Origin of the sequence: Streptomyces sp. HmicA12, assembly GCF_000373565.1 — a bacterium.
Classification (GTDB): domain Bacteria; phylum Actinomycetota; class Actinomycetes; order Streptomycetales; family Streptomycetaceae; genus Streptomyces.
The window spans coordinates 287,503-345,173 of sequence record NZ_KB891842.1 but is presented as its reverse complement, the minus strand read 5'-3'; the positions used below and the strand labels follow the sequence as shown (position 1 = coordinate 345,173).

General features: G+C 71.0%; 45 protein-coding genes, 1 tRNA gene and 2 pseudogenes (1 of these 48 running past the window's edge). 19 read left to right on the top strand and 29 right to left on the bottom strand.

What is annotated here, in order from left to right; translation table 11 throughout:
* Positions 1–120: 120 nt before the first annotated feature.
* Positions 121–1,425, top strand: a complete 1,305-nt coding sequence (locus tag B072_RS0134435) for a phospholipase D-like domain-containing protein (RefSeq protein ID WP_018534530.1) — start codon at positions 121–123, stop codon at positions 1,423–1,425.
* Positions 1,426–2,314: 889 nt separating this feature from the next.
* Here B072_RS0134435 and B072_RS0134430 read toward each other — a convergent pair.
* Positions 2,315–4,171 carry a DUF262 domain-containing protein gene (locus B072_RS0134430; RefSeq protein ID WP_018534528.1) on the bottom strand — a complete coding sequence of 619 codons (1,857 nt, stop codon included), beginning with the start codon at positions 4,169–4,171 and terminating at the stop codon, positions 2,315–2,317.
* A 134-nt stretch (positions 4,172–4,305) separates the two neighbouring features.
* Between B072_RS0134430 and B072_RS49475 the strand changes: the two are divergent.
* Positions 4,306–4,434, top strand: a pseudogene (locus tag B072_RS49475) (transposase); the annotation flags it as partial.
* 166 nt (positions 4,435–4,600) lie between these two features.
* Positions 4,601–5,856, top strand: a pseudogene (locus B072_RS50035) (hypothetical protein).
* A gap of 577 nt (positions 5,857–6,433) precedes the next feature.
* Here the strand turns inward: B072_RS50035 and B072_RS0134420 are convergent.
* The 8 genes from B072_RS0134420 to B072_RS0134380 all read right to left on the bottom strand — a co-directional run bounded on the left by B072_RS0134420 (position 6,434) and on the right by B072_RS0134380 (position 13,680).
* Positions 6,434–7,150: a hypothetical protein gene (locus B072_RS0134420; RefSeq protein WP_018534527.1), complete on the bottom strand. Its 717-nt coding sequence runs from the start codon at positions 7,148–7,150 to the stop codon at positions 6,434–6,436.
* A gap of 1 nt (position 7,151) precedes the next feature.
* A complete protein-coding gene (locus tag B072_RS0134415) occupies positions 7,152–7,664 on the bottom strand; it encodes an RNA polymerase sigma factor (protein ID WP_026246594.1) in 513 nt (170 codons plus the stop codon).
* A 1,737-nt stretch (positions 7,665–9,401) separates the two neighbouring features.
* Positions 9,402–9,475, bottom strand: a tRNA-Pro gene (locus B072_RS0134405).
* A gap of 108 nt (positions 9,476–9,583) precedes the next feature.
* Positions 9,584–10,939 (bottom strand): MFS transporter, encoded by a 1,356-nt coding sequence (locus tag B072_RS0134400; protein WP_078506676.1) that lies wholly within the window; start codon positions 10,937–10,939, stop codon positions 9,584–9,586.
* Between the two features lie 104 nt (positions 10,940–11,043).
* Positions 11,044–11,403 (bottom strand): MmcQ/YjbR family DNA-binding protein, encoded by a 360-nt coding sequence (locus B072_RS0134395; protein ID WP_018534524.1) that lies wholly within the window; start codon positions 11,401–11,403, stop codon positions 11,044–11,046.
* A gap of 48 nt (positions 11,404–11,451) precedes the next feature.
* Positions 11,452–12,414: an alpha/beta fold hydrolase gene (locus B072_RS0134390; protein WP_018534523.1), complete on the bottom strand. Its 963-nt coding sequence runs from the start codon at positions 12,412–12,414 to the stop codon at positions 11,452–11,454.
* Positions 12,415–12,535: 121 nt separating this feature from the next.
* Positions 12,536–13,081 carry a GNAT family N-acetyltransferase gene (locus B072_RS0134385; RefSeq protein WP_420707603.1) on the bottom strand — a complete coding sequence of 182 codons (546 nt, stop codon included), beginning with the start codon at positions 13,079–13,081 and terminating at the stop codon, positions 12,536–12,538.
* Entirely contained in the window at positions 13,078–13,680 is a 603-nt protein-coding gene (locus B072_RS0134380) for a helix-turn-helix domain-containing protein (protein WP_051127348.1), read from the bottom strand. The genes B072_RS0134385 and B072_RS0134380 overlap by 4 nt, the downstream gene beginning before the upstream one ends.
* Before the next feature lie 116 nt (positions 13,681–13,796).
* Between B072_RS0134380 and B072_RS44780 the strand changes: the two genes are divergently transcribed.
* Entirely contained in the window at positions 13,797–14,933 is a 1,137-nt protein-coding gene (locus B072_RS44780; protein ID WP_078506675.1) for an SUKH-4 family immunity protein, read from the top strand.
* A 22-nt stretch (positions 14,934–14,955) separates the two neighbouring features.
* Here the strand turns inward: B072_RS44780 and B072_RS0134370 are convergent, their stop codons facing one another.
* From B072_RS0134370 to B072_RS0134330, 9 genes are all read right to left on the bottom strand, one after another.
* Positions 14,956–15,858: a LysR family transcriptional regulator gene (locus tag B072_RS0134370; RefSeq protein WP_018534519.1), complete on the bottom strand. Its 903-nt coding sequence runs from the start codon at positions 15,856–15,858 to the stop codon at positions 14,956–14,958.
* 21 nt (positions 15,859–15,879) lie between these two features.
* Complete coding sequence (locus B072_RS0134365) at positions 15,880–17,070, bottom strand: glycine C-acetyltransferase (RefSeq protein ID WP_018534518.1); 1,191 nt, start codon at positions 17,068–17,070, stop codon at positions 15,880–15,882.
* 27 nt (positions 17,071–17,097) lie between these two features.
* Positions 17,098–18,126 (bottom strand): L-threonine 3-dehydrogenase, encoded by a 1,029-nt coding sequence (gene tdh / locus B072_RS0134360; RefSeq protein ID WP_018534517.1) that lies wholly within the window; start codon positions 18,124–18,126, stop codon positions 17,098–17,100.
* A 143-nt stretch (positions 18,127–18,269) separates the two neighbouring features.
* The gene (locus B072_RS0134355) at positions 18,270–19,511 is read right to left on the bottom strand and encodes a Gfo/Idh/MocA family protein (protein WP_018534516.1); all 1,242 of its coding nucleotides are present in this window, start codon (positions 19,509–19,511) and stop codon (positions 18,270–18,272) included.
* 103 nt (positions 19,512–19,614) lie between these two features.
* Positions 19,615–21,837: a right-handed parallel beta-helix repeat-containing protein gene (locus B072_RS0134350; RefSeq protein WP_043245259.1), complete on the bottom strand. Its 2,223-nt coding sequence runs from the start codon at positions 21,835–21,837 to the stop codon at positions 19,615–19,617.
* Positions 21,837–23,294, bottom strand: coding sequence for a M1 family metallopeptidase (locus tag B072_RS0134345; protein WP_018534514.1), 1,458 nt, complete (start codon positions 23,292–23,294; stop codon positions 21,837–21,839). The genes B072_RS0134350 and B072_RS0134345 overlap by 1 nt, the downstream gene beginning before the upstream one ends.
* Positions 23,291–24,973 (bottom strand): extracellular solute-binding protein, encoded by a 1,683-nt coding sequence (locus B072_RS0134340; protein ID WP_018534513.1) that lies wholly within the window; start codon positions 24,971–24,973, stop codon positions 23,291–23,293. Before B072_RS0134340 ends, B072_RS0134345 begins: the two co-directional genes overlap by 4 nt.
* Positions 24,974–25,029: 56 nt before the next feature.
* Positions 25,030–25,890 carry a carbohydrate ABC transporter permease gene (locus B072_RS0134335; RefSeq protein WP_018534512.1) on the bottom strand — a complete coding sequence of 287 codons (861 nt, stop codon included), beginning with the start codon at positions 25,888–25,890 and terminating at the stop codon, positions 25,030–25,032.
* A gap of 88 nt (positions 25,891–25,978) precedes the next feature.
* A complete protein-coding gene (locus B072_RS0134330; RefSeq protein WP_234018980.1) occupies positions 25,979–26,944 on the bottom strand; it encodes an ABC transporter permease in 966 nt (321 codons plus the stop codon).
* Positions 26,945–27,220: 276 nt separating this feature from the next.
* Between B072_RS0134330 and B072_RS0134325 the strand changes: the two genes are divergently transcribed.
* The 5 genes from B072_RS0134325 to B072_RS0134305 all read left to right on the top strand — a co-directional run bounded on the left by B072_RS0134325 (position 27,221) and on the right by B072_RS0134305 (position 35,635).
* A complete protein-coding gene (locus B072_RS0134325) occupies positions 27,221–28,291 on the top strand; it encodes a hydroxyacid dehydrogenase (protein ID WP_018534510.1) in 1,071 nt (356 codons plus the stop codon).
* Positions 28,292–28,407: 116 nt separating this feature from the next.
* The gene (locus B072_RS0134320) at positions 28,408–29,547 is read left to right on the top strand and encodes a LacI family DNA-binding transcriptional regulator (RefSeq protein WP_078506688.1); all 1,140 of its coding nucleotides are present in this window, start codon (positions 28,408–28,410) and stop codon (positions 29,545–29,547) included.
* Between the two features lie 205 nt (positions 29,548–29,752).
* A complete protein-coding gene (locus B072_RS0134315; protein ID WP_026246590.1) occupies positions 29,753–31,147 on the top strand; it encodes a M60 family metallopeptidase in 1,395 nt (464 codons plus the stop codon).
* 21 nt (positions 31,148–31,168) lie between these two features.
* Positions 31,169–33,652 carry a polysaccharide lyase 8 family protein gene (locus B072_RS0134310; RefSeq protein ID WP_018534507.1) on the top strand — a complete coding sequence of 828 codons (2,484 nt, stop codon included), beginning with the start codon at positions 31,169–31,171 and terminating at the stop codon, positions 33,650–33,652.
* A gap of 66 nt (positions 33,653–33,718) precedes the next feature.
* Positions 33,719–35,635 carry a DUF2264 domain-containing protein gene (locus B072_RS0134305; protein WP_018534506.1) on the top strand — a complete coding sequence of 639 codons (1,917 nt, stop codon included), beginning with the start codon at positions 33,719–33,721 and terminating at the stop codon, positions 35,633–35,635.
* 90 nt (positions 35,636–35,725) lie between these two features.
* Here the strand turns inward: B072_RS0134305 and B072_RS0134300 are convergent, their stop codons facing one another.
* The 6 genes from B072_RS0134300 to B072_RS0134275 all read right to left on the bottom strand — a co-directional run bounded on the left by B072_RS0134300 (position 35,726) and on the right by B072_RS0134275 (position 40,200).
* Positions 35,726–36,166: a VOC family protein gene (locus B072_RS0134300; protein WP_018534505.1), complete on the bottom strand. Its 441-nt coding sequence runs from the start codon at positions 36,164–36,166 to the stop codon at positions 35,726–35,728.
* A gap of 181 nt (positions 36,167–36,347) precedes the next feature.
* A complete protein-coding gene (locus B072_RS0134295; RefSeq protein ID WP_018534504.1) occupies positions 36,348–36,932 on the bottom strand; it encodes a GAF domain-containing protein in 585 nt (194 codons plus the stop codon).
* Positions 36,929–37,528, bottom strand: a complete 600-nt coding sequence (locus B072_RS0134290; RefSeq protein WP_018534503.1) for a GTP-binding protein — start codon at positions 37,526–37,528, stop codon at positions 36,929–36,931. Before B072_RS0134290 ends, B072_RS0134295 begins: the two co-directional genes overlap by 4 nt.
* Positions 37,506–37,877: a DUF742 domain-containing protein gene (locus B072_RS0134285; RefSeq protein WP_026246589.1), complete on the bottom strand. Its 372-nt coding sequence runs from the start codon at positions 37,875–37,877 to the stop codon at positions 37,506–37,508. The genes B072_RS0134290 and B072_RS0134285 overlap by 23 nt, the downstream gene beginning before the upstream one ends.
* Before the next feature lie 2 nt (positions 37,878–37,879).
* The gene (locus B072_RS0134280; protein WP_018534501.1) at positions 37,880–38,314 is read right to left on the bottom strand and encodes a roadblock/LC7 domain-containing protein; all 435 of its coding nucleotides are present in this window, start codon (positions 38,312–38,314) and stop codon (positions 37,880–37,882) included.
* Positions 38,315–38,433: 119 nt separating this feature from the next.
* Positions 38,434–40,200 carry an ATP-binding protein gene (locus B072_RS0134275; protein ID WP_026246588.1) on the bottom strand — a complete coding sequence of 589 codons (1,767 nt, stop codon included), beginning with the start codon at positions 40,198–40,200 and terminating at the stop codon, positions 38,434–38,436.
* Positions 40,201–40,445: 245 nt separating this feature from the next.
* Here B072_RS0134275 and B072_RS0134270 point away from each other — a divergent pair, with 245 nt between their 5' ends.
* On the top strand, positions 40,446–40,886 hold the full coding sequence (locus B072_RS0134270; protein WP_026246587.1) for a VOC family protein: 441 nt from the start codon (positions 40,446–40,448) through the stop codon (positions 40,884–40,886).
* Between the two features lie 67 nt (positions 40,887–40,953).
* Here the strand turns inward: B072_RS0134270 and B072_RS0134265 are convergent, their stop codons facing one another.
* The gene (locus B072_RS0134265; protein WP_018534498.1) at positions 40,954–41,664 is read right to left on the bottom strand and encodes a helix-turn-helix domain-containing protein; all 711 of its coding nucleotides are present in this window, start codon (positions 41,662–41,664) and stop codon (positions 40,954–40,956) included.
* A gap of 131 nt (positions 41,665–41,795) precedes the next feature.
* On the opposite strand from B072_RS0134265, the gene B072_RS0134260 reads away from it, so the two are divergent.
* Together B072_RS0134260 and B072_RS0134255 are read left to right on the top strand one after the other, a co-directional pair.
* On the top strand, positions 41,796–42,647 hold the full coding sequence (locus tag B072_RS0134260; RefSeq protein WP_018534497.1) for a patatin-like phospholipase family protein: 852 nt from the start codon (positions 41,796–41,798) through the stop codon (positions 42,645–42,647).
* Positions 42,648–42,672: 25 nt separating this feature from the next.
* Positions 42,673–43,848 carry a cytochrome P450 family protein gene (locus B072_RS0134255; RefSeq protein ID WP_018534496.1) on the top strand — a complete coding sequence of 392 codons (1,176 nt, stop codon included), beginning with the start codon at positions 42,673–42,675 and terminating at the stop codon, positions 43,846–43,848.
* Between the two features lie 47 nt (positions 43,849–43,895).
* Here the strand turns inward: B072_RS0134255 and B072_RS0134250 are convergent, their stop codons facing one another.
* Positions 43,896–45,080: an MBL fold metallo-hydrolase gene (locus B072_RS0134250; RefSeq protein ID WP_018534495.1), complete on the bottom strand. Its 1,185-nt coding sequence runs from the start codon at positions 45,078–45,080 to the stop codon at positions 43,896–43,898.
* A gap of 181 nt (positions 45,081–45,261) precedes the next feature.
* On the opposite strand from B072_RS0134250, the gene B072_RS0134245 reads away from it, so the two are divergent.
* Genes B072_RS0134245 through B072_RS0134230 form a run of 4 tightly spaced genes read left to right on the top strand, consistent with a single transcriptional unit; the run spans position 45,262 to position 51,333 of the window.
* Positions 45,262–46,419: an acyl-CoA dehydrogenase family protein gene (locus B072_RS0134245; protein ID WP_018534494.1), complete on the top strand. Its 1,158-nt coding sequence runs from the start codon at positions 45,262–45,264 to the stop codon at positions 46,417–46,419.
* A gap of 41 nt (positions 46,420–46,460) precedes the next feature.
* Entirely contained in the window at positions 46,461–48,092 is a 1,632-nt protein-coding gene (locus tag B072_RS0134240; protein ID WP_043245335.1) for a 5-guanidino-2-oxopentanoate decarboxylase, read from the top strand.
* A complete protein-coding gene (locus B072_RS0134235) occupies positions 48,089–49,285 on the top strand; it encodes a glutamate dehydrogenase (protein WP_018534492.1) in 1,197 nt (398 codons plus the stop codon). The genes B072_RS0134240 and B072_RS0134235 overlap by 4 nt, the downstream gene beginning before the upstream one ends.
* On the top strand, positions 49,282–51,333 hold the full coding sequence (locus B072_RS0134230) for an acetate--CoA ligase family protein (RefSeq protein ID WP_026246586.1): 2,052 nt from the start codon (positions 49,282–49,284) through the stop codon (positions 51,331–51,333). Before B072_RS0134235 ends, B072_RS0134230 begins: the two co-directional genes overlap by 4 nt.
* Positions 51,334–51,339: 6 nt before the next feature.
* Here B072_RS0134230 and B072_RS0134225 read toward each other — a convergent pair whose 3' ends face one another.
* Complete coding sequence (locus tag B072_RS0134225; protein ID WP_018534490.1) at positions 51,340–52,059, bottom strand: alpha/beta fold hydrolase; 720 nt, start codon at positions 52,057–52,059, stop codon at positions 51,340–51,342.
* A gap of 26 nt (positions 52,060–52,085) precedes the next feature.
* Entirely contained in the window at positions 52,086–53,042 is a 957-nt protein-coding gene (locus B072_RS0134220) for an alpha/beta hydrolase (RefSeq protein ID WP_018534489.1), read from the bottom strand.
* A 241-nt stretch (positions 53,043–53,283) separates the two neighbouring features.
* On the opposite strand from B072_RS0134220, the gene B072_RS0134215 reads away from it, so the two are divergent.
* The 3 genes from B072_RS0134215 to B072_RS0134205 all read left to right on the top strand — a co-directional run bounded on the left by B072_RS0134215 (position 53,284) and on the right by B072_RS0134205 (position 57,418).
* A complete protein-coding gene (locus B072_RS0134215; RefSeq protein ID WP_026246585.1) occupies positions 53,284–55,572 on the top strand; it encodes an ATP-binding protein in 2,289 nt (762 codons plus the stop codon).
* A 126-nt stretch (positions 55,573–55,698) separates the two neighbouring features.
* Positions 55,699–56,700 (top strand): helix-turn-helix domain-containing protein, encoded by a 1,002-nt coding sequence (locus B072_RS0134210; RefSeq protein WP_018534487.1) that lies wholly within the window; start codon positions 55,699–55,701, stop codon positions 56,698–56,700.
* 154 nt (positions 56,701–56,854) lie between these two features.
* A complete protein-coding gene (locus B072_RS0134205; RefSeq protein WP_018534486.1) occupies positions 56,855–57,418 on the top strand; it encodes a Dps family protein in 564 nt (187 codons plus the stop codon).
* Between the two features lie 13 nt (positions 57,419–57,431).
* Here the strand turns inward: B072_RS0134205 and B072_RS0134200 are convergent, their stop codons facing one another.
* On the bottom strand, positions 57,432–57,671 hold the 3' portion of the coding sequence (locus tag B072_RS0134200; RefSeq protein WP_234018979.1) for a hypothetical protein. It continues 108 nt past the right edge of the window; 240 of the gene's 348 nt are visible here — the last part of the coding sequence; the start codon falls outside the window, past its right edge; it ends in the stop codon at positions 57,432–57,434.

Here is a 57,671-nt window from a genome sequence, read left to right as displayed (position 1 = left end):
CCGGACAGGCCCGTACTACGACGTCGGCCACCAGGTCCACCTCGGCGACCACTCATTGGCCGATCAGCCACAGCAACACCTCGACTCGTCATCGTCAACAACCCAGTGAAAGGCCCGTCCATGAAGCGCACGCTCACGTTGATCACCGCGCTGGCCGTCACCGCGCTGTCGCCTGCAACGGCGCACGCGGCGGTCAAGAAGGCCAAGGCTCCGCTCAGTTGCGAGTCCCGTACGTTCACCTCAACACCGGGGCCGCGGTTCAGCGACCCCGAGGACGCCGACGCCCAGATGAACATCATGGGACCGATCATCGAATCGATCAACAGCGCCAGTTGCGGGCAGACCATACGCGTCGCCATGTACTCGATAGGCAACACGCAGCCGGGCCCGGACTTCGCCAACGCCCTGATCGCCGCACACCAGCGCGGCGTCATCGTCAAGGCACTGATGGACTCTCACAGCGACAATGCGACCTGGCAGTCGATGGTCACCGAGCTGGGCAACGACCCGCAAGCCTCCAGCTTCGCCGCGCTGTGCCCGGGTGGCTGCCTGACCCACTACTCCGGCTCCGCGCTGCACGCGAAGTACTACATGCTCAGCGGCGGGAGCGACGCGAACAGGACAGTGACCGTCAGCAGCGCCAACCCCACCTCCGCCCAGGCCAAAACCGCGTGGAACAGTAGCGCCACCGTCAAGGGCAACGTCGACCTGTACAACTCCTACGTCCGCTACTTCACAGCCATGGCAAAGGGGGCGCTGGGCGGCCCGGGCCCGTTGGCGCCCGACTACTACAACTCCACCAGTGGCCAGGCCGCCAGGACACTGTCCCCACCCTCCTACCAGTGGCCCAAGGCGCGCTCCAAAAGCGATACCTGGGTCGACTTCCTGAACAACATCAAGGCGCCGGCCACGATCAACATCGCCATGTTCCAGTGGACCTCTCACGGGCAGCCGGGCGACCGGAACTATCTGGAGCTGCCGAAGAAGCTGGTGAGCCTGGCAAAAACCGGCGTGAAGATACAGATACTCTTCACCGCCGGCCAGGTTGACGGCAGCGTGCAGAACTACCTGAAGGACCGGCCGAACATCAACGTGCACGACACCACCCGCGGCACCGACGTGAACGGCAACGCTCTGCACTACACGCACGACAAGTACATGATGGTCAGCGGCAGTTACGCGGGTACGTCCAACTCCAGACTTGTGTTCGTCGGCTCCTCGAACTGGACGAGCAACGGCGTCTGGCACAACGACGAGTCGGACCTGAAGCTGGTCGGCCAGTCCAGCTACGACATGTTCATGACGGACTGGCAGAACCAGTTCAACCGCTGCTGCGGGACCGTGGCGCGGCAGTTGAGCGCCGAGGAGCGCGCCGAGAATACGGCACGCGAGATTCCGATCGATCCGAGGCAGGTCGAGGAATAGGAATTCTCGGTCACCGCCGGTCGGCCACTTGCGGAACTCTGCCGTGAGGCCGCTGGGCAAACGCCGGCGGCCGAACGCGTGGTCAGTGCGTTGAAGAGGGTGACGGTGATGATGGCGGGGCGGGTGGGGCCGCGAGAGGCCCGTACCGCTTCACATCGCCGTCGTCAGGGCCGACCAGGGGTGCCGCGCTCCACGGAGCGCGCATCGGGCGTGATCATCTCTCGTGCTCGTCCGACCGGGCCCTGCGCCTGCGCATGCGCCTGCCGAGAGGGGCGTTCATGCAGATCAGGAGCCTGGCCGGTGGGCGGCAGGATGAGCATTCGTGCTGCCCCGCCGATACGACGCAGGTCGCGGCACTACGTGTCCGAAGCGACTGGCTCGACGGTCGCTGATGGAGCTTTGCCTCCGCTGGGAGTGGTACGCACCCATTGAACGCCCTCGGTTCTCCTCCCGTCTGCACCGTCATTCAAGTTGCCTGCCGGGCTAACGCACCTTCGAGGCTCTTCGGCGCTGTACGCCGCGATTCACCTGAACCGGCGGCGATCCGCCGAACTTGCATGCCGTACGGACATGCTGCCGCCCAACTCCCGTCGGCTGCGCCATGACTCGCGCACAACCAGCCGCTCCACGCCCTACGCGCCCACGAGCACCATTACAACGAGCACCGCACCCACCGATCGCTCCAGAGGGCCACTCCGCCACCCTCTCCCCAACCGCCCGAACCCGAGCGAATCGCCAGCCTCCGCATACGCCGACACGACCGCCTCGGCGGCGTCCTCCACGCGTACCGGCCTGCTGCATGACATGCATGGACCTACTCGCCGACCCCCACAACGCCATGGCCAGCGAAGGCGACCTTACGCATGCCTGTTCTTCGACGGACCGGGACTCACGACTGCGGAGGAACCGACGCTCCGGCTTCCAGTCCGTTTTCCGCGGCCCGGACCGCCTCCCCGGGCCGCTGCCCCGGGACCTGGTCGTCAACCACCGGCTTGCCCATCACCGCGGCGATGTGTTCCTGAAGTACCTTTCGCCGTTCCTCGAAGAAGGCGTCGAAGTCGTCGGCCCGCATCAGCCCGGGGGCCGCAAGGTGTGTGCCGATGCGCTGCTCGACACCCTCCGGGCTGGTCTCGGCCGCCTTCGCGAGCCGCTGCAGATACTCGGACGGCGCGTGGCCGCCGATGATCCGGTTGGTGCGTGCTGTCAACGGTGTCTTATTGACAATGGAGTTATAGACGGAACGCTCGTAACCGTTCTTCTGGCACCAGGCCTGCGGGAAGATGTGATGAATGTCCATCGCCTCGTCGAAATAGACACTGACCTCCGCCTTCTCCCCTGTCCGCCAGTCCGCGGCGCCCGCCTTGAGCAGGAGCGCGTAGATGCCTTTGTACGCGGCGCTCTGCCGGGTCCGCAGGGTCAACAGGCGGCTTGCCGCGAATTGTGCCTGTGTAACCGTACGAGGTTCATGCGTCGAACCGTGAATCCAGTCGACAACGTCGGGGAGATCGAGGTTGAACCGGGTCTCGGTCGTACCGCCGTAGAGCTCGCCGAACACCCCGCACCAGTACCAGCGAGCCAGCTTCTCCTGCGCGCCCGCGGTCTCCGCGTCCTTGCCGGCGAGGGCGAAGATCGCGGCCAGCGGGATCAGTTGTGTGCCGTACGGAAGGAAACGCGTGTCGAAGACGAACTGCTGGCGCAGGAATTTGGCGGCGGCCTTGAAGCCGGCGACGACGTCGGGCGCGTATCGCCGATAGTCCTCCAAGCTCAGCACGAGCATGTCCTTGCGCTTGCAGCCGATACGTGGCAGACGCTCCTCGTCCGTACCGGCCTCTTCCTCTCGACGCCGCCGCTCGGCAGTGGCCAAAAGAGTGACTGCCTGAAGGAAGTCGGTGTTGGAGACATCCCGCAGGATGGCGTACTCAGGCGCCTCCCAGGCGGACCGGCACTCACGCCAGTGACGCCGCAGATCGAACTCGTCGGCAGCGTATGTCGCCGTCAGCAACTCGAACACGGTGAGCGTGACTCCGCCCGTGTTGACCTTCTCGAAGACCTGGCAAACTGCCTGACGCGGGGTGCCCTTGCCGAGTTCGATGACCGGGAAGTGGTACAGGTCGAATGAGCGGATGAAACCGTCCCGGAAGGCGTACCAAAGCTCCATCGCATCCGGTGCGAACCCCCAGTGGCGGGCGAAGCCGTCGCCCCAGGAGTTGTCGAAGAGACTTCGCAGCGGGAAGACACGCTGCTGGTACTCCAGCTCGCGTGTCGAATAGTCTTGCAGGACCTCGCCCCGGAAACTGACCACCTTGCGTGTGGGTGGAATGAAACGGATCGCGTCCTCACGATCCTCGTTCTCGTCCAGCGCCTTGACCATGTCGACGTAGAACCAGCCAGCCACCCGACGCTTGCGCTCGTCCTGCGTCTCCACCGGGCTACCCATCGCAAGCGACTGGAACAGCGAGGTCAGCCTCTGCTGCCCGTCGAGAACCAACGACTCCGGCTGTACGCGCTCGCCCGGGGCCGCCCCCTCGATCGGCCTGTACTTGAACCGGACGTCCCCACCGCCCTCGAGCAGCATCACGGTCCCGATCGGGTAGTTGAGGGACACCGAGGCCAGCAGACTCGCGATGTTGGGCCAGGGCCAAACCCAGCCACGCTGGAACTCGGGCAACTGGATCTTCCCCGCCTCGACCTGCCCCAGCAGATCTCGCAAGGGCCGCTTGTCGATGCTGAAAGTCTCGGTCGCCACATCTCCTCCTTGCCCAGCACACACGTCCGTCGCCGACCCACCGGCCTACGACTCTCACTAATCACACTGCCTGAACATCCGCTTTTCAACCTCCTTCTTGGTCACTTTGGTGCCCCCGCCCGGGCCGCAGTTGAGCCGCAATGGTGTACGTGCTGACCAGTGGCTGTGCCTGGCGGCATCTGCCGCCTGCGTTCGGCACGTCCATCGCCACCGCGCATCGCCGCTTCGCGCTATGGGCCGAGGCCGGCCTGTGGCGTCGGTTGCGTCGGACGGGATGCCGAATTCACATTGCGACGCGGGGCAGTTCACCACGGTCCGGGCCGGGCAGACACCTTGATCTCCGATCTCCGGAAGTCCTCTGTCTCTACCCGGTGCTCACCACACGCACGTCGAGTACTCTCCACCGCGACTCGACTCCAGGGGCGGGCGATGAACAACGAGATTCAGCTGATCAGTGACGGTGACGGACTGGCGGTCATCGGAGATCCGACGGACGTCGACCGCTTCCTCGCCTCGGAGGGGCTGTCGTCGATGGACCTCGGACTGCAGCGGCTCAGGTCCGTGTTCGGTACCGGAGTCGCGGTCGCGCAGGCGGGTTCGGAGATCGCCGCCAACTCCGTTCACTGGGTGAAGCTGACTCCACAATCGGCGCAGCTCGTCAAGAAGTACGGGCTGAAGGAAAGCTCGAAGACGGGCCTCAGCACGGGTGTATTCAAAGGCCAGAAGGGCCAGATCAAGGGATTCGTCGAGTTCGCGAAGGCACCCAGATCGCTTCTGACCAACCCGGCGGCTCTTGCTGGTGTTGCGGGGGTCATGGCGCAGTTCGCGATGCAGCAGACCATGGATGAGATCACTGACTACCTCGCCAGGATCGACGAAAAGGTAGATGACGTGCTCCGGGCCCAGAAGGACGCTGTGCTGGCGGACATGATCGGAGTGCACCTCGTGATCGAGGAGGCCATGACCATCCGCGAGCACGTGGGCCGGGTCTCCGAGATCATCTGGTCAAGGTGCAGAACACCTCGGTGACGATCGCACGGACCCAGGCGTACGCCTTGCGCCAACTCGACGCGCTCGCGGACAAGATGCAGCGCGAGACCAAGATCGGTGATCTCGCCACGACAGCCAAGGATGCCGAACCCAAGGCCCAGGAGTGGCTCACTGTGCTGGCCCGCTGCTTCCAACTGCAGGACGCGATCGCCGTACTCGAACTCGACCGGGTGCTGGACGTGTCTCCGGAGGAACTGGACCGGCATCGTCTCGGACTCCGGGCCGCCCGACAGAACCGATTGAATCTCATCTCTCGGAGCACCGGGCATCTGGTGGCCCGGATGAACGCGGCTGCTGACACAGCCAACACAAAGGTGTTGCTGCACCCGACCAGGTCTCCTGCCGTGGTCCAGTCGAGCAACCGGCTCTCGGCCGGCGTTCATGACTTCCACGAGCGGCTCGGAATCGAGTCCGGTGGCCGCTCATCGGAGACAAGACGATGGGCGGACGCGGCCACGGAGGCGAGGAACAGGGCGCTCGAGACAGGAGCGAAGGGCGTCGGCGCGGCCAGAACCCTCGGCAGTGAGACACTTGACCGAGCAGGATCGGTCAAGAAGGTGTTCTCCAGCGAGATCACGGAGCGACTGCGCCGTCTGCGCGGGAACGACGAGGAGCATGCCGAGAGGGCTGAGTGAGCACCGCCAGTCAGCCACGCGCGCGGCCGACCAGGCCCTCCACTGCTGACCGTTGCTTTCTGCTAGCACCCGGCCTGAAGGAAAGTCCGCCAGCGTCATGACGACGAACCAGATCTCGCCCGCCCGGCTGGCCAGTCGGCCGGGCCAAGGCTCACAGGTACCGCTGGAGCCAGTACACAAGCAATCCAGCGATACCACTTCCCAGGCCGTAGGCCAGGCCGCGCAACAGGGAGAAGGCTGCGGCGTTGCGGAGACGGCGGTTGCGAAGTGATCCCTTACTTAAGACAGTGGTTCGGGGTTTACGCTTCATACCAGGTACGTCCTTCGGGCGTGATGAAGAGCCTGCCAGCGGTCGGTGGCCTAGGAACCGGGACCGCAGGCGGGTTTTTCGTTTGATCCGGGGCTAGGGCCTGTCTTCAAACTCCCGTCTGCCCCGCGGCGCCTGGCACGTGCTCTCGCCGCACCTGGCACAAGGCCAAGTACGTCCAGTACGAGGCCTTGCACCCGGCACGCCGAGAGCACGCACCAGACGCCGCCGGGCCGCCTCCGGGCGACGACGGGAGTTTGAAGAGAGGCCCTAGGAGTGGGCGCAGTCCTGCAGGCGACGGGCAAGGCCGGCATCAGGCCGGCACACCAGGAGGTCGGCGTCAGCGCGGGTGGCCAGTCGGCGTACTTCCGCATCCAGGACGGGTGTGACGGGGGCCGGCGGCCTGTGGCGTCGGGTGTAGGCGGCGAAAGCGCCGACCGCGTTGACGAATATCCGCCCCACGACGGGATCGTCGTCCAGTTCCAGTAGGTCCAGCAGGATGTCCCGCCAGTGTTCGGCCTCTTCGGTCTCGCCCCGGCCCTGGTGCAACAGTTGAAGGCACAGGGCGCTGGCGCTGACGCCGGCCATGGCTGTCAACCGCCACCAGAACTGAGCACTTTCGGGATGGCCGGCGAGATAGAGCATGCAGGCGAATACGTGCGCGCCGTCCAGGTCAACTTCCTCGGTCTCCCGGTCCAGTTTCAGCAGTTGGTAGGAGGCTCCGCTTCCCCCGAGCGTCGCAGCGAGCTGTTCGACGTGGGTGACGGCTCCGGGCTGGTCCACGCTCCAGCCGACGAATTCTTGGAGACTGTGTAGGGCGCGGGAGACCGATGGCCTGGTGTCCGGCACGGAGGTGTAGCCAGCGTCCCGGGCCAGACGGTGCAATCCCGCGGCGACGTCGAAGGCGGGCCGACGCTCGCGCAGGCGTCGCCCGGCCGCGGTCAGCGCTTGTTCGGCGTGCGAGGGCGATCGCTTCGTGGCACTCATGTCACGTGCTCCTTCTGATGCGGGCGGGCATGGCCTGTTCCAGGCGCTGTTTGGCCCTTCGGCCGTGGTAGTCGACGGTGCTGGCCGTCACACCCAGGTACCAGGCAATGTCATCGGTGGCGCAGTGGCACAGGTAGCGCAGGACCATGACGTCGAACTGCCGCGGCGGCAGCGCGCACAGGGCGCGTGCCACGTCGCTGTCCTCTGTCAGTTCGGCGAGGTTGTCCCGGTAGTTGATGAGCCTCTCGGAGATGACGGTGCGCCGCAGGATCGCCCAGGTCTGCTGATGGACGTTGCCATCGGCCAGGAGCGCCGGCCAGTGATGGAGGATTTCGTAGAAGGCCCGGTGGACTGCGTCCTCAGCGCTTTGCTGGTCCATGAGTATGGCCAGCGCGAACCCGTGGTAATCCTCGTGGTTCCTCAGGTACAGCGCCTCGAAATCCAGTGGGAACGGAAGCACCGCGGTGGTGGCCACGGGTCTGCCGTTGCGTCCCGCACGGGCATCGTCGGTCATGAATCCTCTTCGTTGAGGCCGGAAACGAGCGGCTCCGCGTTACGAACGCTCGTTGCGGCGGCGCCTTCTGTCGGTGCCTATAGAACCGGCCTAAACGGCTGTACACGCATGAACTACTGACCGAATCCCACACGGGGATAATTGAACATCGCACCAAGTGATCACGTACCGACAAGTAACGCACGGTGAGCAGCATCTCTCTCGCAACCGTCACCAAATGGTCTACGCCTCCCGCACCCCAACTGTGTCCTACTTCACTCATGGAACCCGCGAATCCACTAAGACCCCCCGCCACTCGAAGGGGTGAATCCTGCACGTGTTCGCACATGAAACATCCGACATCCCTCTCGCGCTTCCTCGTACGACGGCACGCGCAAGGCCCGCACCAGGGAAGCAGCGTGATGCACGGCCTTCCTGGCCGAGCCGACCGTGGCCACCCGGGCCAGATGAAGCGCAGGCCTCTCTGCCTCAACCCAGGTGTCCGGTTAGCGTCTTTCCGCAAGACCCAGCCAAAGATGCACGCATGGACACAGCCGCCCGTCGGCCGCCGTGCCCACTGTCCGACCTGCTGAGCCTCCGGGCCTCGCGCCCTTGCCCTTCGGGGCGCACCGATCGCCCAACTCGCAACCGGAGAGGTCCCGTTCATGACTGCCGTGCCGCCAACGAGTGGCGGGGGATCTGCTCGCCGAGCTGCGCCCGGTGATGTTCCCAGCCTGGAGCCGGATGGACGGCACCGGCCCTCCCCACAAGAGGGCGGAGGGGCGCCCGCTGCGGGGCTCGGCATCGAAGTGGTGCAGAAGCGCGGGCCGTTCTTGCAAGGCCTACCTCGACCTGTGGGCCACTGCCCGACCTTGCCCTGCCGCGACGATTGTCAGCACGGCACCGTGCTCACGATGCCGCCCGTTCCGTCAGTACCTACAACTGACAATGCCGCAACACCCCGCACCGAACTTCCTACGGAACCCGTGATGCATCTCGAGCGGGGATTACGTCACACCCCATATGGAAGTCCAGATCGCTCTTCATACCCCAGCGGCCCCAAGTGAACCCGCGTTCGGCCCGCAGGCCGAACGCGTCAGGGATCGGAGCGATGGAGGCTCCGAACGTGATCAACACCCACCACCGAAACGGAGCACGAGATCAACAGCTCTTGCGCGGCCGGCCCTTGCTCCCCATATCGTCTGCACCACACCCAAGCTCCGCCCCGCAGCGCGGCTTTCGCATGATCACCAGAGATGGAAAGCCCCCGATCAACCGGCTGCGACGGCCGGCGACCGCCGATTACCGATACAGGCGGGCCACCGAAGCACTCCCACCCACGTTCAACACCTCCATGCCCCACGCAACCACCAAGCCCCATAACCGGCATAACACGCAGACACAATCGGAACTGGGGTCAACATTTCGCATGGCCCCATAACCCAGATTCCGGCCAAGGGGACACCACTCCCGGCCCCACACCCAGTGGGAGCGATCCCGACCAGCGCGAAGAGCTCAAGCCCATACCCAGAAAGCCACCCATAGGACGAGGAGCCGTGGGTAACAAACCGGGCGCGGATGTGAACGTGAGCGCAAGGAATCGAATATGTAGGCAACGCCCCGAGTGGGAGCAAACAGCCAAGGGGACACTGGGAGCCCGCCCCCCGCTCCCCCGCCTCCACCCGGGAGCGAGCGGGGAACAGAAAAAGGGCCGTTCGAAAACGGCCCTTCATCTACGACATTCGACGAATCGAACTGTCGGGACGACAGGATTTGAACCTGCGACCCCTTGACCCCCAGTCAAGTGCGCTACCAAGCTGCGCCACGTCCCGGTGCTCGCTGACCTGGGTTTTCCCCGGGCCGAACGCGCACGGAAACCATACCGCACTCGGGGCCGTGGTCGCGCATCCCTTTCCGGTGCGGTCGGGCCCCGACCTCGATCAAGGTTGAGGTTCTGTCGCCGCCGGGGACTGCGCCGGGCTCGGCCGGGGCGTCGGCACGGAGCGTACGGGGGCCGTGTCAGCCCGTACGAGGCCGCGGACCGCCGGGATGAGGAGCAGGGCGAGGGCGCACAGGAGCGTGACCGCGCCGCCCGCGAGCAGGACGTGGTGGGTGCCGAACGCGGCCGCGGCCGGGCCCGCCAGCGACTGGCCGACCGGAGCCATGGCGAGGGAGCCGGCGACGTCGTAGGCGTGGATGCGGTTGAGGACGTCGCGCGGGACCTGCGTCTGCACGCTGGTCGCCCACATCACGCCCCAGAACGACATGCCGGCGCCCGCCACCACACAGCCCGCCATCATTCCGGGGACGCTCAGGCCCGCTCCGACCACCGCGGGGAACAGGGCGAAGGAGAAGAGGGCGAGGGAGCCGGCGCGCAGCATGCGGCGGGGGCGCAGGCGCAGGGCGATCACGCCGCCGACGACCGTGCCCGCGCCGAGGGCGGAGTTCACCAGGCCGTATGCGCGCGGACCGTGCTCCAGGGTGATCTGGGTGGCGACGAGCGGGACGGCCGGGCCGGAGGCGCCGATCATCAGGACGCACCAGACCGCGATGACACCCCAGAGCCAGGTGCGGGAGCGGAACTCGCGCCATCCTTCTACGAGTTCGGTGCGGAAGCGGGTGCGCTCGGCCTTGTCGTCGGGGGCCGCCGGGGGCAGCTTCAGGAGCAGCAGGCACAGGGCGCTCAGGGCGTACGTGCCCGCGTGCGCGGCGAAGACCAGGCCCGGGGAGACGAAGGCGACGAGCATGCCCGCCACCGCGGGGCCCGCGAGCTGGGAGCCGGACTCGGCGACCCGGATCGCGCCGTTCGCCGCCTGCACGTCGTCGGCCAGGCGCGGCACGGTGCTGGCGACGCCGGGCTGGAAGAGTGCGGAGGCCGTGCCGTTGACGGCGCCGATGACGCAGATCTCCCAGAGCACGACATGCCCCGTGAAGAACATGACGGCGGCCAGGGACTGGGTGATCAGACGGGTCGCGTCCGCGACGATCATCAGGATCCGGGTGTCGAAGCGGTCCGCGATCACCCCGCCGAAGATGACGAGGCCCGCGAAGCAGCCCACGGACGCCGCCATCGCGAGTCCGACGGCGCCCGCGCCGTACCCGTACTGGAGCAGGCCCGCGGCGAGCGCGACGGGCAGCATGGTGTCGCCGAGCTTGGCGACGGCCCGCGCGGTGAAGAACAGTCCGAAGTCGCGTGACCAGATGCTCCGGCGCCGGCCCGCTCCCCCGGCGCCGCCCCGCGCCACCGTGCTCCCTGGATCCGTACCGTCCCGCCCCTGCGATGCCCCGCCCGCCATCCCCGCCCGGCTCCTCCCGGCCCGCGCGGCGTCCGCCGCGGCGCCCTGTCATCCACGCCTACGGGCGGATGATGTCATGGGCCTGCCGAGCGGCCCAGTCAATATCAGTCCGCGGTGGCGGCCCCCAACTCCGGGTGAGAATCGAGGAGTCGGGTCGGTGCGGCCTGGCGCCAGGAGTCGGTGAGGATGTCACGCAGTTCGTCCGCGTCGTCGAGCGCGGCCAGCCGGGCCCGGACCCACGCGAAGGACGCCTCGTGGTCGGCGACCCAGAACTTCTTCGGCTCGGCCATCACCAGTTCGTCGCGCTCCTCCTTGGGGCAGCGCACGGCGATCGAGGTCTCCTCGTCGGGCAGCGTGGCGAACATCTTTCCCGCCACCCGGAACGTGGGCATGCTCCAAGCGATCTTCTCCGTCGTGTCCGGCAGGGACAGGGCGATGGTGCGTACGTCGTCGGCGTCCAGCATGGAAGGAACCGTAGCCAAGGCCACTGACAACGGCCCGTCGAAGACCCGTCACGGCACGCGCTTGTCCAGCCAGGCCGTCAGGTCCTCCTGGACCTCGTCGCGGTTGGTCTCGTTGAGGATCTCGTGGCGGGCGCCCTCGTACCCCTTCCAGGTCAGGTCCTCCACGCCTACGTAGCGGAAGTCCTCGAGGAGCTCGTGGACCAGGGTCATCCGCTGGTTGCAGGGGTCCTCCGTGCCGACCGCGACGTGGATCGGCAGGTCGGTGGGGATGCAGGCGAGGTTCGCGGGGTCGTTGATGCGGCGCACCGCGCGGACGAAGTCCAGGGACAGGCCCGTCGCGAACGCGAAGCCGCAGCGCTCGTCGGCGACGTAAGCGTCGACCTCCGCCTCGTCCCGCGAGAGCCATTCGAAGCCGGTGCGGTGCTCGTACGGGTCGTTGAAGCTCGCGAAGAGGTCGGGAACGAAGGAGGAGGCGGCCGCGCGGCCGTCGCGGGCGATCTGCGCCTCGAGGGCCGTGATCGCGCCCTCGTTGTCGGCTCCGGGCAGGGAGCGGAACGTACCCGAGAGGATGACGCCCACCAGGTCGTCCGCGTACCGCTGTGCGTAGTCGCGGGCGAGGAGCGAGCCGAGGCTGTGGCCGAGCAGCACGAACGGGACGTTCGGGTGCAGGGCCCTGGCCTGGTCGCCGATGGCCTTGAGGTCCTCGATGATCGACACCCAGGCGTCGACGGTGCCGGGTTCGGCGTCGTCGGTGACGCCGTAGCCGCCCGTGGTCGCGGCGGTGGCGCCGTGGCCCCGGTGGTCGGAGGCGATGACCCCGTAGCCGTGGGCGGTGAGGTGCCGGGCGAACCGGTCGTAGCGCTGGCCGTGCTCGGCGGCGCCGTGCGCGATCTGGACGAAGGCCCGCGGCCTGCCGCCGTCGGGCAGCCAGGTGTACGTGGCCACGGCCGCGCCGTCGCCGGTGCTGAGCGCGCTGGTGGTGTACGTCGACGTGGGGTCGGCGGCGGTCATGGGCGGCTCCCTCTCGGATGGTCCGGACGGCCAGGTGCGGGCGCGGACGCGCGCCGACCTGCACCTTCCCCTGCCCTTGTGCCGCGGTTCTCATTCCTGCCGGGCGGCACCGAAGCGCCGGTCAGGCCGCCTGCCCCGCCCGGGTCTGCGGGTGCTTGTAGAAGAGCGTCGTGGGGCGCAGGACCCCGGCCGGGTCCGCCGCGTAGTCGGGGATGCTGCCGGCCCGCTGCCACCCGGCGCCCCGGTAGAGGCGTTCGGCGGGGCTGCCGGCCTCCGTGTCGAGGACGAGCAGGGTGATGCCGCGCTCGGCGGCGGCGAGTTCCGCGGTCGTGAGCAGGGTGCGGCCGAGGCCCTGACCTCGGGCCGCGCTGTGCACCATCAGTTTGCACACCTCGGCGCGGTGGCGGCCATTGGGCAGGGCGGCGAAGGCGAGGGAGACGGTGCCGAGGCAGCGGCCCGTCGCGTCGAGGGCCGCCCAGACGGCGAGGTCGCCGCGGGCGACGGCCGGGGCGCGGCCCCGCCACCATTCGGCGGCCTCGTCCCGGGTGAGTCCGTCGAGGAAGCCGAGGGAGTTGCCGTCCGCGACGACGTCCGCCAGAAGGTCCCCCAATGCTTCTGTCGTGGAGGGGAATCGATCGGGCCGCAGGAGGGTCGGGCGGGTCGTCACGGCAGGACCACCACGAGTGCGTAGCGGACGGGTTCGGGGCCCGGGCAGTGGAAGTGGGTGGGGCCCCACAGGCGGAAGCGCAGGCAGTCGCCGGCGGCGAGGTGGTGGGTGACGCTCTGCACCGTGAGGTCGAGGAGGCCGTCGAGGACCCAGATGTGCTGTTCGAGGCCGGGCACGGGCGGACGGTCGTAGGCGATGTCGGCGTACGGTTCGAGGTTGCCCTCGACGACCTCGCCGCGCAGCCCCGGGAGCGGCGGCGAGACGGAGCGCCGCAGGAAGCCGCTGGCGTCGTCGCGCCAGACCTGCTGGTCGGCGGCGCGCACCACCTGGGCGGGGGCGGACTCGACCTCGCTGAGGAGCTGCGACATGGTCCGCCCGTACACGGCGCAGATCCGGTTGAGGAGTGCGGCGGTCGGGCTGATCTCGGCGCGCTCGGCGCGCGACAGGGTGGACCGGCTCACTCCGCTGCGGTCCGCCAACTCGCCCAGGGACCAGCCGTGTTCGGCCCGCAGCTCGGACAGGCGGGCGCCGAGTCTGGCATCCACGGGGTCCGTTTCCATCTCCGCGCCGTGCGAGGGCGCCTCCGTCTCGCGTCTCATATTCGGCACGGTATCCCATATATGAAACGTTCGGGTTACGTGGAGGTGGGGTGCGTTGTCAGAGGCGGTCGTTAGCGTGGACGCCGTTCACGATCCACTACGGGGTGAGGGTGTTCATGAGGCCGGGATCTGCTCTGGTGAAGCCGTGTGCGGCGGGGGCGCCCGCGCTGCGGGCGGTGGACGTCGTCCTGGAGAAGTTCGATCCCGCCGGCCTCGATCCGTCCATCGCCGGGCTCGAGGTGGTCGGGTACCTCATGCCCCTGGAGCAGGAGGTGGTCCGCGACCCCGCGTCGGGCCGGGTCTGTCTCCTCGACATGTACGACCCGCGCTACGCCGACGTGCATGCGCTGGCCCCGTCGCTGGAGTCGCTGCACCGGCTGACGGGCGCGCTGGACGAGTTCGACGGACTGCGCGGGCGGTTCGCGGATCTGGCCGGACGGGTCGGCCTCGACGCCGTGCGGGAGGCGCGCGAGCGGCTGGTCGCGGCGTTTCGCGAAGAGCCCTGGGACGCGCAGGACTGGGGCGAGGGAAGCGGCCCCGCGCAGTGGCCGCTCGGGCTGCCGAACCTGTGGCGGATCATCGTGGCCGTCAGACCCCTCGCGCTGGTAGCGGGGCCGGGGCGCGGGCTGCGGCTCGATCTGCCCGCACAGGCCCTGGTCGGCGTGTTCGGGGAGAACGGCGTGCGCCGGTTCGCGCCCGACGAGCTGCCGTCCGCGCTGGTGCACGAGCCGACACGGCGGTTCCTCACCGAGGTCGGACTGCCGATCGACGCCCTGACGTTCTGGGCCGCCGGCTCGCCCGACGACCCGCTCCTGACGCTGGCCGAGGACCGTGCGGCGTCGTCACAGGACCCCGAGCTCCGGCACCTCTACGAGGAGGTCGAGGACTGCCCGCTCGTCCCCGACGCCGACCGGCGGCTGCGCCTGGGCGGCACCCCGCAGGAGGTCGACGTCGTGCTCGACGGCCGCACCGGCGCCATCCACCACGCCCCCTACACCTTCGACGCGCTGACGCCGATGAACACCGACATCTCCACGCTGGTCCTCGCTCTGTGGATGCACGGAGTGGAGCGGAGACTCGTGGAGCCGTACGACCTCAAGGGCGACACCGACGACTTCTACGTCCATCTCGCCGAGGCCATGCTGGCGACGCTGGCCGCGTTCGACCCGGACTCCTGCCGGGAGGAGAGCGACACGGACGAGTACGTCTACTGGCCGGAGGTGTTCCACGACGCGGCGGGCGGCGTGCTCTAGGAACACGGCCCCGCGGTTCGCTTCAGGCGGCGGCCGCCTCGCCGAGCGCGTCGAGCACCGGGCGGATCAGCGGATGCGTCTCCGCGCCGTGGCGGACCGCCGCGAACACCTTGCGGGTCGGCACCACCCCGTCGATGGGGCGGACGACGACATCGGTCAGGTCCATGCCGCGCAGTGCCGAGCGCGGCACCAGGGCCACGCCCGCGCCCGCGGAGGCGAGCGAGACGACCGCGCGGAAGTCGTCGGAGGAGTGCTCGAACTGCGGGGAGAATCCGGCGTGTTCGCAGGCGAGGACCACCACGTCGTGGCAGGGGTTCCCGGGGTAGGGCCCGATCCAGGTGTCCTTCGCGAGGTCCGCCACCGGCACCCACTCGGCGTCCGCGAGCCGGTGCGTCACCGGGAGCACCGCGTCGAAGGGCTCCGCGTACAGCGGCACCCGCGTGATCCGGTCGTCGTCGGCGCCGATCGCACCCCGGTACTCGACGGCGACCGCGACATCGATCCGCCGCTCCAGGAGCATGGGCAGGCTCGCGTCGCCCTCGGCGTCCTGGACCCGGACCCGGATGCCGGGCGCCGTCCTGGCCAGGTGCGCCAGGGCGGGGCCCACGACCAGGCCGATGCCGGTCGCGAAGGAGGCGAGGGTCACCGTCCCGGCCTCACCCGTGCTGTAAGCGGCGAGCTCCGCCTCGGCCTTCTCCAGCTGGGCGAGGACGGCGTCGGTGTGGGTGAGCAGGATCTCGCCGGCCGGGGTGAGCCGCACGCCCTTGGCGCCGCGCTCGACCAGCTTGTGGCCCGTCTCCTGCTCCAGGGCGGTGAGCTGCTGGGAGACCGCGGAGGGCGTCAGATACAGCGCGGCGGCAGCCGCCGTCACCGTGCGGTGGTCGGCCACTGCTCGGAGGATGTGCAGCCGCCGCGCTTCGATCATGCGCCTATTGTCCCAAACCGGTCAGCCGAGCTGCGCGCGAGCCTCCACGAACGCGTCGACGGCCCGGTTCACGTCCTCCGTGGAGTGCGCCGCGGAGAGCTGGACCCGGATACGGGCCTGGCCCTGCGGGACCACCGGGTACGAGAAGCCGATGACGTACACGCCGCGCTCCAGGAGCAGCTCGGCCATGCGGCCCGCGACGGCCGCGTCACCGAACATCACGGGCGCGATGGCGTGATCGCCGGGCAGGACGTCGAAGCCTTCCTCCGTCATCCGCGTACGGAACAGCTTGGTGTTGGCGGCCAGCTGTTCGCGCAGGTCACCGGCCGATTCCAGGAGGTCGATGACCTTCAGCGAGGCCGCGGCGATGACCGGGGCGAGGCTGTTGGAGAAGAGGTACGGGCGCGAGCGCTGGCGCAGCAGGGCGACGATCTCGGCGCGGGCGGCGACATAGCCGCCGGAGGCGCCGCCGAGGGCCTTGCCGAGGGTGCCGGTGATGATGTCGACGCGGTCCATGACGCCTTGCAGCTCGGGGGTGCCGCGACCGCCGGCGCCGACGAAGCCGACGGCGTGGGAGTCGTCGACCATGACCATCGCGTCGTGGCGCTCGGCGAGGTCACAGATGTCGGCGAGGGGGGCGACGTAGCCGTCCATGGAGAAGACGCCGTCGGTGACGATCAGCTTCCTGCGCGCTCCGGAGGCCGCCTTGAGCTGGGCTTCGAGGTCGGCCATGTCGCGGTTCGCGTAGCGGAAGCGCTGGGCCTTGCTGAGCCGGATGCCGTCGATGATCGAGGCGTGGTTGAGGGCGTCGGAGATCACCGCGTCCTCGGGGCCGAGGAGCGTCTCGAAGACGCCGCCGTTGGCGTCGAAGCAGGAGGAGTAGAGGATCGTGTCCTCCTGGCCGAGGAAGGAGGACAGCCGCGCCTCCAGCTCCTTGTGGACCTCCTGGGTGCCGCAGATGAAGCGGACGGAGGCCATGCCGTAGCCCCAGCGGTCGAGGGCCGCGTGTCCGGCGGCGATGACCTCGGGGTGGTCGGCGAGGCCGAGGTAGTTGTTGGCGCAGAAGTTCAGCACCTCGCCGGGGCGCCCGCCCGCCGTGACGCCGACGGTGGCGGACTGCGGGGTGCCGATGACCCGCTCGGGCTTGTGCAGGCCCGCGGCGACGATCTCGTCGAGGGTGGCCTGGAGGTCTTCGCGTACGTTGTCGAACATGCGTAAGTCCTTATGCGCAGGGGGAGTTCAGGAGGTCCAGTCAAGGATGACCTTGCCGCCGCGGCCGCTCGCCGCGTCGTCGAAGGCCGCGTCGAAGTCGGTGTACGCGTAACGTCCCGTGATCACCGGGGCGAGGTCGAGGCCGCCTTCCAGGAGGACCGACATCGCGTACCAGGTCTCGAACATCTCGCGGCCGTAGATGCCCTTGATGGTGATCATCGAGGTGACGATCCGGGCCCAGTCGACGGCGAACTCCTGCGACGGCAGGCCGAGCATGGCGATCTTGCCGCCGTGGGTCATGTTGGCGAGCATGTCGCGCATCGCGGTCGGGTTGCCGGACATCTCCAGGCCGACGTCGAAGCCCTCGCGCAGGCCGAGCTCGCGCTGACCGTCGGCGATGGTCCCGGTGGCGACGTTCAGGGCCAGGCTGACGCCGACCTTGCGGGCGAGGTCGAGGCGCTCCTCGCTGACGTCCGTGACGACGACGTTGCGGGCGCCGGCGTGCTTGGCGACCGCGGCGGCCATCAGTCCGATCGGGCCCGCGCCCGTGATCAGGACGTCCTCGCCGACCAGGGGGAAGGACAGGGCGGTGTGCACGGCGTTGCCGAACGGGTCGAAGATCGCCGCCACGTCCAGGTCCACGGGGACGCGGTGCACCCACACGTTGGAGGCGGGCAGGGCGACGTACTCGGCGAACGCGCCGTCGCGGCCGACGCCGAGGCCGACCGTCGCGCGGCACAGGTGACGGCGGCCCGCGAGGCAGTTGCGGCACTTGCCGCAGACGAGGTGGCCCTCGCCGCTGACCGTGTCGCCGATCGCGATGTCGGAGACGTCCCGGCCGGTCTCGACGACCTCGCCGACGAACTCATGGCCGACGACGAGCGGCGCGCTGATCGTGGACTGCGCCCAGCCGTCCCAGCCGCGGATGTGCAGGTCGGTGCCGCAGATGCCGGTGCGCAGCACCTTGATCAGCACGTCGCCGGGGCCGATGGACGGCTCGGGCACGTCCGTCAGCCAGAGTCCGGGTTCGGCCTTCTCCTTGACCAGCGCCTTCAACGGTTCGGCTCCTGTCGTCCCGCACGCGGGCAGCACGAAGCCACCCGCGCGGCAGATAAGCAAGTAGAGAGGGGTGGCGACCGTCCTGCGCCGCCGACCCCGACTCTTCCTCACCACGGCGTCCCGGGTCCATCGAGGTTTTCTTAAGCGCCGCCGCAGCTTTGCTTCAGGCCCCGTTCGGGCGCTTGACCTCGCTCGAAGTAGGCGACCAATTCCGCGTCGAGGTCGGGTACTTCGCGCGGTGTCCCGCCGTCCCGCAGCGACTCGGTGGCCCGTACGCCGGCCGCGACGGCCATCCGTGCGGCCACCGGTGAGGTGTCGGTGCGGCCGCCGTCGCGGGCGAACCGCACGAACTCGTCGACGAGCAGCGGGTCGGCTCCGCCATGCCCGGCGTTGTCCTCGGCGGCCGGGACGGGGTACTCGGCGTCGGCCTCGCCGCGGTAGCCGGAGCGGCGGGTGTTCCACACCTTCACCACTCCCCCGGGCCCGTCGCCGAAGTTCTCCAGGCGGCCGGCGTCGCCGATGACGGTGTAGTTGCGCCAGTAGTCGGGGGTGAAGTGGCACTGCTGGTAGGCGGCCAGTACGCCGTTGTCGAGGCGCATATTGACCAGCGACACGTCCTCGACGTCGATGACGGGGTTGAGGCCGCGCTGGGTGTGCGGCGGCCAGTGCCCGTCCTTCGTGTACCAGTCGTCGTGCTTGGGCTCGCCGGGCTCGCGGCGGTGCGGACTGTCGCCGTAGACCATCAGGTCCCCGAGGGCCTGGACCTGCCGCGCGTATCCGTTCGCGAGCCAGTGCAGTACGTCGATGTCGTGGGCGGCCTTCTGGAGCAACAGGCCGTTGGTGTACTGCCGTTCGGCGTGCCAGTCCTTGAAGTACCAGTCGCCGCCGTAGCCGACGAAGTGCCGTACCCACACCGTTTTGACCTCGCCGATCTCGCCGCGCGCGATGAGGTCGCGCATCAGGCGGACGACCGGCATGTGACGCATGTTGTGGCCGACGTAGAGGCGGGTGCCGGTCTCGTACGCGGTGCGCAGCAGGGTGTCGCAGCGCTCGACGGTGATGTCTAGGGGCTTCTCGACGAAGACCGGCTTGCCCGCCTTCAGTGCCTCGCAGGCCACGTCGGCGTGCGTGTGGTCCGGGGTGAGGACGAGGATCGCGTCGACGTCGGGGGCGCCGACCACCTTCGCGTGGTCGCTCGATATCAGCGCTCCCGGGAAGGCGAGGGCCGCCTCCGTGCGGGCTGCCGGGTCGTGGTCGGCGAGCGCGGTGACGCGGGAGCCCGCGCCGGGCCGGTGGGCGGTGCGGGCGAGGGAGCCGCGCAGGCCGTAGCCGAGGACGCCGAGACGCAGGTCGGAAACGGGTGCGGGAGTCGTGGTCATCATCAACTGCCTTTCTGCCGAACGGAGTCGATCACCGGCCGGCGCCGGACACAAGAGCGCCGCAGACCCGTCGCACGGTCTGCGGCGCCCCTCGTCCCAGGGGGTGTTACGGGTGGACGCGGACCTCGGCCAGGCCGATCTGCCCGGTGCCGGTGCGCACGACGCGTACGTAACGGCCGTCCGTGTCGGTGTCGAGCAGGGTGGGGGCGAGCAGCTTGCCGGCGACGTGAACGGTGGTGGCGTTCGCGAAGTCGGGAGTCGTCGCGATCTGTACGTCGACGTCGGCGGTCGGCGTGCCCGCCGCGTTCCAGAGCTCGATCTGCCCGATGTGCCGGACGGCGCCGAGGTCGGCCTGCCACCAGGCGCCCGGTTCCGCGTTCGTCTTCGCGACGGTGGTCGTGAGGTCGCCGTCCAGGGCCAGGTCCGCGGTGGCGGTACCGGAGGTGGAGGACTGGGTGGCGGTGCCCGCCGCGGCCAGGTCCGGCCGCAGTTTCTCCACCGGCCCGGGGCGGGCCCCGGCCGCGCGGGCGAACTTGACTGCCTGCGAGGGCAGTTGGTCGAGTCCCGTCCAATTGTCGGTCATCGTCGAGCCCGTGCCGGACAGGGCGGGCGCCGCGGTGTCGGTCCAGTTGTGGGTGGCCGTGTTGCGGATGCCGTAGTCGGCCCAGTTGGAGACCCACTTGTAGCCGATGCGCGTGATGACGTTGTGCTCGACAGTGATGTGCGAGGACTGTTCGTCGAGGTAGATGCCGTTCCCGTCGCGCTCGGTGTTCTCGTAGGCGCTGCGGTTGATGTAGTTCCCGGAGATCACGGTGCCGGGCTGGGCGCCCTGGGTGTAGATGGCGCCGCCGTCGTGCTGGTCGTAGGCGACGCGCATGACGTCGGTGATCCGGTTGTTCGTGACGCGGTTGTCGCGCAGCACGGACTGCTGGGCCTCGGGCTGGTTCCAGCCCCAGCCGACGGAGATGCCGGAGTAGGGGGTGTCCTCGATGGTGTTGTGGTCGACGGTGAGCTCGGCCTCGTAGCCGGCCCAGACGGCGACGGCGTCGGAGTACTCGACGCCGATGCGGCGGATCGTGTTGTACGCGACGGTGTTGCCGACACCCGCGAGGTCCGGGGCCGGGTTCGGCTCGGTGTCGCCGACGTAGACGGCGCCCGAGGACAGGTCCGTGAAGCGGGAGCGCGTCAACGTCGAGTTCTGGGTGCCCTGTTCGAGTACGGCACCGGCTCCGCCGAGGTGGGTGAAGGAGGCGTCGGTGACGGTCACGTTCCGGCCGCCGCGCACGGTGAGGGCGGCGGCCGGTTTGGTGTAGTAGCGGCCCGCGTGGTCCACGGGTCCGGTGGCGCCGGTCAGGGTGAGACCGGCCTGCATGCCCGCGTAGCCCTCGTCGGTGGACGGTTGCCGGTACGCGGCGTACGCGAAGCCGATGCCCCGGATCGTGACGTCGCGCGCGCCGTCGAGGGTGAGCAGGCCCTCGACGGCCGGGGTGACGGCCTCGGCGCGGCGCATGTCGTCGCCCTCGCGCGGCAGGTACGTGACCGTGCGCGCGGCCGAGTCCCAGACGAACTCCCCCGGCGTGTCGAGGAGTTCGCGGGCGTTCTCGAAGTAGGAGACCTTCGAGTAGCGGGCGGAGTCGACGGTGGTCGAGTCCCAGGCGGGTCCGGTCCGGTCGGTGCCGGAGGCGGAGTTGGTCCAGCAGGGCTGCGCGAACGTCATGAGGTCGCCGCTGACGGCGGCGATGCGGCAGTGGTAGTTGCGCCAGCGGACGCGGATGACGGCTTCGGCGTCGGTGGGTCGCGCCCACTGTGCGATGCCGGTCTTCTCCGCTCCGGTCATGCCGGCCCTGGTGGCGTCGCAGTCGGCGGCGGCGCAGGATTCGCCGCGCGCGCGGACGGCGCGTACGCCGTCGACGAAGAGCTGGCGCGGGGTGATCCCTTCGGGCACCTTCGTCGTCCAGGTGCCGTCGGTGTTCTTCGCCCAGCCGGTGAGCGCTCGGCCGCCGGAGAGGACGGGGTGTGCGCCGGGCGCGGCGGCCCAGGTGACACCGGAGTCGTCGGCTCCGAGCGTGAGCGCCTTGGTCAACGTGTAGGTTCCGTCGGCGAGTTCGACTCGCGCGGTCCGTCCATGAAGGGCGCGCGCGGCGTCCCTGGCTCCTTCCACCGAGCACGGGCGCCCGGGGGTGCAGGCGGCACCGGATCCCTGCGGGGCGGCGTGCAGCACCTTGGGCGCGGGCTCCGCGTGGGCGGCCGGCGCCGTCACGCCGCCGAGGAGCGCGACCGCCCCGATGAAGCCGGTGAGCCAGGATCCGCGAGCTGTACGACGTCGCATCACGCCACCACCGTCCAGTCGGGGTGACCCGGCATCGGCGGATTCGTCGCGCCGAACAGCCAGTCCCGCAGGAACGCGTCGAGCGACCGGTCCCCGGTGACCGCGACCGCGTGCCCGATGAAGTCCTCGCTGGTGACGGTGCGATCCCTGAAGCGTCGTGGCCACAGCCCCATGATCCGGTCGAACTTTCGCTGTCCGACGTGGAGTTGCAGCGCGTACAGGACCAGCGCGCCGCCGTCGTAGATGTTGGTGCCGCCGAGTCCCTTGGGCAGTCCGGGCGGCCCGTCGCTCGCGCGGACCGCGTCCAGCTTCGCGTACGTCGCCTTCATCTTGTCGGCCATGAGCGACCAGCCGCGTTCCTCGCTGTAGAGGGCGGCGTAGTACACGGCGGGGCCTTCGTTGAGCCAGGCCTGCTGCCAGTCGTTCGGGGCGACGGAGTCGCCGAACCACTGGTGGGTGAGCTCGTGCACCATCGTGTTCTCGTAGGTGGGGTCGCCGTCGGCGTTGGGCTTGAACCAGTTGGTGCCCATGAGGGTGAGCGTCGCGTTCTCGAGGGCGTCGGTGTAGCCGTCGTAGATGTGGAGGCCGTAGACGGAGAAGGGGTACTTCCCGAACTTGGCCTCCAGCCAGGCGAGATGGTCGGGCGTGCGGGCGACGATCGGCCCGTACGTGTCCTCCTGGCCCTGCGGGACGACGTGTCGCAGCGGCAGGCCCGTGTGCGATGTCCCGTACAGATACGTGCCCTTGACGACGGCGATGCCGAGCAGCTCGGTGGGCATGCGCTCGCGCAGGGCGAAGTGCCAGACGGCCGAGCCGTCGGCGCGCTTGTCCTTGCCGGTCAACTCGCCGTTCGCGGCGGCGACATAGCCCTCGGGGGCGGTGATGTGGAAGGTCCAGGTGGACTTGTCGGAAGGGGTGTCGTTGCACGGCATGAAGGTGTCGGCGCGCGACGACTGCACGGCGGAGGCGAACCCGCCGTCGGTGCCGAACTTCCAGCCGGAGAGGCTGGCGCGGGGCGCCTTGCCGTTGCCGTGGTACGTCACGGTGGCCGTGAAGGGGGCGCCCTTGTGGAGCGGGGCGCCCGGGGTGACGGTCAGCTCCTGACCCGATTTCCCTACGGACAGGGCGACTTGGGCCGGGCGGCCGTTCACCGTGACGGCGTCGATGGTGTGCCCGTCGGTGTCGAGGTTGAACGACGACAGGTCCTGGGTGGCCCTCGCGTTCAGCGTCACCGCGGCCGTGAAGTCGTAGGTCACCGGGGTGAAGTCGAAGGTGAGGTCGTAGTGGACGACCTGGTAGCCGCCGTTTCCGAGTGTCGGGTAGAGCGGGTCGCCGACGCCGTCCGCGCCGGGCCTCGGGTCGAAGCCCGCGGCGTGGGCCGGCGGCCCGAGCACCGGTACGGCCACCGCCGCCGCGACGGCGGCCTTCGTCAGGAACGAGCGTCTGCTGGTGGTCACTTGGATCCCTTCGCGGAGGCCTGCTCGAACTCGGCGCGGCACTGGTCGCCGCCCGCCTTGCGCCACTTCTTGACGATCGCGTCGTAGTCGGACATCGGCCTGCGGCCGGTGATGATGTCCTTCTGGCCGTCGAGGTGGATGGTGTAGAGGCTGCCTTGGCCCTTGGAGTCCCAGGTCGGCGACGAGTAGCCGGTGGTCGGGTCCTCGATGAGCATCGGGATGAGCTTCGCGTACGCCTCGTGGACGTGCCGCGCGGCTTCGGGCTGCGTGGCGCTGAAGAACGCCGGGGCGGCGGAGGCCAGCTTGCTCCACTGCACGGTGGTGTCCTGGGTGCCCTGCTTGGTGAGGACCGGGGTGCCGTTCTTGTCGCGCTTGTGGTCGGTGCCCTCGACGCCGTAGTTGATGAGCGTGTACTCGACCGAGCCGAAAGGTGAGGCCGCGAAGTCGGCGAGGCGCAGGATCTCCTGGACGCGCGCGTCACCGGCCTTCTTGATGTGGGTGTTCTCCAGCTCGATGTTGTCGGTCCAGGCGACCGCGTCCGTGCCGACGGGCACCATGGGCCGTACGTCGAAGCTCTTGTCGATGGCGGCCATCGCGTCGACGTAGCCGGAGCCCGTGGTGAGGTAGCCGGGCATGCCGTCGTAGACGTAGGCGGCCTTGCCGTTCTTGAACAGGTCGGTGTACTGGGCCTTCTGCGCTCCCGACATCTGGACGGTGCCGGGGTAGAAGCAGCCCGCCTTGTACAGCTTGGCGGCGGTCTCGATGGCGTGCCGGTACGCCTCGTCCTCCAGCTGGTACGTCCACTTGCCGGTCTTGGGGTCGTGCTTCCAGAAGTGCTGGGCGCCCGCCGACATGGCGAGCAGGTTCACGCTGCCGCCGGTGAAGAAGTACTGCTTCTTCTTCGTGTTCGTGAGGTCCTTCGCCAGTTCGACGAGGCGCTCGATGCTGTCGATCTGGTCGAGGTTGGTGACCCCGGCCTGCCGGAACAGGTCCGCGCGGTAGAAGCCCGCGCCTCCGCTGCCGTTGCGGGCGATCGGGATGCCGAACAGTCGGCCGCCGAAGACGGCCTTCTTCCAGGCGTACTCGGGGATCGCGGCCAGGTTCGGGTAGTCCTTGACCTTGGCGCCGGCCAGGAACGGGGTGAGGTCGGCGCACTTCGCCTTCAGGAACGCCGCCTTGTTGTCGACGCCGCCGGTCTCCGGGTACATGAAGATGTCGGGGAGCTGGTCTCCGGCGACCATGGTGGAGAATTTCGCCGGGTAGTCGTCGGCGGGCACGGCCGTGAGGTCGACCTCGGCGCCGAGCAGCTTCTCGACCGCCTTCCAGGCCGCGTTCCCGCTCCGGTCCGTGGGCAGCGGCGCGTACGTCTCGGTGACCACGGTGATCTTCTTGGCGCCCTTGAGCGGGGTGCCCTTGGTGGCGCGGACCGGGGTGGCCGGGTACTTCAGGAAGGCGTTCGGGACACCGGCCGCCGTGCCGGGCAGGTCGGCCTCGATGCCGATGTTGCGCAGGGTGGTGGCGGGAAGCACCTTGGCGCTCTTGGCCTCGGCCTTGGCGGCGGTGCCGCCGTCGCCGCACGCGGCGAGCAGCGGGGCCGCGGCGACACCGAGGCCGGCGCCCGCGCCCCAGCGGAGCAGGGTGCGGCGGTTGACGGGCAGCGACGAGGACAGCGGTGACATCGGGGACTCCTCAACAGGAGAGGGAAACAGGGAAGTTGGGGGGTGAAGGGCGCACGTCAGCCCTTGACGGCGCCGGTGAGCACGCCCTTGGTGAAGAACCGCTGAAGGAACGGGTAGACCAGCAGGATCGGCACGACCGCGATCACCAGCACCGCCATCTGCACGGCCTGCTGCGGGGCCACGGCCTCGCCCGCCACCCCGCTGTCGAGGTTCTGGCCCTGGAGGATGAAGGTGCGCAGCACCATCGGCAGCGGCCATTTGTCGTTGTCGCCGAGGTACAGCAGGGCGTTGAAGTACGCGTTCCAGTACGCGACCGCGTAGAACAGTCCGACGACGGCGACGACCGCCTTGGACAGCGGCAGCACGACCTGGATCAGGGTGCGGAAGTCGCCCGCGCCGTCGACCTTCGCGGCGTCGTACAGCTCCTCGGGCAGGTTCATGAAGAAGGCGCGCATCACGACGAGGTTGAACGCGCTCACCATGGTGGGCAGGACGAGCGCGGCGAAGGTGTTGTACAGGCCGAGTTCCTTCACCAGCAGGAAGTTGGGGATGACGCCCGCGTTGAACAGCATGGTGAACAGGGCCGTCATGAGGATGAAGCGGCCGCCGACGATGCCGCGCCGGGACAGGCCGTACGCCATGCCGATGGTGGCGAGGAGGCTGCACAGGGTGCCCACGACGGTGACGCCGACGCTCACGAACAGGGCGCGGGTCACGCGGCCGCCCGTGAACGCGGTGCGGTAGGCGTCGAGGTTGGGGTGGTCGGGCCAGAGCACGAGCCCGTTGGACCTGATGACGTCGGTCTGCGAGGCGAAGCTCGTGCCGATCACACCGAGCAGTGGGTATGCGACGAGGCCGACGACGATGACGAGGGCGAGCCCCTTGGCGAAGAGGCCGAGGCGCGTGGGCTTCTCCATCCAGGGCGGGCGGGCCCCCGACGGGCACAGTTGCCCCTCCGCCGGTGCCGAACTTTGGCGGCGTGTGCGCGACTTCACCGGTGTCGTCTCAACGGTCAGCACCGCGGTACACCCCTTCATGCCCGAGCCGGTGGGCGAACTTGTTGGCGCCGATCACGAGGACGGTCCCGATGACGGCCTTCACCAGGCCGACCGCGGCCGCGGTGCCCCACTGGTTGTCCTTGATGCCGTGGAAGTAGACGTACGTGTCGAGGACCTCACCGGCGCCGGCGCCCACCGCGTCGCGCTGCAGCAGGATCTGCTCGAAGCCGACGGTGAGGATGTTGCCGAGGTTCAGGATCAGCAGCAGGACCAGGACCGGGGAGAGACCGGGGAGCGTGACGTGCCAGAAGCGGCGCCAGCGGGCCGCGCCGTCCATGGCCGCCGCCTCGTACAGGCCGCGGTCGATGGAGAGCAGCGCGGCGAGGACGATGATGGTGCCCCAGCCGGCGTCCTTCCACATGACCTGGAGCGCGAGCAGCCAGGGGAAGGCGTTCGGATCGGTCATCATGTCGTAGCGCGGCAGACCGACCGCTTCGAGCAGGTCGGGGACGACGCCCGCGCCGCCGAGGATCTGCTGGAAGATCGAGACGATGATGACCCAGCCGATGAAGTGCGGCAGGTAGACGACGCTCTGCACGAAGCGGCGCAGCTTGTCGCTGACGATGCTGTTGAGCAGGAGCGCGAGCCCGATCGGGACCGGGAAGAACAGGACCAGCTGGACCAGGGCGATCTTCAGGGTGTTGCCGGTCGCCGACCAGAAGTCGGGATCCGCGAACGCCGCCGAGAAGTTGGTGAGGCCGGTCCAGGCGCTGTGCATGTAGCCCAGGTAGGGCTGGTAGTCCTGGAAGGCCACCATGTAGCCGAGCAGCGGAACGTAGTGGAACACCACGAAGTACAGGAAGCCCGGCAGGCACAGCAGCAGCATCACCTTGTCGCGCTTGAGGCGCTGCCACAGGGACTTGCGGGGAACGGCGAGGGACGGTGGAGCGGAAGCAGTAGCGGGAGCAGTCATGAAGCTGGTCCTGTTCGGCCGAGTGGCTCAGGAACGACGTGATCGACGTGAACGACGTCTCTGCGGCGGCAAGTTAGTAAGCGGTTAACCCCACCGTCAAGAGATTCGGGCGACAGCCGCGTTACGTGATCTTTTCAAACGACGTTCCTGGACAGGCATTTGACCAGATAGGTGGGCAACTCGACACCTGAGCGGGTCTCTTGACCTTGACGCTGACGCCGAACGGTCCCTAGTTTTCGGTAACGCCATAGAACACGTTTACTGTCCGGAGGCAGGGTGCGTACCACTGACGAGGCGCCGGTCCAGGCCACGGCCGCCGACGCCACACCGCCCCCGCGGCGGCCCCGTACGGTTCTCGCGATGCACGCCTCGGTCGTCGACGACGTCTTCCCGCCGGCCGTGCGGGCGCGCCTCGAGGAGATCGCGGACATCCGACCGCCGCACGTCGTACGGGAGTTCACCAGCGGCGCGGCCCGTGCCGCGCTCGCCGAGTGCGAGGTCCTGCTGACCGGCTGGGGCTGCCCGGCCATCGACACCGCGGTCCTCGACCGCGCGCCACGGCTGCGCGCGGTGATCCACGCGGCGGGCACCGTGAAGACCTTCCTGAGCCGTGACGCGTACCCGCGCGGCCTCGCCGTCTCGTCGGCCGCCGCGGCCAACGCGGTGCCCGTCGCCGAGTTCACCCTCGCCGCGATCATCCTCGGCGCCAAGCGCGCCTTCCCGCTCGCCCACACGTTCCGCACCCGGCGCACCCACCGCACCGCCGCCGACCTGGACCGGCAGCACTGGCTCGGCACGCACGGCATCACCGTCGGCGTGGTCGGCGCGTCCCGGATCGGACGCCGGGTGCTGCAGCTGCTGCGTTCCCTGGACGCGGAGGTGCTCCTGTACGACCCTTACGTCGGCGACGCCGAGGCCGAACTGCTCGGCGCGACCCGCACCGACCTGGACACCCTGGTCGCCACCAGCGACGTGGTGACGCTGCACGCGCCGGACACGGCCGAGACCCGGCACCTGCTGGACGCGCGGCGCCTCGCGCTGATGCGGCCCGGCGCGCTCCTGGTGAACACCGCGCGCGGCCCGCTCGTGGACACCGCCGCGCTCACCGAGCACCTGGTCAGCGGCCGGATCGATGCCGTCCTCGACGTCACCCAGCCGGAACCGCTGCCCGCCGACCACCCGCTGTGGGACCTGCCGAACGTCTTCATCACCCCGCACATGGCGGGCGCCCAGGGCAACGAGGTCGGCAGGCTCGGCGCACTCGCCGTCGACGAGCTCGCCCGCTACGCGCGCGGGGTGCCGCTCAACCATCCGGTGCTGCTCGAGGACCTGGAGCGGATCGCGTGAACGGGGCCGAGCCGCGCGTCATAGGCTCTGGGACGGGTGGACCCGCGGGATATCCCGCGGGTCGGCACCCGGGCGGGCACGACGACGACCAGCACGATCTTCAGGGGGTGGGCCGGATGCCCCGGCAGAGTTCCACGGCGACCGGCCGCGGCGGCCAGGACGCACCGCACGACCAGAGCGGCCGGCGCCGCGCGACCGTCGTGGACGTGGCCCGGCTCGCCGGGGTGTCCACGGCGACCGTCTCCCGCGTGATGAACCGCAACTATCCCGTCGCCGCGGCCACGCGCGAACGCGTCGAAGCGGCGATGCGCGACCTCGGCTATGTCGTCAACGCCCATGCCCGCGCCCTCGCCGGAGTCTCCGGCCGCACGGTCGGCATCATCGTCAACGAACTGATCGACCCGTTCTACGCGTACATCGCGCGCGGCGTCGAACGGGAGGCCACCGACGGCGGCCGGCTCTGTCTGGTCTGCTGCACCCAGGGCGAACCGCAGCGCGAGCTGGCCTTCATCGAGCTGATGCACGAGCGGCGGGCGGACGCCGTGGTGCTGGTCGGCGGCAGTGTCGAGGACCGTTCCTACAAGTCCGAACTGGGCCGCCGTGCTCAGGAGTTGGACGCGGGCGGGTCGAAGCTGGTGCTGTGCGGGCGACCCTCGCTCGGCGACGGGGCACCGACCGTCGGCGTCGAGTACGACAACGAGGGCGGCGCCTTCGCTCTGGCCGACCACCTGATCTCGCAGGGGCACGAGCGGATCCTGTACCTGGGCGGGCCGCCCGGCCTGTCCACGAACCGCGACCGGCTCGCGGGATACCGGCGCGCGCTCGAACTGCGCGGCATCGAACGGGACCCCGATCTGGAACAGCCCGGCGCCTTCAGCCGCGCCTTCGGCTACCGGCGGATGGCGGAACTCCTGCGCGAGGGGCCCCGATTCACCGCCGTGTTCGCCGCGAACGACATCGTCGCGGCGGGTGCGGCCCAGGCCCTGGAGGAGGCGGGCCTGCGCATCCCCGCGGACATGTCCCTGGTCGGATACGACGACATCCCGGTCGCCCAGGAACTGCGTCCGCGCCTGACGACGGTGCGGATCCCGCTGGAGGAGATGGGCCGGCAGGCGGTGCGGCTCGCGCTGCACGGCGGCGACGAGGACGACTGGCGCGCCCCGACCACCGGGACGCTGCGGCTCGGTACGCAGCTCGTGGTGCGGAACTCCGTGGCGGCCCCGCGCTCCGGCCCCGCGAAGCGACAACGGGGCTGACCGTACGGCGCCGCCGAGCCGTGCGGCGCCGCACGCGCTTCGGCGTGCGCAATCATGCGTGAAACGGCGCCCCTTGACGTAGTAACGAACAGAAAATTCCCGGACCCCCTTGCGGCTGGATAGCAACCGCTTACATGCTTTCGCCCAGCCCCGCATGCTCGTCCCGCCCCTCACTTCGACGTCACTCGTCCCTTGGGAGTCCCGGATGCGCCCTGCCCACACACCCCTCGCCGCCCCTTCCGCCGCCGGACCTGCCGGTACCGCCGCAGCTGCCGGCATTGCCGGCCCGGGGCGCCGCACCGTGCTCGCCGTACTGGCCGGGGCCGGTGCCTCGCTCGCCGTCGGCGCCGGTGCGGGCCGCGCCCAGGCGGCCGACGGCTGCACCGTCCGGCTCACCGCCCGTCCCTCCGCCGAGACCGAACGCGTGCGCCTCGCGCAGGCCCTGCGTGCCAGCGAGTTCCAGCCCACCGGCCGCTATGTACCGGCGAACACCGCACTGAAGATCACGGTGCTGCCCTACGACGAGGTGCTGCCGACCCTGTGGATCGGCCAGTGGGACTACTACGGCACGCTCACCGAACCCCGCCGGTACGCCCTCAAGCCCGGCACGAACACGATCACCGACCCGCATGGCGGTCCCGTCTACTTCTCGCTCGAGGGCGACGGGGAACGCGCCGCCGTCACCTTCGGATCCGCGTCCGGGTCCGTGCCGATGCCCGTCTTTCGCCTCGGCCAGACCGAAGAGGCTGATTTCCAGAGGCAGTTGGACACGTACACCGATGTCCCGGTCGTCGAGCTGCACGGACCGCGCTCGATCATGACACTGACCCGCGACGGGGCACTGCTGTACCGCGACGAGGACCACGCGGCGCTGCTGACGCTCGTGGAGAAGATCATCGGCACGGAGTCGGACATCAGCGGTCTCGACGGGTCGAAGCCGGTGCACCGGCCCAAGGCGGGCGGCTATCACTTCACCGAGGTCTCGGTGGTGCCCTCGGGCGTCGGGGCGTACGCCACCCACGGCTACAACGGCTTTCCGCGCGCCTACCTCGACCGGGCCACCACCGTCTCCGGCCTGGGCACCCGAGGCTGGGGGCTCTACCACGAGCTCGGCCATCTGCATCAGCAGTTCGCGTACAAGCCGGGCGGGCTGACCGAGGTCACCGTGAACATCTACTCGCTGGCCGTCCAGCGCGCGCTGGGCCAGACCTCGAACCTCCTCACGGTGGACGCCGCCACCGGGCTGACCTACTTCCAGTCCGCCCGGGCCAAGTTCGGCACGGCGGGCCTCACGTACGAGAAGTCCTTCGGCGCCTACGAGAAGCTGGTGCCGCTGCGCCAGCTGGAACTGGCCTTCGGTGAGGACTTCTGGCCGCGCCTGCACCGGCTGGTCCGCGAGGAGAACCCGGCGTCGGCCTCCACCGAGACCGCCAAGCGGTACCGGGCGCTCGCCACCTACGCCAGCCGCGTGTCGGGGTACGACCTGACCGACTTCTTCCTCACCACCTGGGCGTTCCCCATCGACGCGGAGGGCCGGGCCGAGCTCGCGGCACTCCACCTGCCCGAGCCGCCCGTCGACCCGGCCGCACTGACCGACTGACCCGGAAGGCGACCACCCACGATGGACCTCACGCCACCTCGCGCTCTCACCCGGCGCCCCTCCTTCAGCCGGCGCCAGACCCTCACGCTCGCCGGAGCGGGCGCCGGTGCCGCCGCGCTCGCCCTCCCCTTCGCTCAGAACGCCGCCGCGGCCACGGCCGACACGCCTGCCGGTGCCACCGCTCGTGACACCGCTGCCGGTACCGGTGCGGACGATCCGTACGACACCCTGCTGGCCCGCGCCGAGCAGCAGCTCACCGGTGGTGACTTCGACCCCGAGGACGCCGACTTCGCCACCGCCCTGACCGCCCTCGACACCCAGGCCGCGGCCTGGTGGCAGTCGATCGACACCGCGGCCGGCCGCAAGGCGCTCTGGCCCGACCTGGCGCCGGCCTCCGACCCCGGCATGTTCGGCCAGAGCTATACGCGGCTGCGCACGCTGGCCACCGCGTGGGCCACCCCGGGCACCTCCCTCAGCGCCGACACCTCGGTGCGGGACGGGCTCCTCGACGCGCTGCGCTTCCTGCACTCCACCGGCTACAACGCCTCCCGGCCGGAGACCGGCAACTGGTGGTTCTGGGAGATAGGCGCGCCGCGGGCACTCATGGACACCTGTGTCCTGCTGCGGTCGGCGCTGCCCGCGGAGGACCTCGCCGACTACCTGGCGACCGTCGCGAAGTTCGTCCCGGACCCGGACCGGCGCACCAACTCCCCGACGCTCGCCGAGACCGGCGCCAACCGCGCCGACAAGGCCGTCATCGTCGCCCTGCGCGGCCTGCTCGCCCGCGACCCGGACGTCGTCGCGCTGGCCCGCGACGGTCTGTCGGACATCCGGGACGGCGGCCGGAACAGCCTCTTCCGGTACGTGACTTCGGGCGACGGGTTCTACGCCGACGGCTCGTTCGTGCAGCATTCCTACGTCGCGTACACGGGAACGTACGGCAGCGTGCTGCTCGGCAGCGTCGGGCAGCTCATCGCGCTGCTCGCCGACACCACGTGGGCGGTGAAGGACCCGGCTGTCACCGTGCTGTACGACGCCGTCGACCGCAGCTTCGCGCCCGTCCTCCTCGACGGGCTGATGATGGACGCGCTGCGCGGCCGGGCCGTCTCCCGTGAGCGCGCCCGCGACCACACCGACGGCGCCGTCACCGTCTCGTACATCCTCCAACTCGCCGACGGCGCGCCGCAGTCGTACGCGGACCGCTGGCGTGCGACGGCCAAGGGCTGGATCCTGCGCAACCAGGAGACGCCGTACAGGACCCTGGTCGGACTCCCCGCGCTGGCCCGCGCCAAGGCGGTGCTCGACGATCCGGCCGTGCGCCCGGCCGAGCGGCTCACCGGGCACTTCGCCTTCGCCGACATGGACCGCGTCGTGCACCGGCGGCCCGGCTGGGCGTGCGCACTGTCTCTCTCCTCCAAGCGCATCGCCGCGTACGAGGCGGGCAACGGCGAGAATCTGCACGGCTGGTACACCGGCGACGGCATGACCTACCTCTATGACGGCGACGACCTCGACGCCTTCGGCGACGGCTTCTGGCCGACCGTGGACCCGTACCGCCTGCCGGGCACCACGGTGGACACCCGCGCGCGGGCGGACCTCGGTACCGACGGCGGCACCAGCACGCTCCGTCCGAAGAACGCCGTGGCGGGCGGTACCGTGCTCGACGAGCGGTACGGCGCGGCGGCGATGGAACTGATGGCCGACGGGTCGACCCTGCGCGCCAAGAAGGCCTGGTTCTTCGTGGACAACGCGGTCGTGGCGCTCGGCGCCGGCATCACCGCGAGCGACGGCCGCACGATCGAGACCGTCGTGGAGAACCGGAACCTGCACGCGGAGAGCGCCCCCGTGCTCACCGTCGACGGGCACCGGCAGCCGACCGGATCCGGCTGGTCCGCCGCGCTGCCCGGCGCCCGATGGGCGCACCTGGAGGGCACCGGCGGCTACGTCTTCCCCTCCGGCGGCCCTCTCCGGGCGCTGCGCGAGGAGCGCACCGGAACCTGGCGTGCCCTCAACACCGGTGCGGACACCGGTGGCAGCACGACTCCGGTCACCCGCCGGTACGCCACTCTCTGGTTCGATCACGGCCCCTCCCCCACATCCGCCTCCTACGCCTATGTCCTGCTGCCGGGCGCGAGCGCCGCCGCGACGGGCGCCTGGTCCCGCTCCCGGCCGGTCCGGATCATCGCCAACGACGCCACCGTGCAGGCCGTGGAGTCACCCCGCCTCGGGCTGCTCGCCGCGCACTTCTGGGCGGCGGGCAGCGCCGACGGGCTGCTCGCGGACGGCCCCTGCACCGTCCTGGTCCGCCGTCGGCACGAGGGCATCACGGTCGCGGTCGCCGACCCGGGCCGCACCACGGCGACGCTCACCCTGCAACTGCCGTTCCCTGTAAGCCGAGTGATCAGCGCCGACGGCACGATCAGCGTCACACCTGGCCGCCGCGCCGTACTCACCGTCCGATTGGGCGGCTCGCGCGGTCATACCCACACGGCCGAACTCATCTGAGCCCGGGCCCACTTCTTCGCCGCCCGACCCGTCCGCCCCGCCCGACCGAGGAGCCAGCGAACCACCATGCCCGCCCCGCACTTCTCCCTGCCGCCCACAGACCGCGTCCGCTCCCCCCGGACGGGCTGGACACGGGCGCACTGGGAGGCCCTGGCCGACCGGCAGTTGAACGCTCTGCTGCCGTACGCGACGCCGGGCTTCGCCCAGTACCGGCTGCCGGGGCGGGCCAGCTGGTCCGGGGTCGTCTCGGACGGGCTCGAAGGGTTCGCTCGGACATTTCTGCTGGCCTCCTTCCGGATCGCGGGCGCGGGCGGGCAGGACAAGCCGGACGAGCCGGGACCGTCCGTGATCTCCCACCTGATCGAAAGGTACACGGAGGGTCTGACAACGGGCACGGACCGTGACAGCGGGGAGGCCTGGCCCGAACTCACCGACTGCTCCCAGCAGATGGTGGAGGCCGCCTCGATCGCGATCGGCCTGCACGAGACCCGGCCCTGGATCTGGGACCGCCTCGACAGCCGGGTCCAGGAGCAGGTCGTCGACTGGTTCTCGGGTTTCGTCGGTCGGCGGACCTGGGACAACAACTGGCGGCTCTTCCAGGTGGTGTCCGAGCAGTTCCTGGCCTCGGTCGGCGCGCCGTACAGCCAGAGCGACATCGACGGCGGCCTGGACCGGATCGAGGACTGGTACGTCGGTGACGGCTGGTACAGCGACGGCGACGGCCGCAACTTCGACTACTACATCGGCTGGGCCATGCACCTGTACCCACTGCTGTGGGCCCGGATGGCGGGCGAGGGCGGGGACGGCGGGCGCGCCGAGGTCTACCGCGACCGGCTGGCCCAGTTCCTCGCCCCCTACCCGCAGTTCTTCGGCGGGGACGGCGCGCCCGTGCACCAGGGCCGGTCGCTGACGTACCGGTTCGCGGCGACGGCTCCCGTGTGGATGGGCGCCCTGGCCGACTGCACTCCGCTCGCGCCCGGGCTCACCCGGCGACTCGCCTCCGGCACGGCCCGGCACTTCGTGGAGCGCGGGGTGCCGGACGAGCGCGGGCTGCTGCCACTGGGCTGGTACGACACGTTCCTGCCGGCCACCCAGCCGTACTCCGGGCCCGCGTCACCGTACTGGGCGAGCAAGGGCTTCCTCGGACTGCTGCTCCCCGCCGACCACCCGGTGTGGACGGAGCGCGAACTCCCGCTGCCCGTGGAGCAGTCGGAGCAGTACACGGCTCTGCCGGCACCCGGCTGGCTGCTGCACGGCTCGCAGCACGACGGGATCGTCCGTCTGATCAACCACGGCAGCGACCACAATCCGCTCGACGGTCCGGCCACCGACGATCCGCACTACGCGAAGCTCGCCTACTCCACGGCCACGGCCCCCGAGTCCGCTCCGCACGCCTGGGCCCGCACCGTCGACAACCACATCGCGCTGCTCGACGCCGACGGCACGCCGTCGCGCCGCCGCCGCATTCACCCCCTCACGTGCGAGGGGCGCCGCGCCTCGTCCCGTCATGAGGCACAACTCCCGGGCAGCGACGCGGAGTTCCCGATCGAGTCGACGAGCGTGTTGCACGGCCCGTGGGAACTGCGGGTGCACCGGGTGCAGGCTCCGGCGGGCTGCACGGTCCGCGAGGGCGGCCACGCGGTCGCCGACCGTGCCCGGCCGCACAGCGCGGATGGCCCGGGCTGGGCGCTCGCGCGTACGGAGCAGGGCCTGACCAGTGCCATGGTGGCCCTGTTCGGATGGGACACGGAGACCGGCGTCGCCCACGAGGTCGAGGCCAACGCGTACGGTCCGCACTCCGCGACCCCGTACCTGCGCTCCACCGGCCATCCGGGCGGCGCGAGCGTCCACGTCGCCCTGGTGGCACTGACCCGCGACGCGGTGCACCCGGAGGCGTTGCGGACGTCGATCACGTGCGAGGTGGACGGGGCGGACGGGGCGGTGCGTGTCACGTTCCCGGACGGGGAGACCGTGACCGTGTGACACGGGGTGTGATCTGGGGCGTCGAAGCGCCGGGCCGTTGTCGGCACTCCACCGCGACGCGTCGAGCGTCATGGATTCGCTGAAGGGCGACTAGCCGATCTGTTCGGCCAGGGCTACCACGATGCCCGCGGGGCCGCGAAGGTTGCACAGCCGGTAGCTGTTCTCGTACTGCGCCACCTCGCCCAGGAGCTCGGCGCCGTGGGGGCGCAGGCGGGCGATGGTGTCGTCGATGTCGTCGACGGCGAACATGACGCGATGCAGGCCCAGGGTGTTGGGCGGCGGGTTGAGCGGTGTGGCGTCGATGGCCGCGGGGGTGTGGAACTTGGTCAGTTCGAGCTTGCCGTGGCCGTCCGGTGTCCGCATCATCGCGATGGCGCTGCGGACACCGTCGAGTCCGACCATGCGGTCCGCCACCAGGCCCTCGATGTCCGCTGTGCCTTCCAGCTCCATGCCGAGCGCGGTGAAGAAGGCGACGGCGGCATCCAGGTCTTCGACGACGATGCCGATGTTGTCCATGCGCTGGATCGCCATGGTGGAACTCCTTCTCGGTCGCGTGGCCCCTTGTGGCCACTGTTACACCGAGGACGGAGCCGGCGTCGCGTTCTCGACACCCGGGAGAGTGCCGATTCGGGAATCCGGAGAATCGACCGTCTGCTTCAAGGAGGCGTCCAGGAGGCATCAAGGAGGCTCCCAACGTGCCGTAGGACGTCCGTCAGACGATCAGGTCCCCCCGCCTGCGCACCAGGTCCATCAGCTCGCCGGCCATCGCCTTGATGGTCGCGAGCCCGGACCGGCCCCATGGGCGCGGTTCGGTGTCCACCACGCACACGGTGCCGAGCGCGAGCCCCGTACGGTCGTCGATCAGCGGAGCGCCCAAATAGGAGCGGATCCCGATCTCGTCGACCACAGGGTTGCCCGCGAACCGCGGATAGTCGCACACGTCTTCAAGGACGAGCGCTTTGCGCCGCACCACTACATGCGGGCAGTAGCCGTGATCGCGCGCCATATAGCGGCTCACCGAGCTGTCGGCGACGGACTCGGCCGCCGCCGCGCTCAGTTCGCCGCCCCGGTGACCGCCGTCGGGCGTGTGCAGTCCGGCGAAGAACTGCCGGTTCTCGTCGATGAAGTTGACCATGGCGTAGGGAGCCCCGGTCACGTCGGCGAGCCGGTCCGCGAACATGTCGAAGGCGGGCTCGGGCCGCTGCCCCAGGTCGAGCCTGCGCAGCCGCCGAGCCCGGTCGGGGCCCTCCTTGTCGACCGGGGTGAGCAGCAGACGCCCGGTCGCGTCGTATGTCATGTGTGGGCTCCGTAGCCGCTGGCGGCGGGCGCGGAGTGGGCCAGCAGATGCCGGACCAGGGTGAGCAGGGTCTGGATGCCGGAGCTGGAGATGCGCGCGTCGCAGCGGACCACCGGCACCGCGGGGTCCAGGTCGATGGCGGCACGCACCTCCTCGGGTTCGTAGCGGTAGCCGCCGTCGAACTCGTTGACCGCCACGATGAAGCCCATGCCGCGCTCCTCGAAGAAGTCGACGGCCGCGAAGCAGTCCTCCAGGCGTCGCGTGTCGGCGAGGATCACCGCCCCCAGCGCGCCCTCGGACAGTTCGTCCCACATGAACCAGAACCGCTCCTGGCCGGGGGTGCCGAACAGATAGAGCACGTGTTCGGGGTCCAGGGTGATCCGCCCGAAGTCCATCGCGACCGTCGTCTCGACCTTGTTCTCGATGCCGTCGAGATTGTCGGTGTCCGCGCTGACCGTGGTGAGCAGCTCTTCCGTGCTGAGCGGAGCGATCTCACTGACCGCTCCGACGAAGGTCGTCTTGCCGACCCCGAACCCGCCCGCGACCAAGATCTTCAGTGCGGTGGGGAACAGGTCAGAGCTGTCGTCGTAGTCCATCGAGCACTGCCTCCAGTAGCGACCGGTCCGTGGGGTTGTCGTGGAACGTGGGGGGCTTGGCGGTGATCGCCCCGCAGTCGACGAGGTCGGAGAGGAGCACCTTGGTGACGGCTGCGGGGAGTTTCAGATGCCCGGCGATCTCGGCGACCGATGTGGGATGCGCACACAGTTCGAGCGCCTGGCTGTGCTCGGGCCCCAGGTAGCCGAGGGGGGTCGCCCCGGTGGCCATGACGAGGGTCAGCAGGTCGAGCGCCGTGCTCGGCCGGGTGCGTCCATTGCTGATCGTGTACGGGCGCACGAGCCGGCCCGCGGCACCGTCGAGCCACGGCCCGTCCTGCGGGGCCACCACCCTCAATTCCTCATCGCCGAAGGTTCGGCCGCGGGCTGCCGGGGTGCTGTCATCAGGTAGGGCCGCACGCTCTTGACGAGCATGGCCATCTCGTAGCCGAGCACGGCGGCGTCGGCCTCCCGTCCGGCGAGCACCGCGAGGCAGGTGCCGGAGCCCGCGGTCGACACGAACAGCAGGGCGGAGTCCAGCTCCACCACCACCTGTCGTACGTCGCCGCCGTCTCCGAACCTGACCCCGGCGCTGCGGCCGAGGGAGTAGAGACCGGACGCGAGGGCCGCCATGTGGTCGGCGCTGTCGGCGTCGAGTCCGTGCACGGACTTGACGAGGCCGTCGGAGGAGAGGAGCACAGCGCTGTTGGTGTGGGGTACGCGCTGGACGAGGCCGCTCATCAGCCAGTCGAGATCGGACACATGACCCGTCGGCACATCGCTCGCCATGGGGGATCGACTCCTTGGTGGACTGCTCGGTGTGGTGCTGGTGGTCGGGGGGACAGCGGGAGTGGGGCCCGGTGGCCCGCCGAATATCGGGCGGTGGCGCACGCGCGCGTGGACGGGCGTCATGCGGTGGTCCCGCCCTCGTCTCCTGGGTCGCGGGGCGGGGTCATGCGCGGATCGGCCGCCTCGGCGAGGGTGATGCCGCGCTGGAACGCCGCCATGAGGCCGGGATCGTGCCCGACCGGCGGTTCGTCGTCCTGCCGCTGCGCCGGGCCGCCGCGCAGTTGTGGCGCGAGGTGTTCCTGGGCTCTGCGCCGGGGCAGTTGGGGGCGGCCCATGGTGCCGCGCACCGCTCCGTTGACCGGTGTGGGCGGTTCCTGAGCGCTCTCGTCGGCGGCCCGGCGGTCCTCGGGGCGGATGCCGGGTACCGCCTCGGCGGGCGTGGCGCGCGAGGCACCCGCGGTGCGCTGCGGCAGGGGCGCGGCGACGCCGGGCGCGGCGGTGGGGGCGGTGCGCGGCCGCCGCGGCACGGCGACCGGAGCCTGTGGTGCGGGGGCGGATGCCTGCCGGACGGGGGGCGGTGACGTGGCCGCCGCCGCGGCCTGGGGACCCAGCACGCTGTCGGCGGTCGCCGCGGCGGCGGCCTTGCGCACGTGGGGCGTACGCTCCGCCTGCTCGGAGCCGAGCAGCGCCTGCGGCAGGACCAGGATGGCCTGGACGCCCCCGTAGATGTTGGTCTGCAGCCGTACGGTGATGCCGTGCCGCCGGGCGAGCTGCGACACCACGAACAGGCCGATGCGGCCGTCCTGGAGGAGGCTCGCGACGTTGACCTGGTCGGGGTCGGCGAGCAGGGCGTTCATCCTGTTCTGCTCGGTGACCGGCATCCCGAGCCCACGGTCCTCGACCTCGACCGCGAGCCCTGAGGTGACCACGTTGGCGCGCAGCAGGACCTGGGTGTGCGGGGCGGAGAACACGGTCGCGTTCTCGACGAGTTCGGCGAGCAGGTGGATGCAGTCGGCGACGGCGTGCCCGCGCAGTGTCCCGTCGATCGGCGGGACCAGCTTGACCCGGGAGTACTGCTCGACCTCGGCGATGGCGGAGCGCATCACTTCGGTCATGGAGACGGGGTGGCTCCACTGGCGGCGCGAAACGGCGCCACCGAGTACGGCGAGGTTCTCCGCGTGCCTTCGGATGCGCGTGGCCAAGTGGTCCACATGGAAGAGGCCCTTGAGCAGATCCGGGTCCTCGACGTCGTTCTCCAGGTCGTCGAGGATCGAGATCTCGCGGTGGACGAGGGACTGGAGGCGTCGCGCCAGGTTGACGAAGACCTCGACCGTCTGCTGGCTGCCGGCCTGGCTGGACAGTTGGGTGGCCTGCACGACGGCGGTGACCGCGACGTCCTGGGCGCGCGCCAGGTCGGCGGCGAGTTTGTCGAAGTCGTCGGCGTCCGAGGGCGCGGGCGAGGACGCGCGGCGCGCCGGTGGCCCCTCGCCCTTGCGCAACTTCTCGACCAGGCCGCGCAGTTCGGACTGGCCGCGGGCGCTGCTGCGGCGCAGTCCGACGACCCGGTCGTGCACGGCGGTGGCGGCGCGGTCGGCGGCGATCGCGGCGATGACGATGCCGGCCGTCGTGACGAGGCAGGCTCCGGCGAGCACGGCCCACAGCTCGGTGCTGGGTCGCACGCCCGTGGACCGGACGGCGAAGATGACGGCGGCGGACGCACCGAGTGCCACCGCGAGCGGCGGCAGCACGGCGATGCGCAGCAGTTGTGGCCGTATGTGGGTCTCGGCAGGCCGTTGACCCTGCGCGGCGGCCCGCCCGGTCGGCCTGCCGTGCCGACCGCCTTCGCGGCGGTCTGCGCGGGCGGCCGGCTGGCGAAGCTGAGACATGCGGCGTCCTCGGGCTCTCTGATCTGGGGCTCTCGGTCTGGGCTCTCCGACGGCACACGGCGACAACCGGGCGTCGCGCGGCGGCCACTCACGGTAGTCGTCAACGCCTCATGTGCGGTGGGCAGTTGCCAAACTCCGACGGCCGACGTCCCGCTCTGGTATGAGTCATCGCACGCCAGACCGATTAAGTACTGGGGGTTCGTGGCGGATCGGATTGTCAGTGGCGTCCCGTACGTTCGGCTCTCATGTCAATGAGATTCGACCTCACGCTCGACTGCGCGGACGCGACGCTGCTCGCCGACTTCTGGAAGACGGCGCTCGGTTACGTCGACGAGCCCCCGCCCGCGCCGTTCACGACGCGCGAGGAGTGGCTCGCCTCGTTCGATCTGCCGGAGGACGAGGAGGAGGACGACGGCGCGTGGCTGTGCGATCCGGACGGGATCGGGCCGCGCCTGTCGATCCTGAAGGTGTGCGAGCCGAAGACGGCGAAGAACCGGCTGCACATCGATGTACGGGTCCCGGGTGACGGGTCACCGCAGCAGCGCTGGTCCCGCATCGAGGCGGAGGCGGACCGGCTCGTGCGGGCGGGCGGCACGATCCTGGAGGAGTTCGACGGCCACCACATCATGATGGCGGACCCGGAGGGCAACGAGTTCTGCGTGGCGGCGGGTCCGCGACCCTCGTAATGAGGGCCTCTCGGGACCGCTCGGCCCTGCACGGAAGGGTGTACGCGCTTCCGCAATGGGCCGAGCTCTAGGCGTCGCGCCGCTCCCCCTTCCCGGCCGCACCCCTCGCCGTACCCCGCTGCGACCCCAATTCCTCCAGTACGCCGTCGAGTTCCCCCGGCGTCAGACCCGCGCCCGGGAGCGGGGCGGCGGTCGGCGCACGGAGGCCGTCGAGCAGAAGGGCGAGAGGGCGCCGCCATGCGTCGGACGTGGTGGCCGCGGTAAGGGCCGGAGCGGCGCGGCCCAGAGCGGCCAGCATGAACAGGACGTCCTCGGTGCTGATGTCGCCGCGCACAGCGCCCTCGGCGCGACCGCGCGCGAGGAGAAGGTCGAGGGTCTCCCGATTGTGCGCGTGTACGGCGTCAAGCGCGTCGACCCCCTGAAGGCGGGTGGTCATCAGATCGTTGGCGCCACGGTCGGCGGCGAGGGTGGCGAACACGCCCTCCAGATAGGAGTGCAGTCCGGTCCATGCGTCGGGAGCGCTTCTCGCACGCTCCCCGGCGGCCGTCGTGCCGCCGAGCTGGTCGCGGAAGACGGCGTCGACCAGCGCCGCACGGGTCGGGAAGTGCCGGTACAAGGTCGCGTTGCCGACGCCCGCACGTCGTGCGATCACATCCAGCGGGGCTTCGAGGCCCTGCTCGGTGAACACCTCGTGCGCCGCCCGCAGCAGGCGGTCGCGATTGCGCCGCGCGTCACGGCGCGGACGGGCCGGGTCGCCGTCCGAACGAGCGCTCATCATCGTCCTCTCGATCCCCCGATCGGTCACGCCGTCACCACCAGAGAAAGCGGGGATGCCTCCCCGGTACGGATGCTATCGTCCCGAAGTGAAACGGGGAGCACTCCCCACTTCACTCGGCCAGGAGGTGTGGCGTGGTCCAGCAGGGCAACGAGAACGCGTTGGTGCTCGGAGGCGGCGGTGCCGTCGGCGGCGCCTGGATGCTCGGCGTCCTCGCGGGCCTCGCGGACGCGGGCGTCGACCTGGAGCACGCCGACGTGGTCATCGGCACCTCGGCCGGCGCGATCTTCGGGTCCCGGCTGGCCTGCGGCCACCCGCCGAGCGAGCTGTATGCCCGTCAGCTCGCCGGTGACGACCGCATCGACCTGCACGTCACCGTCGCGCAGACCGCGCGTTTCCTCTGGGCCGCGCTCGCGAGCCGGGACCCCGAGCGGTCCGTCCGGCGCCTGGGGCGCGCGGCCCAGAGCACCCGGCCCCCGGCCGGCCTGGACCTGCCCGGCGCCGTCGAGGAGCTGCTGCACGGGGCGACACAGTGGCCCACACGAGCTCTGCGGATCACCGCCGTCGACGCCGTGTCGGGCGAGGTGCGGGCCTTCGACGCGGACTCCCAGGTGACGCTGGTCGAGGCCGTGGCGGCCAGTTGCGCGGTGCCTCTGGTGTGGCCACCCGTGACACTCGCGGGCCGTCGCTGGATGGACGGCGGCACGCGCTCCACCGCCAACCTCCAACTGGCCACCGGACACCGACGGGTCCTGGCCGTCGTTCCGCTGCCGTCAGGGGTCGGCCCCCATCCGAGCGCTCAGGAGCAGGCCGCCCGGCTCACCGCCGAGGGCGCCGCCGTCTCCCTCCTGGTGCCCGACCGCGCCGCACGCCGGGCCATGGGCCGCGACATGACCGACAACGCACGCCGCCCGGCCGCGGCCCGCGCCGGCCACGCCCAGGCCTCGACGGCGGCCGAGGCAGTGGCGCGGGCCTGGCGGACATGACCCCCACCCGACGAGAGGCAGCACCGTGACCGCCCCCACCCTGCAGGAACTGGCCCCCTCCGGCCTCGACCTGTCGACCGATCCCCACCGCGCCTACGCCGCCCTGCGCGCCGAGTCCGCCGTGCACCGCGTCCATCTGCCGGAGAGCGGGGACTGCTGGCTCGTACTGACCTGGGACGCGGCGCGCGCCGCACTCACCGACCCACGTCTGAGCAACGACATCCGGCATTCCACGTCCTGGCACACCGACGGGGGCAACGCCCTGGGGCACAACATGCTCCAGAGCGACCCGCCCCGGCACACGCGGCTGCGGCAGCTGGTGGCACGGCATTTCACGTCCGCGCGGATCTCCGCGATGCGACCGGCCATCGAGTCGGCGGCGGCCGCCCTGCTGGCGGATCTGCCGCGGGAGGGAACAGCCGACCTGGTGAGCCGGTACGCGCTGCCGCTCCCGGTCACCGTGATCTGCGAACTGCTGGGCGTTCCGACCGTGCACCGTACGGGCTTTCACGCCTGGTCGACCGAGCTGGTCCGGCCGACCTCCGCCGACGCCGCGGCCGAGGCGGCGGCCGGGCTCACCGATTTCCTGACCCGGCTCATCGCCGACAAGGCCGCGGCCCCTGATCACACCCTGCTCGGCGAACTCGCCGCCGCCGGCGCGGAGCTGACCTCCGAGGAACTGCTCGGGATGGCCTTCCTGCTCCTGGTCGCGGGCCATGAGACGACGGTCGATCTGATCTCGGCGACGGTGCACACCCTGCTGGAGCACCCGGACCAGCTGGCCCTGCTCGCCGATCCGGAGCTGCTCCCGTCCGCCGTCGAGGAGTCCTTGCGGTACAACGCGCCGGTGCACGCCTCCGCGTTCCGGTTCGCCACGGAACCTCTCGACCTGGCGGGCGTGCGCATCCCGGCCGGTGACGCCGTCCAGGTCTCCCTCGCCGCGGCCTCCCGCGACCCGCTCCGCTTCCCGGACCCCGACCGCTTCGACCTCACCCGGCGTGCCCAGGGACATCTCGGCTTCGGCCACGGGGTGCACCACTGCGTCGGCGCACCCCTGGCTCGCGCGGAGGCCGAGATCGCCCTGCGGCTGCTCCTGCGCGATCGACCGGCCATGGCCTTCGCCACCGACCCGGACCAGCTGACCTGGCGCAGCAGCACGCTGCTGCGCGGGCTGACCGAACTGCCGGTGCGCTTCGGGTGACGGCCGAACGCCACGAGGGGCCCGGCGGGCGCTGCCGGGTCTCGCCGTCAGCGCTCGCCGGCCACATCGACCTCGGCGGGCGCGGGGCCCGGCCCCACGCCGACCGGCTGGAGCCGCCGCCACGGGCGGTCGAGGGGCGACGACGCCGTCCGCCACCACGGATCCCGCGGCACATCACCGGTGGGCTCGAACGGCTGCCCGGGCCGCGGCAGGGCCAGGGTCTGCCCCGCATCCGCAGCGGCGTCCGACATCCACTCGCCGGGCTCGGCCCAGGCGTGCGGAGCCAGGTTGAAAGTGCCCCAGTGAATCGGCAGCAGCGCGCCGTGCGGCGCACCGCCCTGAAGGTCGAGGTGGGCGCGCATGCCCTCCTCCGGCGTCATGTGGATGTCGGGCCAGAACTCGGCGTACGCACCGACCTGGATCATCGTCAGGTCGAACGGCCCGTGCCCGGCCCCGATCTCCTGGAAGCCCTGGAAGTAGCCGGTGTCGCCGCTGTGGTAGACGCGGTGCTCGGGCCCCGCGGCCACCCACGACGCCCACAGCGTGTGCTGCGGATTGCGCAGGCCGCGGCCGCAGAAGTGGCGGGCGGGCGTCGCGGTGAGGGTCACGCCGGAGACGGTGGTCGACTCGTGCCAGTCCAGCTCGCGCAGCCGGTCGGCCGGGACGCCCCAGTGCTCCAGGTGCGCGCCGACGCCCAGCGGTACGGCGAAGACGGTGTCGGAATGGGCCAGCGCCTTGATCGTGGGCATGTCCAGGTGGTCGTAGTGGTCGTGCGAGATCACCACCACGTCGACCGGTCCGAGCGCCGCCAGCGGCAGCGGCACGGGGTGCAGCCGCTTGGGGCCCGCGAAGGCGAACGGGGAACAGCGCTCGCCCCAGACCGGGTCGAAGAGCACCCGTACGCCGTCGATCTCGACCAGCACGCTGGAATGGCCCATCCATGTCGCGCGCAGCCCACTGGCGGAGGGCTTCGCCAGGTCGGCGAGTGTCGTCGCGTGGACCGGGACGGTGCCGGTGGGGGCGCGGCGGGCGCGCTCCTCCTTGCGGAAGTAGATCTTCGCGAACTCGACCATGGAACCGTCCGGCCGAATGCGCGCGCCCTCCGGGTTCTGGAACGTGCCGTCCACGAAGTTCGGCGACTTGCGGATGCGCTCCAGACGTGCGCCGGTGGCCTCGGCGCCGAAGGCGGCGGGCTGCAGCGAGCGCAGTCCGGAACTCAGGGAACGTGACACGGCGCCTCCCGTTTGATCGATCAGGGAATCCCATTATGTGCGGCCGCGCCGACAACGCGCCGCGACGCCCCTCGTACCTACCGACTCGAACTGATCCATCATTCAGTTACGCACACATTGACACGGCTCTCGAAGGCTCCGGATACTGACTGACGATTCAGTAGTTCCCTTTGGAGGCAGCGTGTCGGATCTCCCCACCGAGCTGGTCCCGCTCAGCGACGAGCAGCGCGCCGTCGTCGATCTCGCGCGGTCGTTCGCGGCCGAGGAGATACGTCCCCGCGCGCGTGCCGTGGACGAGGCGGACGTCGAGACGCCGTGGGACCTGTGGCGCAAGGCCGCCGAGGTCGGCATCACCGGCTTCATGCTTCCCGAGGAGTACGGGGGCGGCGGCTTCACCGACGTCTTCACCCAGTGCCTCGTCCAGGAGGAGCTGTGCGTGGGCGACCTGGGCATCGGCAATCTGCTCTGCTCGAACGGGTTCTTCGCCGACCCGGTCCTCGCCCTGGGCACCGAGGAGCAGAAGCGCGCGTGGCTGACGCCGCTGGCCGGCCCCGACACCCCGATGACGTCGCTCGCGACCACCGAGCCGGGTTCCGGCTCGGACGCCGCGTCGATCACGACGGCGGCGACCCGCACCGAGGGCGGCTACCTGCTGAACGGCCAGAAGGCATGGATCTCGAACGCGGGCGAGGCCGAGCAGTACGTCGTCTTCGCCAAGACCGAGCCCACGCGGCGTGCGCGCGGGGTCAGCGCCTTCCTGCTGCGCAAGGACACCGAGGGCCTCACCTTCGGTGAGCCCATGCGCAAGATGGGCCAGCGCGCGATCGTGTGCCGGGAGCTGTTCTTCTCCGACGCGTTCGTCCCCGAGGAGAACCGGCTCGGCGACGAGGGCCAGGGATTCGCGGGCCTGATGCGCACCTTCGACATCTCGCGCGCCGTCCTGGGCGCGGCAGCCACGGGTGTGGCCCGCGCGGCCTACGAGTACGCACGCGACTACGCGCGCACGCGCGTGCAGTTCGGCAAGCCGATCATCGAGCACCAGGCGGTCGCCTTCCGCCTCGCCGACATGCGTACCCGCGTCGAGCAGGCCCGGCTGATGACGTGGCGTGCCGCCCGCCGCCTGGACGCCGGTCTCGACGCCACCACGGAAGCGGCCATGGCGAAGCTCACCGCCTCGGAGACGGCCGCGTACTGCACCTGGGCGGCCGTCCAGACGCTCGGCGGCTGGGGCTACTCGCGCGAGTTCCCGGTCGAGCAGTGGATGCGGGACGCCAAGCTGGAGGAGATCGAGGAGGGCACCTCCGACATCATGCGCCTGATCATCTCGAGGTCGCTGTGACGTACGAAGCGGTGCCTCACGAAGCCGTGCCCCGCGAAGCCGTGCCTCACGCACCGCTCCGGCTCACCGGTGGCGAGGCCGTGGTCCGTGCCCTCGCCGCGCACGGCGTCGTCCGTGCCTTCGGTATCCCGGGCACCCACAACCTGGAGATCTACCGGCACCTGACGGCGTACGGCATCGAGCACGTCGCGCCGCGCCACGAGCAGGGCGCCGGATACGCGGCGGACGCCCACGCGCGCGTGACGGGCACACCCGGAGTCGCGATCACGACCACGGGCCCCGCCCTGCTCAACATCGCGGCGGCCGTCGGCCAGGCCTACTCGGACAGCGTGCCGCTGCTCGTGGTCTCGCCGGGGATGCCGCTGCGTCACCCGCGCCAGTCGACCGGCCTGCTGCACGAGATGCGCAGCCAGACCGAGGCGCTGCGGAACGTCGCGGCGTTCAGCCACCGGGTGTCGTCGGTCGACGAGATCGGCGCCGCGGTGGCCCGCGCGTTCACCCTGTTCCGTACGGAGCGGCCGCGCCCCGCGCACATCGAGGTGCCGCTCGACCTCCTGGAGGCGGCGGAGCCGGTGGGCCGGATCCGCAGGGCCCCGTCGTCGAGGCCGCTCGCCCCCGCGGCGGACGCCGTGGAGGAGGCCGCCGCGCTCCTGGCGGGGGCCGAGCGCCCGGCGCTGATCCTGGGCGGTGGCGCACGCGGCGCCGCACCTCAATGCCGCGCCCTCGCCGAGCGGTTGAACGCCCCGGTCACCACGACGGCGAACGGCAAGAACATCGTGGACGAGCACCACCCGCTGTCCCTCGGGGTGTCCCTGCACAGCCCGGCGGTCCAGGAGTGGCTGTCGACGCGGGACGTGGTCCTGGCGGTCGGCACCGAGCTGGCCGAGTCGGACCTGTGGGCGGATCTGCCGCCGCTGCGGGGCCGGTTGATCCGCGTGGACCTCGATCCGACGCAGATGTACGCGAACGCCGTGGCGGACGTACCGCTGGTGGGAGACGCGCAAGCCGCGCTCGAAGCTCTGACGGCGGCCCTGCACCTCGTCAGGGGCGCGGGGAACGCGAGCAGCCAGGGCGAACCCTCCCCCGCCCACAAAGAAGCGGCCGCCCTGAAAGCAACCCGCAACGACGAAACCCGCACCCGGGACGCCACCTGGCTCCCCTACCTGGAAGCGATCGGCAGCGCCCTCGCCCCGGACGCGATCGTCACCTCCGACAGCGCCCAGTGCTGCTACTACGGCGCGCTCCCGCACCTCCAACTGGGCGCATCGGCACGCTACTTGCACCCCACCGGTTTCGGCACCCTGGGCTTCGCCCTGCCCGCGGCGATCGGCGCCAAGGCCGCCCACCCGGACCGCCACGTGGTCGCGCTCAGCGGCGACGGCGGCCTCCAGTTCACGATCCAGGAACTGGCCACGGCCACCGAGCTCCGCCTCCCGCTCCCCGTCGTCGTGTTCGACAACTCCGGGTACGGCGAGATCCGCGACGAGATGAACGCCCGCGGCGACAGCCCCCTCGCGGTCGACCACGCGCGCGTGGACCTCGCCGCACTGGCCCGCGCCTACGGAGGCCGAGGCGTCACCACCCCCTCGCCCGGTGAACTCGCGGCCGTCCTCGCACGCGCCCTGACCACGCCGGGCCCCACTCTCATCACCGTCCCCGAGGAGACCGCATGACCTCCCCCACGCCCCCGACCGCGCCGCTGACCGAACTGACCTGGACCGACCATGTCACCGGCCGCAAGGGCCACCTGGTCATCGACCGCCTCGTCCGCGGTGTCTCCAGCGGCGGCCTGCGGATGCGGCCCGGCTGCACCCTGGAGGAAGTGGCAGGGCTCGCGCGCGGCATGACGATGAAGGAGGCCCTGCACTACAACCCGAAGGGCCGCTACATCCCGCTCGGCGGCGCCAAGGGCGGCATCGACTGCGACCCGCGAGCCCCCGAGGCGTACGGCGTCCTGGTGCGCTACCTGAAGGCGATGCGCCCGTACATCGAGTCCTTCTGGACGACCGGCGAGGACCTCGGCCTCACCCAGGACCTGGTCGACAAGGCGGCCGCCGAGGCGGGCCTCGTCTCGTCCATCCAGGCGGTGTACCCGCTGCTCGACGACGAGGACGCGGCCCGTGAGCGCCTCGCGGCCGCCTTCGCGGTCGACGTCGACGGCATCGGCCTGGACGAACTCGTGGGCGGCTGCGGCGTCGCCGAGTCGGTGCTGGTGGCTCTCGACCGCGCGGAGGTCCCGTACGCGGGCACGCGCGTGGCGCTCCAGGGCCTGGGCACCATGGGCGGCGCCACGGCCCGGTTCCTCGCCCGGGCGGGCCTGAAGGTGGTCGCGGTCGCCGACCTGCAGGGCACGATCGCGAACCCGGACGGCCTCGACGTGGAGGCGCTGCTCGGCGCCCGCGACGCGTACGGCAGCGTGGAACGGTCGGCGCTGCGCCCCCAGGACCGCGAACTGCCGGGCGGCGCCTGGCTGTCGGTGGACGCGGACGTCCTCGTACCGGCCGCCGTCTCGTACGCGATCGACGCCACGAACCAGGAGGAGATCACCGCTCGCTGGATCGTCGAGGCGGCCAACATGCCGGTCCTCGCGGACGCGGAGGAGCTCCTCGCCCGGCGCGGCGTCACGGTCCTGCCGGACGTGGTCGTCAACTCCGGTACGAACGCGTGGTGGTGGTGGACCCTCTTCGGCGACATCGGCGCCGACGCGGACGAGGCGTTCGCCTACACGCGGCGTTCCATGCGCGCCCTCATCGACCAGATGCTGGCCCGTGCGGAGACCGACGGGACGACGCCCCGTGCCGCCGCGCACGCGATCGTCGCCGACCGGCTGCCCGTCCTCGCGGAGCGTTTCGGGTGGTACAGGTGACCAAGACGCCTCTGGAGGAGCTGTACGACCCGGTATCGGTCGCGGTCGTCGGCGCGTCCGACAACCCCGAGAAGTGGGGCTACTGGCTCGCCACCGGCGCCCTCAGCGGCCGGGGGAGACGTGCCGTCCACCTCGTGAACCGCAAGGGCGGCCGGCTGGAGGGCGAACCGTTCCTGCCCGACCTGGCCGCGCTGCCGGCACCCGCCGAGCACGTGGTCGTCGCCGTGCCGCCGCGCCATGTGCGGCCGGTGGTCGCCGAGGGCCTGGCCGCCGGGGCGCGCTGCTTCACGGTCATCACCTCGGGCGACACGACCGCGGAGGAGGAGCGGGCCCTCGCCGACCTGGTCACGTCGAACGGCGCCCGGCTGCTCGGCCCCAACTGCATGGGCGTCGTCGACACGACCAGCCAACTGCGGCTCAGCTGGGGCGACTTCCCCGCGGGCGGTCTCGGCCTGGTCTCGCAGAGCGGCAATCTGGCGCTGGAGATCGGCCGGCATCTCGCGCGCGCGGGCCAGGGTTTCTCGCGGTTCGTGTCGCTGGGCAACCAGCGCGACATCGACGCGGCGGACGCCCTGGAGTCGCTGATCGCCCACGAGCCGACGCGAGCCGTCGCGGCGTACGTGGAGGACTTCCGGGACGGCCGCCGCCTCGCGGGCGTCCTGGCGGCCGCGCACGCCGCCGGTAAGCCGGTGCTGCTGCTGACGGTAGGGCGCAGTGCGGCGTCGGGTCGCGCGGCGGCCTCCCACACGGGCGCCCTGGTCAGCCCGTACGCCACGGTCGCCGCGGTCTGCCGGGAAGCGGGCGCGCTCCTGCTCGACTCGGCCGGTGAACTCGTCGACGTCGCCGTGCACTGGATGGCACGGGGGCACAGCGTCACGGCCGCGCGCCGGGTCGCGGTCATCGGCGACAGCGGCGGCCAGGGCGCCCTCGCCGCCGACGCCTTTGCGGCTCGTGGTCTCGACGTGCCGAACCTGTCCCCGGAGACGGTCGCGGCCCTGGGTGCGCGGCTGCCGTCCGGCGCGGGCCGGGCGAACCCGGTGGACCTGGCCGGGGCGGGCGAGGCCGACCTGGCCAACTACGCGCGCGTGGCGGACAGTCTGCTGCACGGCAAGGACGCCGACGCGGTCGTGCTCACCGGCTACTTCGGGGACTACGCGACGGCCAACCCGGCGCAGGCCGACCGCGAGTGCGAGATCGCGCACGCCCTCGCGGACGCGTCCGTCTCGGCGGGCCGCCCGCTGATCGTCCACACGATGGCCCGCGACACCCCGGCCCTCACGGTGCTGCGCGGCCGCGGCATACCGGTCTACGAGCGCGTCGAGCAGGCGGCGACGGCCCTCGCGGGCGCGGCACGCCTGGCCGCCGCCACACCCCGGCCACCGCAGCCGCAGGCCGCGTCCACGGCCACGTACGAGATCGACGACGGCGGCTACGAGAGCGTCCGCGAGCTGCTCGCCTCCTATGGACTGGCCTTTCCTGTCGCGGAGTTCGTGACGGACGAGGACGCCGCCGTGGACGCGGCGCAGCGCACCGGCTACCCGCTGGTCCTCAAGGCGATGGGTCTCGCCCACAAGACGGAGGCCGGTGGCGTGGCGCTCGGCATCGCCGACGAAGGGGCGCTGCGGAGCGCGTTCGCCCGCATGCGGGAGGCCACAGGTGCCGCCCGCTACGCGGTCGAGGCGATGGCCGCTCCCCCGTACGCGCGTGAACTCATCGTCGGCGTACGGCGGGACGTCTCGTTCGGCCCGGTCGTCATGGTCGGTGCGGGCGGTGTCACCGCCGAGCTGTACGCCGACACGGCGCTCGCGCTCGCCCCGCTCACTCCTGCACGCGCGCGTGCCCTGTTGCTCGACCGATGGCAGGCTCCGCTGCTCACCGGCTGGCGCGGCGCGCCCGGGGTCCATCTTGAGGCGGCCGCCGCGGCCGTCTGCGCGGTGGCGCGGGCCGCGGCGGACCATCCGGAACTGGCCGACCTGGAGGTCAACCCGCTCCTGGTGCACCCGGGCGGGGCGATCGCCCTGGACGCGCACGGCGTGCTCGCCCCTTAGGGCAGGTCAGCCCGCGGCCCGCACCGCCGCGCGGATCACTTCGGCGACCTCCTTCGGGCGGGAGACGGCGACCGCGTGCGAGGCGCCGTCGACCTCGACGACGGTGGCCCCGGCGCGGGTGGCGCCGAACCGCTCCACCTCGGGGTTGATCGCCTGGTCGCCGCCTGCGATCACGGCCCACGCGGGCGTGGTCCGCCAGCCCGCGGCGGCCGCCTTCTCCTCGAACGCGGCGGCGGCGAGCGGGCGTTGGGCCGCCGCGAGGACCTTGGTCGTGTCCTCGGGCACATCGGCCGCGAAGATCGAGGGGAAAGCGTCCTCGGTGATGGTGACCTCGACGGCGGGCTCACCGCCGGCGATCGGGTACGTGCCCTGCTTCAGGTTGCTGACCAGCGGCGACGCCGGGAAGCGGCCCTGGAGCTCGCCGAGGCTCTCGCCCTCTTCGAGGACGTACGCGGCTACGTAGACGAGGCCGACGACGTTCTCCCCGGTGCCGGCGACCGTGATCACGGCGCCGCCGTAGGAGTGGCCGACGAGGACGACGGGGCCGTCGATCTGGGCGGCGACGGAGGCCACGTACGCGGCGTCGGCGGCCAGGCCGCGCAGCGGGTTGGGCGGGGCGATCACCGGGATGCCGTCGCGCTGCAGCTCGGTGATGACACCGGACCAGCTCGCCGCGTCGGCGAAGGCGCCGTGGACCAGGACCACGGTCGGGGTGGGGTTCGTCATGGTTCTTCCTCCGGGGCGTGCGGGTGTCAGGCGGTGTGCAGGGCGGAGCGCAGGGTGCTGATCGCCAGCGCGATCGCGGCCTCGGCGGCGTACGTCTCGCGCAGGGCGTTGAGCATCACGAAGTCGTGGATGATCCCCTGGAAGCGGACGGCGGTGACGGGGACGCCGGCGGCGCGCAGCTTGTTCGCGTACGCCTCGCCCTCGTCGCGCAGGACGTCGGCCTCGCCGGTGATGACGAGGGCCGGGGGCAGGCCGGTGAGCTGCTCGGTGGTGGCGCGCAGCGGGGACGCGGTGATCTGGGCGCGTTCGGCCTCGTCGGTCGTGTACTGGTCCCAGAACCACTGCATGCCGTCGCGGCGCAGGAAGTAGCCGGTGGCGAACTGCTCGTAGGAAGCGGTGTCGAAGGCCGCGTCGGTGACCGGGTAGAAGAGGACCTGCTGGTGCAGCGGGACGCCGCCGCGCTGCTTGGCCATGAGGGTGAGGGCGGCGGCCATGTTGCCGCCCACCGAGTCACCGGCGACGGCGAGGCGGTCCCCGTCGAGCGCCTTGGTCGCGCCCTGGTCCACGATCCAGCGGGCGACGGTGAAGTTCTGCTCGATGGCGACCGGGTAGCGGGCCTCGGGCGACAGGTCGTACTCCGGGAAGACGACCGCCGCGCCCGCGCCGACGGCGAGCTCACGGACCAAGCGGTCGTGGGTGTGGGCGTTGCCGAAGACCCAGCCGGCGCCGTGGATGTAGAGCACGACGGGCAGGACGCCCTCGGCCCCGGCGGGGCGGACGATGCGGGCGCGGACGGTGCCGGTGGGGCCGCCTTCGACCGTGATCCACTCCTCGTCGACCTCGGGCAGTTCGACCGGACCCGACTGCACGTCGTCGACGGCCTTGCGACCCTCCTCGGGGTGCAGCTGGAAGAGGTAGGGCGGATTGGCGGTGGCGTCGGCGAAGGCGGCCGCGGCGGGTTCGAGTACCGGCTCGACGGACATGTGCGTGCTCCAGGGTGTTCGGGAAGGTGGGCCGGTCCTGCGTGGATCGCGGACCGTGCTTCAGGACGCTAGGCCCGTTTCGCGCGGGGCAGTTGACCGCGAGCGCACCGGAACTGTCCCGACCGTGCACGTCCGGCGCCACCTGACCGGATTGGCCTGGCGCCGACCGTTAACACTGCGGATGCCCGCAAGTGCCCCGCACGTCCTAGAATCCAGGAGTTGATCACGCAAGGGGGCGGGTGTGTCAGAGGATCGAACGTCGTTCGGAGTTTTGTTGCGGGATCTTCGGGTGGCCAGGTCACTGACCATCGAAGGGCTCGCCGAGGCGTCCGGGATGAGCGTGCGCGGCATCGGGGACCTCGAACGGGGACGGCGGGCGGCGCCGCAGCGACGGACCGTCGCCGCGCTCGCGAACGGACTGGGCCTCGCCGAGGCCGAGCGGGAGCGGCTGCTCGCATCGGCCCGGTCCGGCCGCGCCACGGGCTACAGCCCGGCGGGCGTGCACGCGTTCCCGCGCGGGGTCGACGACTTCGTGGGCCGGGAGCTTGAGCTCCGGCAGCTCGCGCAGCTGGCGGCCGCGGACCGCACGGCGACCGGTCAGGCGGTCGTCGTCGCGGTGTCCGGTGCCCCCGGCGCGGGCAAGACGACCCTCGCGCTGCACGCGTCGCGGCAGCTCGCCGGGGACTTCCCGCACGGCCAGCTCATGATCGACCTGTGCGGTACGGACGAGCGGCCGCCGCCCACCGCCGAGTTGATGGTCGCCGTGCTCAAGGCCCTCGGCGTGCCGGACAAGGAACTCGCCAAGGCGGGGGCCGGCGGCCGCCCCGAGCTGTACCGGCGGATCCTCGCCGAGCGGCGCTGTCTGCTGGTCCTGGACAACGCGCGCGACGAGGCACAGGTGCGGCCGCTGCTGCCGGGTTCGGGCCCCGCCATGGTGATCGTCACGAGCCGGCGCATGCTGACCGGCCTCGACGCGGTGCACCGGCTCCCGCTCGGCGAGCTGAGCCCCGACGAGGCCGCGGAGTTCCTCACCCTGCTGATCGGCAAGGAGCGCGCGACGGCGGAACCGGAGGCCCTCGCGGACGTCGCCCGGCGCTGCGGTCACCTGGCGCTCGCCCTGCGCATCGCGGGCAACTGGCTGGCCACCCGCACCGGTTGGACGGTCCGCAGGCTCGCCGACCGGCTCGGGCACGCGGAGCGCAGGCTCGACGCGCTGGCCGCGGGGGACGTGCGGGTGAGCGGCGCCTTCGATCTGTCGTACCGGCAGCTGACGGCGACGGCAGCCCGGATGTTCCGGCGCCTCGCGCTGGTCCCGGGCCCCGACGCGAGCGCCGCGCTGGCGGCGCAGCTCACCGGTCAGGAGCTGTTCGACGCCGAGGACACCCTGGAGGAGCTGGTCGAGGCCGGGCTGCTCGGCTCGCACGCGGACCGCTACCGGCTGCACGACCTGCTGCGCCTGTACGCCCGGGCGCGGCTCACGGCCGAGGAGTTCGGGCCGGCCGCCGAGGCGTCCCGGAAGGCGCTGCACCGCTGGCTCCTGGAGACCGCGGTGGTCGCGGGCCGCTGGTACGAGCCCGACCACGGCGCCCCGCCCTCCTCTTGGCGGGGCACCGTCGACCTGTCCAGCGCCGAGCGGGCCCGCCGGTGGCTGCGGGCCGAGGGTGCCAACTGGCTGGCCGCGCTGCGGGCCGCCGCGCGCGACGGTGACCACTCCACGGTGGTGGAGGTGGCGGAGGCGCTGCACTGGTTCTCCGACCAGTGGGTCTTCTGGGGGCACTGGCCGGAGGTCTTCGGCACCGCCGCGCGCAGCGCGCGGGCCCTCGGCGATCCGCTCGTCGAGGCGACGCAGCTCAACTACCACGCGTGGGCGGTCACGTTGTGCGAGGGCAGGCCGCGCGACAGCCTGCCCCTGTCCGCCGCCGCGCTGGCGGCCGCGCGACGGGCGGGCGATCCGGTGCAGCAGGCGTGGGCCCATCAGTACGCGTCCTGGGCGCATCGCATCCTGCACGAGCCCGACGCGGCGTTCGAGGAGGCGGACCGGGCGGCGGAGATGTTCCGGGCTGCGGGCGACGTCCTCGGCCTGTTGCAGGTCCTGCACGGGCGGGCGCTGATCCTGGAGGCCGAGAAGCGGGACGAGGAAGCGCTGGCGGCCTTCGAGGAGGTCGTCGCGTTCCTGGACGAGAAGATCGACGAGGTGGAGCCGCACAGCGCCACCATCACCCGGCTCGGTCTGCTCGCCGGAATCGGTCAGTGCCTGGGCCGGCTCGGCCGCTGGACACAGGCGGTCGAGCATCTGGAGGCGGCCGTCGCGCTGTGCCGGTCCTCGGACAACATCGGCCTCGAAGGCCGCAATCTGTTGCTGCTCGCCGACGCCCTGCTGGCCGCGGACCGGCCGGAGCGGGCACGACGCACACTGGAGCGCTGCGCGGCGCTCGGCCCCGACGCGAACCCGGACTCCGTGGCCCGCGCGCGCGAGCGGTTGACGCAGGGGGAGGGCACCGGCCGGAGCACCGCTCCGGGCATCGACTGAGCCGCCCGGTTTCTGCCTCCTTGTTTCTGCCTCCTTTGTGCCTGGAGTCCGGCGTCCCGCGCCGCTTGACTGGTGGGACCGGGTGACCACGGATCCACGTGACCCCGGGTGGAGAGGAGAGCCTGGTTGAGCCTGTTGCTGAGCACTGACGCCACACCGGCCGGGGAGCGGCTCGCCCGCTGGGCCGACATCGTCGGCCGCGCCCTGGTACCGATGCGGGTGACGCCGTACGGGGCCGGAGAGCCCGGGGCGGACACGGCCGCAGTGGTGTCGGGCCGGGTCGTCGCCGACCGCCTCGGGCCGCTGCGTCTGTGCACCGTCGAGGCCGACGCCCAGCGCCTGACCCGTACGCGGGCGGACATCGCGCGCTCGCCGCGGCCGTTCGTCGCTGCGCACGTGCAGATCTCCGGGCGGGCCGAGCTGCGGCAGGACGGCCGCGCCGTCACCGTGGAGGCGGGCGGCCTCCTGGTCCACGACACGACGCGGCCGTACACCCTGGACTTCCCGGAACCGTTCGCGTGCCGGGTCGTCCTGCTGCCGCGGCACGCCCTCGATCTGTCCGACGACGACCTGCGCCGGATCTCGGGTACCGCGGTGGGCACCGACGCAGGGGTCGGTGCGATCCTCATGCCGTTCCTGGCCACGCTGGTGGCGTCGGCGCCGTCCTGCCCGCCCGCGGTCGCCGACCGGCTGGCGGCGGGGGTCGTGGACCTGTTCGGCACGCTGGTCGCCGAGCACCCGCGGCCCGGGGACGACGCGCGGGACGACCTGGTGCGGCGAGTCCGGGACCACATCGACCGGCATCTGGCCGATCCGGGACTCTCCCCGGACACGGTCGCGGCCGCCCATCACATCTCCGTGCGCTATCTGCACCGCCTCTTCGAGAAGGAGGGCATCACCGTCGGCCGGTACATCCAGCGGCGCCGACTGGCCCGGTGCGCAAGGGAGTTGCTGCGCGGCGGCGCCGCCGGACCCGGCGTGGCGGCGGTGGCACATCGGTGGGGGTTCGTCAGTTCCGCGCATTTCAGCCGGTCGTTCCGCGGGGTGTACGGGCATTCCCCGCGCGAGTGGCGGACGTTGAAGGCGGCGGCGTTCAGCGACGCCGTGGACGACGTCGCGGGCGTGTGAACACAGGCGCCGAGGCACCGCCGAGCACCCCGGGCCCACCGGCCACAACGGACACTCACGGGCACACCCGCGTGCGCCGACAGACAACACGCCGCCCCGGCCCGCGCCTAACGTCACTCCTCCACGACAGCGCCACGACCACCGGAGGCACCCGATGACCACCCCCGCGAAGACGACGCCGGACTCGCAACAGAAGGCGGTGATCCAGGAGTTCGGCACCGTCAAGGGCCACCCGCTCGGCCTGTCCGACGAGGCGCGGACGTACGCCTGCGAGCGCCTCAACAAGATCCTGGCGGATACGCAGATCCTGTACGGCCTCTACAAGAAGCACCACTGGATCATGCGCGGCCCGACGTTCTTCCAGCTCCACCTGCTCCTCGACAAGCACGCGGGGGCGCAGTTGGAGATCGTCGACGCCCTCGCGGAACGCGTTCAGACGCTGGGCGGCGTGGCCGTCGGCGACCCGCGCCACGTCGCCGAGCTGACCTCGGTCCCCCGCCCGCCGGACGGGGTGGAGCCGGTTCCCGCGATGCTGTCCCGGCTGCTCAACGCCCACGAGACGATCCTCGTGGAGAGCCGCGAGAGCGCCGGGAAGGTCGCCGCGCTGGGTGACGACGGCACCAACGACCTGCTGGTCTCCCAGGTCGTGCGCACCGGCGAACTGCAGGCCTGGTTCCTCGCGGAACACCTGGTCGACACCCCGCTGGTCGGCGGCTGAGCGCGACGTCGCGTCACCGGCCGCCCAGGCCGGTGCCGACGCTCACCGACGCGCCCGGCGCGAGTGCCGGCCTCCCGGAGGCGGTGAGGAAGTCCTCCAGGCTGATCACCCCGCGCTCGGTGCCGTCGTCCCACTCGACCACGAGCGCCGAAAGACCGTCGTCCCAGGTCTCCTGAGTGTCGGTGTAGGGGCCGGGATGCCGCTCGACGCAGCCCTCGCCGTGCCGGTACCGGAGGTACAGGTACTGGCCGTC

What these genes read in the sequence shown, in the direction of transcription:
- B072_RS0134220 (WP_018534489.1), bottom strand. Translation starts at nt 53,042, where the DNA reads ATGTCCGTCGAGCCGGTACTCGAACCCGCCGCGGCCGCCTTCGCCGAC.
- B072_RS0134390 (WP_018534523.1), bottom strand. Translation starts at nt 12,414, where the DNA reads ATGACCGCCGCCGACCCCACGTCGACGTACACCACCAGCGCGCTCAGC.
- B072_RS0134225 (WP_018534490.1), bottom strand. Translation starts at nt 52,059, where the DNA reads ATGACGAACCCCACCCCGACCGTGGTCCTGGTCCACGGCGCCTTCGCC.
- B072_RS0134270 (WP_026246587.1), top strand. Translation starts at nt 40,446, where the DNA reads ATGTCAATGAGATTCGACCTCACGCTCGACTGCGCGGACGCGACGCTG.
- B072_RS0134420 (WP_018534527.1), bottom strand. Translation starts at nt 7,150, where the DNA reads ATGAGTGCCACGAAGCGATCGCCCTCGCACGCCGAACAAGCGCTGACC.
- B072_RS0134265 (WP_018534498.1), bottom strand. Translation starts at nt 41,664, where the DNA reads ATGATGAGCGCTCGTTCGGACGGCGACCCGGCCCGTCCGCGCCGTGAC.
- B072_RS0134365 (WP_018534518.1), bottom strand. Translation starts at nt 17,070, where the DNA reads ATGTTCGACAACGTACGCGAAGACCTCCAGGCCACCCTCGACGAGATC.
- B072_RS0134380 (WP_051127348.1), bottom strand. Translation starts at nt 13,680, where the DNA reads ATGAGACGCGAGACGGAGGCGCCCTCGCACGGCGCGGAGATGGAAACG.
- B072_RS0134400 (WP_078506676.1), bottom strand. Translation starts at nt 10,939, where the DNA reads ATGGCGGGCGGGGCATCGCAGGGGCGGGACGGTACGGATCCAGGGAGC.
- B072_RS0134370 (WP_018534519.1), bottom strand. Translation starts at nt 15,858, where the DNA reads ATGATCGAAGCGCGGCGGCTGCACATCCTCCGAGCAGTGGCCGACCAC.
- B072_RS0134335 (WP_018534512.1), bottom strand. Translation starts at nt 25,890, where the DNA reads ATGGAGAAGCCCACGCGCCTCGGCCTCTTCGCCAAGGGGCTCGCCCTC.
- B072_RS0134315 (WP_026246590.1), top strand. Translation starts at nt 29,753, where the DNA reads ATGCGCCCTGCCCACACACCCCTCGCCGCCCCTTCCGCCGCCGGACCT.
- B072_RS0134355 (WP_018534516.1), bottom strand. Translation starts at nt 19,511, where the DNA reads ATGATGACCACGACTCCCGCACCCGTTTCCGACCTGCGTCTCGGCGTC.
- B072_RS0134235 (WP_018534492.1), top strand. Translation starts at nt 48,089, where the DNA reads ATGACCTCCCCCACGCCCCCGACCGCGCCGCTGACCGAACTGACCTGG.
- B072_RS44780 (WP_078506675.1), top strand. Translation starts at nt 13,797, where the DNA reads ATGAGGCCGGGATCTGCTCTGGTGAAGCCGTGTGCGGCGGGGGCGCCC.
- B072_RS0134435 (WP_018534530.1), top strand. Translation starts at nt 121, where the DNA reads ATGAAGCGCACGCTCACGTTGATCACCGCGCTGGCCGTCACCGCGCTG.
- B072_RS0134305 (WP_018534506.1), top strand. Translation starts at nt 33,719, where the DNA reads ATGCCCGCCCCGCACTTCTCCCTGCCGCCCACAGACCGCGTCCGCTCC.
- B072_RS0134300 (WP_018534505.1), bottom strand. Translation starts at nt 36,166, where the DNA reads ATGGCGATCCAGCGCATGGACAACATCGGCATCGTCGTCGAAGACCTG.
- B072_RS0134320 (WP_078506688.1), top strand. Translation starts at nt 28,408, where the DNA reads ATGCCCCGGCAGAGTTCCACGGCGACCGGCCGCGGCGGCCAGGACGCA.
- B072_RS0134290 (WP_018534503.1), bottom strand. Translation starts at nt 37,528, where the DNA reads ATGGACTACGACGACAGCTCTGACCTGTTCCCCACCGCACTGAAGATC.
- B072_RS0134340 (WP_018534513.1), bottom strand. Translation starts at nt 24,973, where the DNA reads ATGTCACCGCTGTCCTCGTCGCTGCCCGTCAACCGCCGCACCCTGCTC.
- B072_RS0134310 (WP_018534507.1), top strand. Translation starts at nt 31,169, where the DNA reads ATGGACCTCACGCCACCTCGCGCTCTCACCCGGCGCCCCTCCTTCAGC.
- B072_RS0134350 (WP_043245259.1), bottom strand. Translation starts at nt 21,837, where the DNA reads ATGCGACGTCGTACAGCTCGCGGATCCTGGCTCACCGGCTTCATCGGG.
- B072_RS0134205 (WP_018534486.1), top strand. Translation starts at nt 56,855, where the DNA reads ATGACCACCCCCGCGAAGACGACGCCGGACTCGCAACAGAAGGCGGTG.
- B072_RS0134395 (WP_018534524.1), bottom strand. Translation starts at nt 11,403, where the DNA reads ATGCTGGACGCCGACGACGTACGCACCATCGCCCTGTCCCTGCCGGAC.
- B072_RS0134275 (WP_026246588.1), bottom strand. Translation starts at nt 40,200, where the DNA reads ATGTCTCAGCTTCGCCAGCCGGCCGCCCGCGCAGACCGCCGCGAAGGC.
- B072_RS0134415 (WP_026246594.1), bottom strand. Translation starts at nt 7,664, where the DNA reads ATGACCGACGATGCCCGTGCGGGACGCAACGGCAGACCCGTGGCCACC.
- B072_RS0134330 (WP_234018980.1), bottom strand. Translation starts at nt 26,944, where the DNA reads ATGACTGCTCCCGCTACTGCTTCCGCTCCACCGTCCCTCGCCGTTCCC.
- B072_RS0134280 (WP_018534501.1), bottom strand. Translation starts at nt 38,314, where the DNA reads ATGGCGAGCGATGTGCCGACGGGTCATGTGTCCGATCTCGACTGGCTG.
- B072_RS0134295 (WP_018534504.1), bottom strand. Translation starts at nt 36,932, where the DNA reads ATGACATACGACGCGACCGGGCGTCTGCTGCTCACCCCGGTCGACAAG.